52 protein-coding genes and 1 tRNA gene (1 of these 53 cut by a window edge) are annotated in these 46,644 nt (G+C 31.4%); 24 read left to right on the top strand and 29 right to left on the bottom strand.

Translation table 11 applies throughout. The features are described from left to right. The 3 genes from MK851_RS10115 to MK851_RS10105 all read left to right on the top strand — a co-directional run. A partial coding sequence (locus MK851_RS10115) for a gliding motility-associated C-terminal domain-containing protein (protein WP_320243630.1) occupies positions 1-1,715 on the top strand: 1,715 nt, incomplete at its 5' end. A 36-nt stretch (positions 1,716-1,751) separates the two neighbouring features. After that, entirely contained in the window at positions 1,752-2,675 is a 924-nt protein-coding gene (locus MK851_RS10110) for a type IX secretion system membrane protein PorP/SprF (RefSeq protein ID WP_303507954.1), read from the top strand. A gap of 26 nt (positions 2,676-2,701) precedes the next feature. Beyond that, the gene (locus MK851_RS10105; RefSeq protein WP_320243628.1) at positions 2,702-4,627 is read left to right on the top strand and encodes an OmpA family protein; all 1,926 of its coding nucleotides are present in this window, start codon (positions 2,702-2,704) and stop codon (positions 4,625-4,627) included. A gap of 575 nt (positions 4,628-5,202) precedes the next feature. Here the strand turns inward: MK851_RS10105 and MK851_RS10100 are convergent. The 9 genes from MK851_RS10100 to pdxA form a co-directional block, all read right to left on the bottom strand. Then, positions 5,203-5,616 (bottom strand): DUF6691 family protein, encoded by a 414-nt coding sequence (locus tag MK851_RS10100; protein WP_320243626.1) that lies wholly within the window; start codon positions 5,614-5,616, stop codon positions 5,203-5,205. A gap of 1 nt (position 5,617) precedes the next feature. After that, complete coding sequence (locus MK851_RS10095; RefSeq protein WP_320243624.1) at positions 5,618-6,178, bottom strand: YeeE/YedE family protein; 561 nt, start codon at positions 6,176-6,178, stop codon at positions 5,618-5,620. After that, entirely contained in the window at positions 6,178-7,416 is a 1,239-nt protein-coding gene (locus MK851_RS10090; protein WP_320243622.1) for a 3-deoxy-D-manno-octulosonic acid transferase, read from the bottom strand. Before MK851_RS10090 ends, MK851_RS10095 begins: the two co-directional genes overlap by 1 nt. A gap of 69 nt (positions 7,417-7,485) precedes the next feature. Further along, positions 7,486-8,826 (bottom strand): acetyl-CoA carboxylase biotin carboxylase subunit, encoded by a 1,341-nt coding sequence (gene accC, locus MK851_RS10085; protein WP_303507949.1) that lies wholly within the window; start codon positions 8,824-8,826, stop codon positions 7,486-7,488. A gap of 89 nt (positions 8,827-8,915) precedes the next feature. Next, positions 8,916-9,398, bottom strand: coding sequence for an acetyl-CoA carboxylase biotin carboxyl carrier protein (accB, locus tag MK851_RS10080; RefSeq protein WP_303507948.1), 483 nt, complete (start codon positions 9,396-9,398; stop codon positions 8,916-8,918). Positions 9,399-9,421: 23 nt separating this feature from the next. After that, positions 9,422-10,417: a beta-ketoacyl-ACP synthase III gene (locus MK851_RS10075; protein ID WP_303507947.1), complete on the bottom strand. Its 996-nt coding sequence runs from the start codon at positions 10,415-10,417 to the stop codon at positions 9,422-9,424. A gap of 150 nt (positions 10,418-10,567) precedes the next feature. Continuing rightward, the gene (rpmF, locus tag MK851_RS10070) at positions 10,568-10,762 is read right to left on the bottom strand and encodes a 50S ribosomal protein L32 (RefSeq protein ID WP_047789948.1); all 195 of its coding nucleotides are present in this window, start codon (positions 10,760-10,762) and stop codon (positions 10,568-10,570) included. Between the two features lie 8 nt (positions 10,763-10,770). After that, positions 10,771-11,307 carry a YceD family protein gene (locus MK851_RS10065; RefSeq protein ID WP_303507946.1) on the bottom strand — a complete coding sequence of 179 codons (537 nt, stop codon included), beginning with the start codon at positions 11,305-11,307 and terminating at the stop codon, positions 10,771-10,773. 74 nt (positions 11,308-11,381) lie between these two features. Beyond that, positions 11,382-12,416, bottom strand: a complete 1,035-nt coding sequence (pdxA, locus tag MK851_RS10060; RefSeq protein WP_320243614.1) for a 4-hydroxythreonine-4-phosphate dehydrogenase PdxA — start codon at positions 12,414-12,416, stop codon at positions 11,382-11,384. 63 nt (positions 12,417-12,479) lie between these two features. Between pdxA and MK851_RS10055 the strand changes: the two genes are divergently transcribed. Both MK851_RS10055 and MK851_RS10050 read left to right on the top strand, forming a co-directional pair. Then, positions 12,480-13,070, top strand: a complete 591-nt coding sequence (locus MK851_RS10055) for a riboflavin synthase (RefSeq protein ID WP_303507944.1) — start codon at positions 12,480-12,482, stop codon at positions 13,068-13,070. 29 nt (positions 13,071-13,099) lie between these two features. Continuing rightward, a complete protein-coding gene (locus tag MK851_RS10050) occupies positions 13,100-14,644 on the top strand; it encodes a patatin-like phospholipase family protein (protein ID WP_320243611.1) in 1,545 nt (514 codons plus the stop codon). Positions 14,645-14,664: 20 nt separating this feature from the next. Here the strand turns inward: MK851_RS10050 and MK851_RS10045 are convergent, their stop codons facing one another. Both MK851_RS10045 and MK851_RS10040 read right to left on the bottom strand, forming a co-directional pair. Beyond that, a complete protein-coding gene (locus MK851_RS10045) occupies positions 14,665-14,988 on the bottom strand; it encodes a hypothetical protein (RefSeq protein WP_303507942.1) in 324 nt (107 codons plus the stop codon). A gap of 6 nt (positions 14,989-14,994) precedes the next feature. Further along, complete coding sequence (locus tag MK851_RS10040; protein ID WP_320243609.1) at positions 14,995-15,456, bottom strand: hypothetical protein; 462 nt, start codon at positions 15,454-15,456, stop codon at positions 14,995-14,997. 200 nt (positions 15,457-15,656) lie between these two features. Between MK851_RS10040 and MK851_RS10035 the strand changes: the two genes are divergently transcribed. Next, positions 15,657-16,043, top strand: a complete 387-nt coding sequence (locus MK851_RS10035; protein ID WP_320243607.1) for a hypothetical protein — start codon at positions 15,657-15,659, stop codon at positions 16,041-16,043. Positions 16,044-16,121: 78 nt separating this feature from the next. On the opposite strand, the gene MK851_RS10030 is transcribed toward MK851_RS10035, so the two are convergent. The 3 genes from MK851_RS10030 to MK851_RS10020 are packed head-to-tail and all read right to left on the bottom strand — an operon-like array spanning position 16,122 to position 19,794. Next, positions 16,122-16,988: a universal stress protein gene (locus MK851_RS10030; RefSeq protein ID WP_320243606.1), complete on the bottom strand. Its 867-nt coding sequence runs from the start codon at positions 16,986-16,988 to the stop codon at positions 16,122-16,124. A gap of 3 nt (positions 16,989-16,991) precedes the next feature. Then, positions 16,992-18,608, bottom strand: a complete 1,617-nt coding sequence (locus MK851_RS10025; RefSeq protein WP_303507938.1) for a BCCT family transporter — start codon at positions 18,606-18,608, stop codon at positions 16,992-16,994. A gap of 28 nt (positions 18,609-18,636) precedes the next feature. Next, positions 18,637-19,794: a hypothetical protein gene (locus MK851_RS10020; RefSeq protein WP_320243603.1), complete on the bottom strand. Its 1,158-nt coding sequence runs from the start codon at positions 19,792-19,794 to the stop codon at positions 18,637-18,639. 519 nt (positions 19,795-20,313) lie between these two features. On the opposite strand from MK851_RS10020, the gene MK851_RS10015 reads away from it, so the two are divergent. The 3 genes from MK851_RS10015 to MK851_RS10005 are packed head-to-tail and all read left to right on the top strand — an operon-like array spanning position 20,314 to position 22,339. Continuing rightward, a complete protein-coding gene (locus MK851_RS10015) occupies positions 20,314-21,624 on the top strand; it encodes a tyrosine-type recombinase/integrase (RefSeq protein WP_320243601.1) in 1,311 nt (436 codons plus the stop codon). Positions 21,625-21,680: 56 nt separating this feature from the next. Next, entirely contained in the window at positions 21,681-21,977 is a 297-nt protein-coding gene (locus tag MK851_RS10010) for a type II toxin-antitoxin system HigB family toxin (protein ID WP_320243599.1), read from the top strand. 2 nt (positions 21,978-21,979) lie between these two features. Then, complete coding sequence (locus tag MK851_RS10005; protein ID WP_320243597.1) at positions 21,980-22,339, top strand: helix-turn-helix domain-containing protein; 360 nt, start codon at positions 21,980-21,982, stop codon at positions 22,337-22,339. A 77-nt stretch (positions 22,340-22,416) separates the two neighbouring features. On the opposite strand, the gene MK851_RS10000 is transcribed toward MK851_RS10005, so the two are convergent. Further along, complete coding sequence (locus MK851_RS10000; protein ID WP_320243595.1) at positions 22,417-22,647, bottom strand: helix-turn-helix transcriptional regulator; 231 nt, start codon at positions 22,645-22,647, stop codon at positions 22,417-22,419. Between the two features lie 242 nt (positions 22,648-22,889). Here MK851_RS10000 and MK851_RS09995 point away from each other — a divergent pair, with 242 nt between their 5' ends. The 5 genes from MK851_RS09995 to MK851_RS09975 all read left to right on the top strand — a co-directional run bounded on the left by MK851_RS09995 (position 22,890) and on the right by MK851_RS09975 (position 25,249). Beyond that, complete coding sequence (locus tag MK851_RS09995; RefSeq protein ID WP_320243592.1) at positions 22,890-23,294, top strand: hypothetical protein; 405 nt, start codon at positions 22,890-22,892, stop codon at positions 23,292-23,294. A gap of 7 nt (positions 23,295-23,301) precedes the next feature. Then, positions 23,302-23,463: a hypothetical protein gene (locus MK851_RS09990; protein WP_320243590.1), complete on the top strand. Its 162-nt coding sequence runs from the start codon at positions 23,302-23,304 to the stop codon at positions 23,461-23,463. 341 nt (positions 23,464-23,804) lie between these two features. Continuing rightward, positions 23,805-23,954, top strand: coding sequence for a hypothetical protein (locus MK851_RS09985; RefSeq protein WP_320243589.1), 150 nt, complete (start codon positions 23,805-23,807; stop codon positions 23,952-23,954). Next, entirely contained in the window at positions 23,955-24,728 is a 774-nt protein-coding gene (locus MK851_RS09980; RefSeq protein ID WP_320243587.1) for a hypothetical protein, read from the top strand. A gap of 119 nt (positions 24,729-24,847) precedes the next feature. Then, positions 24,848-25,249, top strand: coding sequence for a hypothetical protein (locus MK851_RS09975; RefSeq protein WP_320243585.1), 402 nt, complete (start codon positions 24,848-24,850; stop codon positions 25,247-25,249). A 71-nt stretch (positions 25,250-25,320) separates the two neighbouring features. On the opposite strand, the gene MK851_RS09970 is transcribed toward MK851_RS09975, so the two are convergent. The 5 genes from MK851_RS09970 to MK851_RS09950 form a co-directional block, all read right to left on the bottom strand. Continuing rightward, positions 25,321-26,805, bottom strand: coding sequence for a hypothetical protein (locus MK851_RS09970; RefSeq protein ID WP_320243583.1), 1,485 nt, complete (start codon positions 26,803-26,805; stop codon positions 25,321-25,323). Positions 26,806-26,905: 100 nt separating this feature from the next. Next, positions 26,906-27,157, bottom strand: a complete 252-nt coding sequence (locus tag MK851_RS09965; RefSeq protein ID WP_320243581.1) for a helix-turn-helix domain-containing protein — start codon at positions 27,155-27,157, stop codon at positions 26,906-26,908. A gap of 257 nt (positions 27,158-27,414) precedes the next feature. Further along, positions 27,415-28,395: a hypothetical protein gene (locus MK851_RS09960; RefSeq protein ID WP_320243579.1), complete on the bottom strand. Its 981-nt coding sequence runs from the start codon at positions 28,393-28,395 to the stop codon at positions 27,415-27,417. 436 nt (positions 28,396-28,831) lie between these two features. Next, positions 28,832-28,905, bottom strand: a tRNA-Ile gene (locus MK851_RS09955). 53 nt (positions 28,906-28,958) lie between these two features. Beyond that, positions 28,959-29,930 (bottom strand): polyprenyl synthetase family protein, encoded by a 972-nt coding sequence (locus MK851_RS09950; protein WP_320243577.1) that lies wholly within the window; start codon positions 29,928-29,930, stop codon positions 28,959-28,961. 126 nt (positions 29,931-30,056) lie between these two features. Between MK851_RS09950 and MK851_RS09945 the strand changes: the two genes are divergently transcribed. The 5 genes from MK851_RS09945 to MK851_RS09925 all read left to right on the top strand — a co-directional run bounded on the left by MK851_RS09945 (position 30,057) and on the right by MK851_RS09925 (position 37,226). After that, positions 30,057-30,665, top strand: a complete 609-nt coding sequence (locus MK851_RS09945) for a TetR/AcrR family transcriptional regulator (RefSeq protein WP_320243575.1) — start codon at positions 30,057-30,059, stop codon at positions 30,663-30,665. A gap of 5 nt (positions 30,666-30,670) precedes the next feature. Continuing rightward, positions 30,671-32,002, top strand: coding sequence for a TolC family protein (locus MK851_RS09940; protein WP_303507934.1), 1,332 nt, complete (start codon positions 30,671-30,673; stop codon positions 32,000-32,002). An 11-nt stretch (positions 32,003-32,013) separates the two neighbouring features. Further along, entirely contained in the window at positions 32,014-33,198 is a 1,185-nt protein-coding gene (locus MK851_RS09935) for an efflux RND transporter periplasmic adaptor subunit (protein WP_320243573.1), read from the top strand. A 22-nt stretch (positions 33,199-33,220) separates the two neighbouring features. Beyond that, positions 33,221-36,685, top strand: coding sequence for an efflux RND transporter permease subunit (locus MK851_RS09930; protein WP_320243571.1), 3,465 nt, complete (start codon positions 33,221-33,223; stop codon positions 36,683-36,685). 70 nt (positions 36,686-36,755) lie between these two features. Beyond that, complete coding sequence (locus MK851_RS09925) at positions 36,756-37,226, top strand: regulatory protein RecX (RefSeq protein WP_320243569.1); 471 nt, start codon at positions 36,756-36,758, stop codon at positions 37,224-37,226. On the opposite strand, the gene MK851_RS09920 is transcribed toward MK851_RS09925, so the two are convergent. Further along, positions 37,213-37,737 carry a hypothetical protein gene (locus MK851_RS09920; RefSeq protein ID WP_303507930.1) on the bottom strand — a complete coding sequence of 175 codons (525 nt, stop codon included), beginning with the start codon at positions 37,735-37,737 and terminating at the stop codon, positions 37,213-37,215. The two genes, MK851_RS09925 and MK851_RS09920, sit on opposite strands and share 14 nt — an antisense overlap. 183 nt (positions 37,738-37,920) lie before the next feature. Between MK851_RS09920 and MK851_RS09915 the strand changes: the two genes are divergently transcribed. The 3 genes from MK851_RS09915 to MK851_RS09905 all read left to right on the top strand — a co-directional run bounded on the left by MK851_RS09915 (position 37,921) and on the right by MK851_RS09905 (position 40,159). Continuing rightward, positions 37,921-38,886, top strand: a complete 966-nt coding sequence (locus MK851_RS09915; RefSeq protein ID WP_303507929.1) for an NAD-dependent epimerase/dehydratase family protein — start codon at positions 37,921-37,923, stop codon at positions 38,884-38,886. A 111-nt stretch (positions 38,887-38,997) separates the two neighbouring features. Next, complete coding sequence (locus MK851_RS09910) at positions 38,998-39,588, top strand: thioredoxin family protein (RefSeq protein ID WP_320243566.1); 591 nt, start codon at positions 38,998-39,000, stop codon at positions 39,586-39,588. Between the two features lie 91 nt (positions 39,589-39,679). Beyond that, on the top strand, positions 39,680-40,159 hold the full coding sequence (locus MK851_RS09905) for an ABC transporter ATPase (protein ID WP_320243564.1): 480 nt from the start codon (positions 39,680-39,682) through the stop codon (positions 40,157-40,159). Here MK851_RS09905 and truB read toward each other — a convergent pair. The 8 genes from truB to MK851_RS09865 form a co-directional block, all read right to left on the bottom strand. Next, positions 40,154-40,837 carry a tRNA pseudouridine(55) synthase TruB gene (truB, locus tag MK851_RS09900; protein WP_320243562.1) on the bottom strand — a complete coding sequence of 228 codons (684 nt, stop codon included), beginning with the start codon at positions 40,835-40,837 and terminating at the stop codon, positions 40,154-40,156. The genes MK851_RS09905 and truB overlap by 6 nt on opposite strands. Further along, positions 40,838-41,632 (bottom strand): undecaprenyl-diphosphate phosphatase, encoded by a 795-nt coding sequence (locus MK851_RS09895; RefSeq protein ID WP_320243559.1) that lies wholly within the window; start codon positions 41,630-41,632, stop codon positions 40,838-40,840. Between the two features lie 2 nt (positions 41,633-41,634). After that, positions 41,635-41,877: a DUF3098 domain-containing protein gene (locus tag MK851_RS09890; RefSeq protein ID WP_320243557.1), complete on the bottom strand. Its 243-nt coding sequence runs from the start codon at positions 41,875-41,877 to the stop codon at positions 41,635-41,637. Between the two features lie 7 nt (positions 41,878-41,884). Beyond that, on the bottom strand, positions 41,885-42,763 hold the full coding sequence (locus MK851_RS09885; RefSeq protein WP_303507922.1) for a cell division protein FtsX: 879 nt from the start codon (positions 42,761-42,763) through the stop codon (positions 41,885-41,887). Between the two features lie 58 nt (positions 42,764-42,821). Beyond that, complete coding sequence (mce, locus tag MK851_RS09880; RefSeq protein WP_125065953.1) at positions 42,822-43,226, bottom strand: methylmalonyl-CoA epimerase; 405 nt, start codon at positions 43,224-43,226, stop codon at positions 42,822-42,824. 30 nt (positions 43,227-43,256) lie between these two features. Then, on the bottom strand, positions 43,257-43,799 hold the full coding sequence (locus tag MK851_RS09875; RefSeq protein ID WP_073182101.1) for a hypothetical protein: 543 nt from the start codon (positions 43,797-43,799) through the stop codon (positions 43,257-43,259). A gap of 2 nt (positions 43,800-43,801) precedes the next feature. After that, a complete protein-coding gene (locus MK851_RS09870; RefSeq protein ID WP_320243550.1) occupies positions 43,802-44,473 on the bottom strand; it encodes a hypothetical protein in 672 nt (223 codons plus the stop codon). 62 nt (positions 44,474-44,535) lie between these two features. Then, a complete protein-coding gene (locus tag MK851_RS09865; protein ID WP_303507920.1) occupies positions 44,536-45,129 on the bottom strand; it encodes a DUF2589 domain-containing protein in 594 nt (197 codons plus the stop codon). Positions 45,130-45,528: 399 nt separating this feature from the next. Here MK851_RS09865 and MK851_RS09860 point away from each other — a divergent pair, with 399 nt between their 5' ends. After that, a complete protein-coding gene (locus MK851_RS09860) occupies positions 45,529-46,221 on the top strand; it encodes a hypothetical protein (protein WP_320243547.1) in 693 nt (230 codons plus the stop codon). A 4-nt stretch (positions 46,222-46,225) separates the two neighbouring features. Beyond that, on the top strand, positions 46,226-46,644 hold the 5' portion of the coding sequence (locus MK851_RS09855) for a hypothetical protein (protein WP_320243545.1). Its footprint extends 193 nt past the window's final position; the window shows 419 of its 612 coding nt (coding positions 1-419); the start codon lies at positions 46,226-46,228; its stop codon lies beyond the right edge, outside the window.

The following is a 46,644-nucleotide window of genomic DNA, read 5'->3' as shown; positions in this document are numbered from 1 at the left end:
GCGGAGCAGTAACAGTAACAGTATCCGACACCGATAATGGCGGCAGTGGTTGTAATGACAGTCCCTTAGTAATCACACGCACCTATACCTTAACCGACTGTGGCGGCTTAACGACAGAATTAGTGCAAATCATCACGGTACACGATACAGTAGCACCTACAGGAACAGCACCGTCAGACATTACGGTCGCTTGTATGAGTGAAGTACCTGTAGCCGATGCCTCAGCAGTACTTGACGAAGCAGACAATTGTGGTGGTGCGGTTACAGTTACAGTAGCCGATACAGACAATGGCGGAAGTGGCTGTAACGACAGTCCGCTCATCATTACCCGTACCTATACCCTGATGGATTGTGGTGGCTTGACTACCAATTTGGTACAAACCATTACGGTACATGATACATTAGCACCTACAGGAACAGCACCATCAGACATTACGGTCGCTTGTATGAATGAAGTACCCGCAGCCGATGCCTCAGCAGTACTTGACAAAGCAGACAATTGTGGTGGCGCGGTTACAGTTACAGTAGCCGATACAGACAATGGCGGAAGTGGTTGTAACGACAGTCCGCTCATCATTACCCGTACCTATACCCTGATGGATTGTGGTGGCTTGACTACCGATTTGGTACAAACCATTACGGTACACGACACATTAGCACCTACAGGAACAGCACCGTCAGACATTACGGTCGCTTGTATGAGTGAAGTACCCGCAGCCGATGCCTCAGCAGTACTTGACGAAGCAGACAATTGTGGTGGTGCGGTTACAGTTACAGTAGCCGATACAGATAATGGTGGTTTAGAAAATGTTGCTTTTCCTTTGATTATTACCCGTACCTATACCTTGACCGATTGTGGTGGCTTGACTACCGACTTGGTTCAAACGATTAGAGTAGAAGATACTATAGCCCCTAATTTTATAGGAACAATGCCAGAAGATATGGTAATAGAGCATAATATAGATACGATACCAGTAGCAGAAACGTTGACAGCAACAGACAATTGTGACGAGGCGGTTACAGTAAGTTTTGATGAAACAATAACAGCGGGTAACTGTACAGGAAATTATACCATACATAGAAAATGGACTGCAACCGATAAATCTGGTTTACAAACAGTACATAATCAGATAATCACGGTGACAGATACCACCGCTCCCACTTTTAATGGAGACGTACCTAGTGATTTTTATACTAGCTGTGACGCTATTCCTGAAGCATCAAAAATGAAAGCAATCGATAAAAGCTCTGAGGTAACAATTACATTAAATGAGTACGAAGAAGCAGGAGAATGTGAAAACCAGTACGTGTTAGTAAGAGAGTGGACGGCAGCAGATGCCTGTGGTAACAGCACAAAGCATTTGCAAAGAATACACGTGGTATGTGAAATAAAAGACGAAGACGTTCACAATGCCATAAATGTAGGAGATTCATCATACAATAATTATTTAAAGATAGACGGTATTGATTGTTTTCCTGAAAATACACTTAGAATCTTCAACCGCTGGGGTGTTGAAGTATATGCAGAAAAGGGCTATAACAATGAAGAAAAAGTGTTTAAGGGCTATTCTAACGGAAGATCCACAATAGGAAAAGACAAGGGCTTACCAACAGGAAATTACTTTTACATTATAGACTATCAATTTAGTTCAGATAAATTAAACTATAAAACATTGCAAAAGTCTGGTTTTATATATATAAACAATAATAAATAAAAACAAATAGCCGTGAAATATATAACCAAAAAAAATATGAATAAATCTTTGTGTATACTATTGCTAATTTTATCAGAATTAACATTCGGTCAACAAGATTCGCAATACACACAATATATGTATAATACTCAAACGGTAAACCCTGGATATGCAGGGAGCCGGGGAGTATTTAGTTTATCAGGTTTGTACCGTGCTCAATGGGTAGGGATAGAAGGGGCACCAAGAACTTTAAATTTTTCATTCAATACTCCAATCAATGAGCGTTTGGGAACAGGTCTCACTTTTTATAGGGATGAAATAGGTATTTCAATAGAGAACTACATAGCTGCCGATTTTTCTTATACTTTGCCTCTTAACAATTTTGGAACCTATCTTTCTTTTGGGTTAAAGGGAGGAATAAATATTTTAGATGTTGATTTTAGCAAATTAAGCCCCAACAATCCTAATGACCCTACTTTTGATAGCTCAAACAATATAAACGGACAGGTTTCTCCAGTAATAGGAGCGGGACTTTACTTAAGACATGAAGATAAGTGGTATATAGGGGTTTCAGCTCCTAATATGTTAAAGACAACGCATTATGATGATACTACAGTAAGTACAGCTAATGAGCGAATTCATTTTTATTTAATAGGGGGATATGTATTCGATTTAAGCTCAATGTGGAAGTTCAAACCCGCTTTTTTGTTAAAAGAAGTAGAAGGTGCCCCTTTAGCAGCCGATTTGTCAGCTAATTTTTTGTTTAATGAAAAGTTGACTTTAGGAGCTGCCTATAGATGGGATAGTGCAGTAAGTGGTCTAATTGGGTTTCAAGTAACTAAAGGGATGATGCTAGGTTATGCTTACGATTACGACTTAACCGATATTGGTAATTATACAAATGGCGCTCACGAATTTTTTATTCGTTTTGAAACGGTTAACAGAAATAAAAACAAGGTGGTTAGCCCTAGATTTTTCTAATATTTTACATCAAAAAAATAATTATTATGTATTTTATCAATAGAACTCGGCAAAGTAAATTACTTGTTTTACTTTTAATTTCGGTTGTTTTCCAGTCTTATAGCCAAAAAAAAACAATAGAAAAAGCAAATAAAGCATTTACTAGTAAGGCTTATGTTGAAGCAGCTATTATATACGAAAAAGTTTTTAATAAAGGATATAAATCGGAATCCTTATTACAAAACTTAGGAGACAGTTATTACTTTAATGGGAAGTATAAAGATGCAGTAAAATGGTATGCTAAACTATTTAACTTAAATAAGCATCAGTTAGCAATTTATGAGCTTAGATACGCGCAAGCTTTAAAGGCATCAGGAAAAGCTTTGTTGGGAAAAGAGTATTACGAGCAATATCTTTCCAAAATAGGAGTAAAAGAAAGTCCTGTAAGAACAACAGATAAGTACTTAGAGTTAATAAAAGCAAATTCAAGACGTTATAGGATAAATAAAGTTCCCTTTAATTCAGATGGTATCGATTTTGGATTAAGTCGATATGGAAAAGATAAATTTGTATTTGCATCTACAAGAAATACTAGAAATAAAGTGAGTACTTGGGATGGTTTACCTTATCTAGATTTATACGAAGTAAAAATATCAAATAATTCTGTCGGGACACCGTCACTTTTAAAAGGAAAGATTAATAATAAATACCATGAGTCTACTGCAAGCTTTACAAAAGATGGTAACACTATGTATTTTACACGTACTTCACCGAAAGTAAGTAATAAAAGCAGTGAATTACGTTTAAAAATATTTAAAGCAACTCTATATAAAGGTGAGTGGGGAAATATAGAAGAACTTTCTATTAACGAAGATGGATTTAATACAGCACATCCAGTATTAAATATTCAGGAAAACAAACTTTATTTTGTGTCTGATCGTCCAGGAGGAGAAGGTGCTACTGATATTTATTATACCGAAGTAAAAGAAGATGGTAGTTTAGGAGAGGTCAAAAATCTAGGAAAAAAAGTAAATACCCCAGGAAGAGAGTCTTTCCCGTTTATTTCAGAGAATAACGAGTTATATTTTTCATCAGATGGTCATTTTGGGTTGGGGGGATACGATGTATTTTTCATCAAAATGAATACCCTAGGAGAGCCATCAGGAGAGCTGCTAAATGTGGGTTCACCCATAAACTCTTCTTTTGACGATATCTGTTATATTGTTTATAAAGGTAAAGGCTTTATAAGTTCCAATAGGTCAGAAAAAGGTCAAGGGTATGATAATATTTATAGTTTTATAGAAAAGAAACCTCTACGAGAAGTGTCTGTAAAAAGTCGTATGCATGGTATAGTTACTGATAAAGAATCAGCTTTTCCTTTGAGAGGGACTGTAATTAAGATATTTAATACAGATAATATACTTTTACATACTTTACGAACAAATCAAGATGGGAAATATAATATTGAAGTTGCATATAAGCCCGCTTATATTTTAAATGTAATGAAAGAAGGATATAAAGCAACAGATGGTTTTTCTAAAGAATTACAAGAAGATAGAAAACACAACTTTCAATTGTCTCCTGAAAACACAAAGCTTTTATCAGGTACAGACTTGGCTAAAACATTAAATGTTCCGCCTGTATATTTTGATTATGGGCAATGGAATATAAGAGCTAGTGCTGAAGTAGAACTTCAGAAAATAGTAGAAACGATGAAGCAGTACCCTAAGTTAAAAGTAGAAATACGTTCTCATACAGACAGTCGAAGTAATGATGACTTTAATATGAGCTTATCTAGAAAACGATCAGAGTCTACAAAAAAATATCTTTTGTACCATGGGGTTTCTAAAGATAGAATAACAGCTAAAGGGTATGGAGAAACACAATTACTTAATAAATGCTCCAATAATGTTCCTTGTAGTGAAAAAGAGCATCAAATTAATAGAAGAAGTGAGTTTATTATTGTTAATTAACTATAAGTAGGCAGTATTAATGAAATTCCTCTTATTTTATTCCCCACAAAACCCTATAAATGTTTTTATTTATAGGGTTTTAAAGTTAGCAATGAATAGAAAAACACTATATTAGAGAATTAAATTAAGATGTGTAGTTAGTAGCGTGGTCTTCCCTAAAGATAAAACAGTTTAAATTCGAATTTATTAACTTTAAAGTAAAAACTTTCACAACGAAAACGATACACTACTACCTTAGAAAAGTTAGAAAAAGTAGCCACTACAAAATCAGCTTATAGTAATGCGGTGAACAAATGTAAAAATGCCTTTGTAAACTTAAAATACTAGCAAGAAAAACACTTAATAGTTTTATAGTATTTAATACAAATGTTTTATCTATTCAAAAAGTAAAAACAATTAATAGAAAGATACAAAAGGTATTAAAAAAATCATTACAAGCTAAACTTAACAAGTTAGAAGAAAACTATACAAAACTAGTTAATACCTATACTATATAATCTATTAATAGGGTTAGTACAAACATCAAAAGATGTAGATGCTTAAAGACCAAAATAGAAACAAGTAAGTAGAGTAAATTATGAAGGTAACTTCTTACTCAATAAACCATAAATAAAAGCTCCTATAAGAGCTCCTAAGAGCACAATAATCATTGGGAGTATTCCTTGTCCAATCAAAACAAAAATAGGGGCAGGGCATGCACCTGCTAATGCCCAGCCTAACCCAAAGATAGTACCGCCAACTAAAGTTCGTATAAAACCTTTTTTCTTTTCTTTAATATTGATTTGATTACCTAAGTAGTCTTTAATCTTTCCGTTTTTAAAGAAATACATGAAAACCATAGAAAGAGCTACGGCAGAACCAATTATTCCGTACATGTGGAATGATTGAAACTTAAACATTTCATAAATGCGATACCAAGAAACAGCTTCAGATTTCGATAAAATGATTCCGAAAACAATACCGATAATTAAAAATTTTATATTCTTCATTCTAACCAAAAATTAAAGGGAATAGTACCCAAGTCATAAATAAACCACCAATAAAAAATCCAACTATTGCAATTAAAGAAGGTAATTGAAAACTACTCAAGCCAGTAATAGCGTGCCCTGAAGTACAACCGCCTGCATAACGAGTTCCAAAACCAATTAAAACTCCAGCAATTAACAAAATGCTAAAACCTTTAAATGTTAACATGTTCTCTATACTAAAAACTTCGTTAGGAACATATGTCATTCCAGCATCTATAAAACCTAAATCAGCTAATTCACTTATGGTCGTTGGATTTAAATCAATTCCTGGTGTAGCAGATAAGTAATTAATGGCTATATATCCTCCAATTAATAGACCAACTAAAAAGATAATCGCCCAATAACGTTCTTTCCAATCTTTCTTAAAATAATCAGATACTTTACCAGCACCTGCCATTGTACACATAGTTTCTAAATTGGTTGATACACCAAAATTTTTTCCAAAGTAAAAAAACAAAAAAAGTATCATTGCAATAAGTGGTCCAGATACATACCAAGGCCAAGGTTGTAATATAAAATCCATTATAATGTGTTTTTTAAATAAGTGACAATGGTTTTTGTTGCACCCACTTTATTTGAAATGTAATTGTGGTTAACGCTTCCCATTTGCTCTCTTAGTTTTTTATCTGATTTCAATAAAGCAAAATTACTAGAAAAATCGTTAGTATTTACAACGGTTTTAGCTCCTCTTAACTCAAGTAAATCGACAGCTTCTTGAAACTTATTGTATTTATTACCTCCAAAAATAACAGGAATGCCGTACGTAGCAGGCTCTAAAATATTGTGTAAACCAGTAGCTAACCCTCCCCCTACATAGGCTACATCAGCATATGAGTAAATTTTGGTAAGCAAACCAATGGTATCAATAATAAAAACTTGATAATTGGATAGTGTTTTGCCATCTTTTTCAGAATAAAGAATAGTTTTCTTGTGGATAGCGTCTTGTAGTTCTTTTATTTGTTTTTGATGAATATTATGTGGAGCAATAATAAACTTTTCGTCATCAGTAGCATGATTGTTAATGTGATCTACCAATAACTCTTCGTCTTCTTTCCATGTACTACCTGCAATAACGGTATATTGATTATTTTTAAACTCGGAGATAAAATCTAAAGAATTGTCTTGTTGTAAAATATCAACTACACGATCAAATCGAGTATCACCAGCAATGGTTACATTATTAAAGTTGACAGCGTTTAATAAGTTTTTTGAAGTTTGGTTTTGCACAAAAAAGTGATTAAACGCTGTCAATTTTTTACGCATAAAACTTCCGTACCACGTAAAAAAGGATTGCTTTTTTCTAAAAATACCCGAAATTAAAATGGTTGAAATTTCTTGCTTTTTTAATTCAGAAAGGAGGTTAGGCCAAAATTCATATTTAATCATAATAGCCATTTCTGGATGTACCTGTTTGATGAAATTTTTAACGTTCGATTTGGTGTCTAATGGTAAATAGCAAATGACATCGGCTAGTGGATAATTCTTCCTGATTTCATAACCTGAAGGAGAAAAAAAAGTGACTACAATTTTATAGTTTTTATAACTTTGTTTTAATTCTTGAATAATAGGTCTTCCTTGTTCGAATTCCCCTAGAGATGCTGCATGAAACCAAATTACTTTGTCAGTTTTAGAAATACTGGCGAGTTTTGAAAATGTTTCTTTTCTTCCCTTATAAAACAGCTTTATTTTTTTGTTGAACAAAGCTATTAGAGGCAGGAATATTGATGTGATAAAAAGAAATATGTTGTATAAAAAATTCATTATGCGAATTTATGAAATAAAAAAATCAGTGAAGTTACTCACTGATTTTTTATTCTATATTAAAATATGTTATGCTTCCATTTCAAAATCCTCCATAAATTTAGTGGTATAATTACCCGCTACATAATCTGGATGATCCATTAACTGTCTGTGGAAAGGAATCGTTGTTTTTACACCTTCAATAACATACTCATCTAATGCTCGTTTCATTTTGTTGATTGCTTCTTCACGAGTTTGTGCAGTAACAATTAATTTAGAAATCATTGAATCGTAGTTTGGTGGAATCATATATCCAGCGTACACGTGAGTGTCTATACGAACACCATGACCACCTGGGGCATGATATGAAGTAATTTTTCCTGGAGCAGGTCTAAACCCGTTATACGGATCTTCTGCATTAATTCTACATTCAATAGAGTGTAATTGTGGCTTGTAGTTTTTACCAGAAATTGGTACACCAGCAGCAACTAAGATTTGCTCTCTAATTAAATCGTAATCAACTACTTCTTCAGTAATTGGATGTTCTACTTGAATACGTGTATTCATTTCCATAAAGTAGAAATTACGGTGTTTGTCTACTAAGAATTCAACCGTTCCAGCACCTTCATACTTAATGTATTCAGCAGCTTTAACAGCAGCAGCTCCCATATCATCACGTAATTCTTCCGTCATGAAAGGAGAAGGAGTTTCCTCAGTTAATTTTTGATGACGACGTTGTACCGAACAATCTCTTTCAGATAAGTGACAAGCTTTACCATAAGCATCGCCTACTACTTGAATTTCGATATGGCGAGGCTCTTCAATTAACTTCTCCATATACATATCGTCATTTCCAAAAGCAGCTTTTGATTCTTGTCTAGCAGAATCCCAAGCATCTTTTAAATCTTCGGCTTTCCAAACAGCACGCATACCTTTACCACCACCACCGGCAGAGGCTTTTAGCATTACAGGATACCCAGTTTCTACAGCGACTTTTTCACATTCTTCAAAAGTAGTGATTACACCGTCACTACCTGGTACACATGGTACTCCAGCAGCTTTCATGGTAGCTTTAGCGTTTGCTTTGTCTCCCATACGGTCAATCATCTCAGGAGAAGCTCCGATAAATTTAATTTCGTGCTCTTCACACAATTTTGAAAACTTAGCATTTTCAGCTAAGAAACCATATCCTGGGTGAATTCCATCAGCGTTTGTAATCTCCGCTGCAGCAATGATGCGATCCATTTTTAAATAAGACTCGCTACTTGGTGCAGGTCCAATACAAACAGCTTCATCAGCAAATCTTACGTGTAAGCTTTCAGCATCTGCTTTAGAGTAAACAGCTACTGTTTTAATCCCCATCTCTTTACAGGTTCTAATTACACGTAGCGCGATTTCGCCTCTATTGGCAATTAATATCTTTTTAAACATGTCTTTTAGTTTATGAGTTTATTGGGTTTAGTTATTTAAAAGTTTAGTGATGTACTAAACCTTTAAACTTAAAACTTCTAAACCAAAAATTATGATGGGTCTACTAAAAATAATGGTTGATCAAATTCTACAGGAGAAGAATCGTCCACTAACACTTTAACGACTTTACCAGATACTTCTGATTCAATTTCGTTAAATAACTTCATTGCTTCAATGATACAAACAGTATCACCAACTTTTACTTCAGTTCCCACTTCAGCAAAATTAGGTTTGTCTGGAGAAGGCTTTCTGTAAAAAGTACCAATGATAGGTGATTTTATAGTTACATATTTTGAGTCGTCTGTAGTTTCGGCTGCTACTGGGATTGAAGCAGGAGTAGCTGGTTGTGCAGGGGCTGCCGCTACCATTTGTGGAGCTGCCGCTACAGGAGCAGGAGCTTGTATAATAGTAGTTTCAGGAGTTTCGCTTCCAGTTTTAATGGTGATTTTAATATCTTCCATTTCTAGCTTTACTTCACTTGCACCTGACTTAGCTACAAACTTTATAAGACTTTGAATTTCTTTAATGTCCATTTTCCTAAATTTTAGTTGTTTAGTTATGAGTTATATGCCCATTTTAAGTAGATAGCTCCCCATGTGAAACCTCCACCAAATGCAGCAAAAATTAAATTATCTCCTTTTTTCAACTCTTTTTCATAATCAGCAAGTAACAACGGTAAAGTAGCAGAAGTAGTATTTCCGTACTTATGAATATTCATCATTACTTTATCATCTTCTAAGCCAACTCTATTTGCTGTAGCTTCAATGATTCTTTTATTAGCTTGGTGTGGAACTAACCACTGAATGTCATCTTTTGTTAAATTGTTTCTGGTCAACATTTTTTCAGAAACATCTGCCATGTTAGAAACGGCAAATTTAAATACTGTTCTACCTTCTTGATGAACAAAGTGTTGCTTGTTTTTAATAGTTTCTTCTGATGCTGGTAAGATTGACCCGCCTGCATCAATTTTTAAGAAATCACGACCAATTCCGTCGCTTCTTAAATATTCATCTTGCAACCCTAAACCGTCGTTGTTGGGTTCAAATAAAACAGCACCTGCTCCATCTCCAAAGATGATACAGGTAGCTCTATCACTATAATCTATAATTGATGACATTTTATCAGCACCAATTAGTAATACCTTTTTATATCGACCACTTTCAATATAACTTGAAGCCGTTGACATACCATATAAAAAACTTGAGCAAGCAGCTTGTAAGTCATAAGAAAAAGCATTTACAGCTCCTATTTTAGAAGCGGTGTAAGCTGCTGTAGAAGCTACAGGCATATCTGGAGTAGCAGTTGCTACAATAACCATGTCTATATCTTCAGGTTTTGTATTTGATTTTTGAAGTAAATCTTCTGCTGCTTTTATAGCCATAAAGGAAGTCCCAAGGCCTTCACCTTTTAAAATCCTTCTTTCTTTGATTCCTGTTCTGGTAGTAATCCACTCATCGTTTGTGTCTACCATCGTTTCTAGCTCCTTATTGGTAAGAGCATGTTCTGGAATATATTTCCCTACCGCTGTTATAGCTGCAGTTATTTTAGTCATAGTTGTTTGTTTTGTAGTAAAACGAGTTTTCAAAGTAATGAAAATTATTTCACTTTTTTATAGAAAAAAACACCAAAAAGAGCATCTTTTGATGTAAAAACATAAAAAAACCCTCAAAGTAGAGGGTTTTTTAATTTTTTAAACTAGTTTTTAAGCCTCAGCAGCAGCACTTTCTAATACTACTTGACCTCTGTAATAAAGTTTTCCTTCATGCCAGTGAGCTCTGTGGTATAAATGAGCTTCTCCAGTTGTAGGATCAACAGCTATTTGAGGTACAGAAGCTTTATAATGAGTTCTTCTTTTATCTCTTCTAGTTTTAGATATTTTTCTCTTTGGATGTGCCATTTTATGTCTTATTTATCTGTTAGTAAATCCTTTAATTTATCCCATCTAGGATCTGTTGATTCTTCCTCAACAGTTTTTTCTTCGTTTATTCTTAATTCTTCTAATTTCCTTAAAGCATCCGATTGCATAGTGCCATCAGCAACATTTGGATGTACTCTTTTGCTCGGTGTTGATAATACGATTAATTCATAAATGTATTGAGCTACATTTACTTGATAAGCTTCATGTGGAAGAATCAAAATTTCATCGTGTTCATCATTAAATTCATGTCCAAACTTAACAACCAAATCTAAATTACCATTAATGGGTAAGTCAAATAACTCATTAGTAATATCACAAGGAACGTTAACTGTTCCGCTTATATTAAAAGCAAGCTCTATTAAAGTGCTTTTTTTAGTAAATGTAATATCCGCTTTTACGTTGGCGCTGTTAAACTCGTCAAACTGAAATGCTTCAAAGAACGTTTTGCCAATTTGATATTCAAACAAATGACTTCCTTCTTTTAAACCTACAAAAGGTATGTTGAATTCTTTTAAGTCTTTCATCTACAACTATCAATTTGAGCGTGCAAAGATATAAAAAATGTTTTTACTTTTATATTTTGAGTAAAAAAAATGAACTATTTTGCTTTTAATGCGTTTTTTGTAAGTTCTTGATACTCTTTTCTGTTTTTAAATATTTGTAGTGAGGTAAATAAGGCTTCTTTAAAAGATGTAGGGTTGGCTTTGTTTTTACCTGCAATATCAAATCCAGTTCCATGGTCTGGAGAGGTTCTTACTTTACTCAATCCAGCGGTGAAGTTTACACCATTTCCAAACGATAGCGCTTTAAAAGGAGCTAATCCTTGGTCATGATACATGGCTAAAACTCCGTCAAATTGTTCATAGGTTTTAGAACCAAAGAAACCATCGGCTGCATACGGACCAAAAACTAATTTACCAGTCTCTTTAATTTCAGTGATAGTAGGGCGAATAATTTCGTCATCTTCAGTACCAATAATTCCATTGTCGCCACAATGTGGATTTAGCCCTAGTACAGCTATTTTAGGTTTGCTAATGTTAAAATCTTGTTTTAAAGAGTTGTACATGATTTCAATTTTAGATTTTATAAGCTCAGGTGTAATCGTTTCAGCTACTTTTGAAACAGGAATATGACCAGTTATTAAACCAATACGTAATTCATTTGTCATTAAAATCATTAAACTTCTTCCATCAAAGTTTTCTTCTAGGTATTCTGTATGCCCAGGGAACTTAAATTCTTCAGATTGAATATTTTCTTTGTTAATAGGAGCTGTAACAATAAGATCTATTTGATTCTTTTTTAAAGCCCCAACAGCTGCTTGTAATGATTTCAAGGCAAATTTACCACCTTCTTCAGTAGTTTTACCTAAGTCTACCTTAACCTCTTCTTTCCAACTGTTTAATAAATTAACTTTACCATGCACAAGTTTATCTAAAGAAGTAATTCCATGAATACTGGTATTAAGTCTTAACGTCTTTTTATGATATGAAATCAATTTGTTTGAAGCAAATAAAACTGGAGTGCAAAAATCAAGCATTCGTTTGTCTTCAAATGTTTTTAAAATAATTTCGATACCAATTCCATTGATGTCCCCAACCGAAATTCCGACAATAATTTTGTTTGCTTTATCCATAGTTTACTTTCGTAGGTAAAGTTGTATTTTTGATGCTAACAAAAGTAACTAAATTTTTATAGAATGTTTACCGGAATAATAGAAACTCTTGGAATTGTAAAAGGGATTGAGCGTGAAAAAGAGAATTTACACCTTACAATAAGAAGTACAATAACCAATGAATTAAAAATAGATCAGAGCGTAGCACACAATGGTGTTTGCTTAACAGTTGTGGCAATTGATAAGGATGAGTATACAGTTACAGCTATAAAAGAAACACTAGATAAAACGAATATAGGTGATTTAAAGGTAGGAGATGAGATAAACCTTGAAAGAGCAATGAAGTTAGGGGCTCGATTAGATGGGCACATAGTACAAGGGCATGTAGATGGAACGGGAGTTTGTAAAAATATAGAAGATGCCGAAGGGAGTACAGTTTTTACTTTTTCATATGATTTTGATGGAACAAATATCACTATTGAAAAAGGTTCAATTACTATAAACGGTGTAAGCTTAACGGTGGTAAACTCTAAAAAGGATGAGTTTAGTGTGGCTATTATTCCATACACTTACGAGCATACAACCTTTAAAAACTTTAAAATAGGTACCAAAGTGAATTTAGAGTTTGATGTAATTGGAAAATACGTGGCTAGACTACATGCTTTAAGAGGGTAAGATAAAATTATAAAAATTGCACGAAAACCATGGAGCTATTTAAGTCTATTGCCTTATGTTTTTCTGGAGGAGGATATAGAGCAGCTTGTTTTTCTTTAGGAACATTATCTTTACTAGAAAAAGTAGGTTTACTAGAAAATGTAAAAGCAATTTCTACCGTTTCTGGAGGAACAATTACTGGGGTTAAATATGCACAATCTCAATTTGAAGAGAAAGATTTCCAAACTTTCTTTAATGAGTATTATACATGGTTGGCTAAAGATGAATTAACCAATAATGCATTAAGTCATTTAAGATCGCCTTTAATCTGGAATCAACCAGAAAATAAGCATAAACGAAAGAACCCAATTAACGCGTTTGCTATAGAGTATAATAAGTTAACAAATAATGCAACTTTAGGAGAGGTTCAAGATGCAATTAGCAAAGGAAAAACACATTTAGAAAGGGTGATTTTTAATGCTACAGATTTTGATAGTACGCATCAGTTTAGATTTCAAAATATAAAAGGAAATCAAAAAAGATTTGGAAATGGAAAAGCGCATAGCAAATATAAAGGGGTTATTTATGATATAAAATTAGGAGATGTAATTGCTGCTTCTACAGCATTTCCAGGAGGATTTGAGCCTATAGGTTTTCCGTACGATTTTACTCCGAAGCATAATGATTTAGAGGAAATAGGATTGATGGATGGAGGTATTGTAGATAATCAAGGTGCTTCTGTTTTTGTGTCTGAAGCGCAAAATCAATATGAAGGAAAACCTGAACTTCATGATTTATATTTTTTGTGTGATGTTTCATCGCCATATCCAGGAGAGGGTTTTAAATTTGCTTCTGATTCTTGGTTTAGTAAGTATGTGTCCTATGTGTCCAGCGCTTTTACCTTATTGTTTATGTTGATAGTTACCGTGTTTTTTGGAGTACAAAAGATGATGGTTTGGTACACAGTAAGTGTTGTAGTATTAGCTTTTTTGGTGTTTATTCACTTTCTGTTTTTTTCATTATCTAAATTAATGCAAAATGAAACAGGTGTAGATCAAAGGTTATATTTACCGCCAAGGAGAGTTGGTTTTTATATACTTAATAGGGCAAAATCTTTAGTTCGTATGGCAAGTGTAGTTTTTCTTAAGAACGATAGAAGGCAACATGCAAATGCTATTTACAGTACTTTCCCTAATAAAATAATTACATCTACAGTGTATGAGCTACGATGTAAAGATGCTTCAGGAAATCAAACAACCCGACCAGAGAACGAGAGAGGTTGGGAGGAAATAAAGAAATATACAGGAGACATAAGCGAAGCAATTATTAAAAATTCAAATAAAAGCGCATCGTTTGGTACAACTCTATGGTTCACGAAAAAAGATAAGGCAAATGGTATGTTAAACAGTGTTATTGCATGTGGAGAGTATACTGCTTGTTATAATTTGTTATCATATCTAATTATTCAATATGGTGACAGAGCTACTGAAATGCTAATTTTTAAAGAATTATTATCTCTTTGGGAGAAGTTTCAAGAAAATCCCCATTTTTTAGTAGAGGAGCGTCAAGAAAAATTAAAAACGATGAAAGGGTAAATATTCATCGTTTTTTAGTTTTAAAAAATTAAAGTTTTTATTGTACTTACGATAGTATTAAGAACTTTATTTTTAAAATGACCTAAGCTTATTTTTGAAATACCAGCAGCTTGTAAAGCCTTCATTTGAAATAAATCCTTCTGGCTTTTTACTAACCATTCAAAATCTTCTGCGGTAAGTTTTCCTTGCGCTAATAAAGACGTCCATCTTTCTAGTTTGTCTTTTGAATCATTCAAGAATAGTTCAATGTCTTTTTTAGATTCTTGTGAAAACTCACTAAACTTATCACTAAATAAAGAGATTAGTGATTTTTTTAATTCTTGTAATATTTTTTCGAAATCCATAGCGTATTAATTGTTTGAAAGAAGTTCTAGTAATTTGTTTTTTGTGGCAGGTTCTTTTTTGCTTTCGTATTCAAGTAACAGATTAAATGCCTCAGTTATTTGCCCTTTAGTTTCCGTGATAAAAAAAGGAGAAAGCTTACCTTTTTCTTTCCATCGTTTCAAAAAACCAGCAAGTAAGTTTTTGTCTTGGTCGGCTAATAATAACCACATTTTATAGGTTATCTCATTGTTGGGCTTGTATTTTTCGTATTCAACAATTTTAGCAATTTCATTATGTAATTTTTCAATTTCGGTAATATTTTCTTGGTAAGAGCTTTCAGCTTTTTCGATAAGCTGATTAGCATCTATTTTTATTTCAATAGTTTTTTGAAATGAGTATTGGTCGTAAGGGGCTGTTTTAAGAATACTGCAAGAAGAAAGAAAAGCAGTAATAAACACTAAAATAAAGAAAGGTTTGTTGTTTTTCATTAGATAGTTAGATTAATTTTTAAGTAAGTAAATTTAATGCTTTATGAATAAAAATAAAGAGAAAAAACACCCAGAAAAAAGTAGTGTTTTTCAGGAGTAACTACCATAAAATGTTATTGTTTGTTTGGTTTTTATGATAATAATTATGATAGTCAATGTGTTATGTTCGTATCTTTGAGTAGAATGTAAATTAATAAGTTATGGATATATCAGCCTTTTTACTAAAGTTTTGGGGATGGTACTGTATTATTTTCTTCTTTGTGTTAAGCTTTAATCCTAAAAGAATAAAACAAATAGTAGATAATTTGCAAGATGCGCGGTTTTTAATTATTCTCTCGCTTTTTGCAATTATAATAGGGTTACTTAATGTGTTGGCTCATAATATATGGGAAGCAAATAGTAAACTGTTGGTGACTCTGTTTGGTTGGTTAGCTTTAATCAAGGGTGTTATTTTATTTACTTTTCCTAAGCAAACAATTAAATTACTAAAACAAAGTAATATGAAATTTATACAGGGAGCTTACTTGTTATTATTCTTATTAGGTATGTTTTTGTTGAATGAAGCCTATGGAATTGTTCCTTTTTAAATTGAAATAAAAAGATTAAACCAATGAATAGGAGATAAAAAACGGAGCTGATATTCAACTCCGTTTTTTATAAATTATTTATGAAGCAATGTAGCGCTTTACTACCCACAAAGGAACATGTAAATCATGAGTAAATAACTCTTCAGTAACACTTCCTACTAAAAGAGAAGTAAAGTTATTGTGCCCTTTATCTGCTACAAATAAAATATCAGTTTTTTCTTTCTCTGCAACAGCCCTTATTTTTTCAGGAATACTGTCATCACCAGCTGAAGCCTTTAAAGTTTCTACATTTGAAGCTTTTACTTTATTAAGTAACTTTTTAAACTGTAACCCAACATGTTTTTCTACTTTCTCACGAGCCTTATCTACTTTGATATATGGGAAAAACAATTGAGGTATTTTAAAAACATTTAATATTTTCAAAACAGATTCTTTCTTTTTGTTAATAGATGAAGCAGTGTTAAAAGCTTTAAGAGAAGCTGAAGAAAAATCGGTTGCGACCATAAAATTTTCAGGATTTAAGTTTGCTTCCTTAGGAATGGAAAGAATATTACATTTTGCCATTCGTAATAGTTTTCCTGAAACCGATCCAGATCCTTTGTAGGTGTTTTTATTCCCTAAAACGATAAGGTTAGCATGGTATTTATTGGCTACATAGCTGATTAAGCTTTCTGTATAAGCATCATCAGAAACTAATAATTCATAATTACAATCAGCATCAAAATGTTTACTAATGCTATTGTCTAACTCTTCTTCAATAATATCTTCAATGCTTATATTTTCTAACTGTTCAGAAAATAAATTACTTATTTCATACTTTTTTACATTATGAATAAAATATACATTTTCTGTTTCATGATTTTTTGCAAGCATGCTACAGTATTTAATAAGTGTAACATCTAGTTCAGAAAGGTCTAAGGCTACTAGTATATTTTTAATTTTCATAATTTAAGGTTTTTGTTTTTTCGAATCTATTAATCTTTTTACAGTTTCTTGGTATTCTTCCTTCTCTTTTTGATTTAAGCGTTTAAGATGCTCTTTGTAATCTTCTTTTAATCCTTTAAAAAGAGAATAACACATTAATAACAAAAGTAAGGTAAAAGGAAGCCCTGTGGCAATAGATGCTGTTTGAAGTGCCTTTAAACCACCTCCTAATAGTAATACAGCAGCTACAGCACCTTCAGCAAGAGCCCAAAATATACGTTGCCCAACAGGAGCGTCGATTTTCCCACCAGAAGTTAAGCTATCAACTACCAAAGAACCAGAATCTGAAGAAGTAACAAAGAAACTAGCAATAAGTATAATTGCAATAATATTTAAAGCCATTGAAAACGGGAAATCTTCTAAAAACACAAAAAGGGCAGTAGCAACATTATCGTTTACACCATCTGCAATAGTAGGGTCTCCTCCTAAAATTTCGTGTAAAGAAGTTGCTCCAAAAGCAGTAATCCAGAATAAGGTGATTAATGTAGGAACAATTAATACTCCAAGAATAAACTCTCTAATAGTTCTCCCTTTAGAAACACGGGCGATAAACATACCTACAAAAGGAGACCATGCAATCCACCATCCCCAATAAAAAATAGTCCATGAGTTTTGCCATTCTGTTCCAGAATAGGCTTCTGCCCAAGTAGAAAGGCTTACCAAATCATTTACATAACTACCTGTATTTTGTACAAAGGACTTTAAGATGAAAATAGTAGGCCCTAAAATTACCACAGCGAGCAATAGAAGTACAGCAATACGCATATTCATTTCACTTAAGAATTTTACTCCTTTGTCAACTCCTGAAACTACAGAAATGGTGGCAATTAACGTAATTCCGACAATTAACCATATTTGTAGTGAAATTCCTGAGTCTAAACCAAAAACATGTTCTAAACCAGCAGCAACTTGCTTAACACCCAGTCCAAGAGAAGTTGCTAATCCAAAAACAGTAGCCAAAACAGCAAAAATATCTATAATATCACCAATTCTACCGTAAATCCTATCTCCTAAAAAAGGATAAAAAACAGAACGAATTGTTAAAGGAAGTCCTCTAGAGTACGTAAAATACGCTAACGATAAACCTACTAAGGCATAAATACCCCAAGCATGTAACCCCCAGTGTAAAAAAGTAACGTTCATAGCTTCTTTAGCAGCAGCGGCAGTATTTGGGTCAGCCATAGGAGGTGAAGATAAATGATAAACAGGTTCAGCAATACTCCAAAAAAGTAAACCAATTCCCATACCAGCACTAAAAAGCATTGAAAACCATGAGGTAGTTGAGAATTCTGGTTTCGCCTTTGCGCCTCCAATACGTAAAGTTCCATATTTACTAAAGGCTAAGTAAAGCATAAAGGCAACAAAAATGTTTACGGCTAAAATAAATAACCAACCAGTTTTGTTTGCTATGAAATTTTGTGCTGTATCAAAATATGTTTGTGCCCTTTCTTTAAATAGTAAAGTTAAAGCTACACTTAGTATAATTACTATTGAAGAAGTGAAGAATACAGGTCCGTTAACTTCGAGTCCAAAGATTGATTTTCGCTCGTCACTTCTAATTATTTTTTTTGCTTTCTTCATGTGTTAATGTTTTGTGCTATGTATTCTATTAAAAATAGTATCCGATATTTATGTTAAACCTCATGTCCCAATCAGCATTAGGTGTTCCGTTGGCTAAAGAATTTGTCCACACTGGGCCTAACCAAGGATGGTCTTTTCCCGCGGCAAAATCTATATAAGTATACACATTACCAGCTGTTACTAAGAAACCAAATACATTCATTAAACTGTCTTCAAAGTTTTCAGCTGCTTTATCCATGTAACCAAAATCATTATATACTTGTATGCTAGAGATAGGTTTCCATTTTACAGGAAAAGTATAAGCAGCACCTAAAGTATACGTTGTTGCTTCTGTAGCGGTAAGGTAAGGAGCTCCATAGGCAGTTAAAGCGATAAGATCGCTATAGGTAGTGTTTTTAGTATTGTACTTGTAAGTAGATACTTGTGCTTTTAAATCAAAGTTTTTTACGTTTAATTGGTAATGTAAGGCAAAAGCATGGTGACTTGAAGTATCTTCAGTATCTAAATTATAAAGCCCTCCATATTGAGCAGAAAACCCTATTTGGTGCTGTGTGTTTTTACTTCCGAAATGATAAATTACTTTACCATTTAATTGGTTTGTTTCCTTATATCTTAAATCAAGGTTTCCATCTCCATCAATGTCTATAGAGGCAACATCGTAAGAGTATCGGCTATTAGAAACATTAGAGTTGCTTCCGAAATTAAGTTCTTCAGCATTTTTAAAAAAAGCCAAGGCATATTCCCATTTCTCTCCTTTATGGGTAAATTTTACTCCCATATCATGGTCGTCTTCTAGTCCTAAATAATAATTAATACCAAAAAACCAACTATGAGAATTGTATTGAGTAATACCAAAAGGCACTTGTGTTAATCCTAATTGAATATTGTCTTTTTCGTTAAAGTCGTACCCTAACCATCCTTGTTTTAGCATACCGCCTCCAAAACTTTGTGAGTAAAAGCGATATTCAGCATTTAGCTTTATTCCTTTGTATTTTGCTTTAGCGTTAATTCTAAAGACGTCGAAGCCGAAATCGCCTCCACGCTTTTTTTGACCGTCTTTCCAAGAAGATAGGTTGTAGTTAAATCGTAGTGCTCCGCCAATTTTAACCTCAGGCTTTTCTTGTGAAAACATAACTGTAACAAAAGAAAAAGCAACTAAAACTAGGCTTTTTTTTGTGAAATTCATTGTTAATTTTAATAAATGTGAAGAAAGCGTACTCGTAAAAGCACATTTTCAAGTGAAAGGGTAAGAGAAACCTCTTTTTAGCTTAAAAAAAGATGATTATTTTGAAGGAGGAATGAATTTATCTGATTGATTTCTAAAAACTAAAAAGTTAAAACTGAATATTCGTTTATTCTTTTTGTCTTTGAGTTTTTTTATCATAAGGCTGCAAAGATACTGATTAAAAAGGAGGTTCAAAAGAAAAATTTTGTAGAAGTAAATAGAAAAGCACCTACAAATAATATGTAAGTGCTTGAATTTAAGAGTGGTCCCACATGTACTTCGTTAATAGCTCGTTTTAAAACACATTTAATGACAATTGTTAGTTTGTCAGTAGTGTCAGCAAGAATAATACTCTACGTCATTAAATAAATTTTAAAATAATTCAGAATTATTCAAACAAAAAGCACCCTACAAAACACCCTTGTTTGGTATATGATTCGCATTGTTTTAAACATAAAGTTGTAATAAAAGTAATTTAAGATGAGTAATTTAACATTAAAAAACACACACGGAGTAATTAGGTTTAGTTTAAAAGATTCTATAAAAAGTTTAGAATTAACCCCTAAAAAAGAAAGTTTAATAGTACTATACTTCTCCTCAAAAGGAAATAGGTTTAAAAAAAGCTTAGGCTATAAATGTTCTTTTAAATATTGGGATCAGACAAAGCAAAGGGTTAAAACAGGCAAAGGAATGATGTCTAATGCTTACCAAGTAAATGCGTTTATTAATAATATACAAGCCTATGCGGAGGAAGAGTTATTAAGAATGAGGAAAGAATATGGTTCTATAAATGTTGAAGAATTATCTGAGTTACTAGGAATTAAGATAAATGGGGTTGAACAAGACAAAGAAAAGGAAATAGATGAAAATAAAAAACTGGTCTATTATTCTAAAAAATTATTAGAACAAAAAAAGAATCATGTTAAAATAACAACAGTTAGGTCATGTAGTCAAACTATAAAAATGCTTGAGAAATTTGAAAATGAGAATGGAAGCGTTTTAAAATTTGATAATATTGATTTGTCCTTTTATCGAATGTTTGTAGGTTTTTTAGAGAAAGAAGGATATAGTTTAAATAGTGTTGGAAAGCATATCAAAAACCTGAAAGTATTCCTTAATGATGCTTTAACTAATGGAGTAACGAAAAATGTAATTTTTAAAAGTAGAAACTTTAAAGTTTTAAGAGAAACTACTACTGATATATACTTAACAAAAAAAGAAATTGATGTTTTAGCAGAAAAAGACTTTAGTAAAAGACCTAAAATAGAATTAGCTAGAGATATTTTTTTAATTGGTTGTTATACAGGTCAACGAGTTAGTGATTATAACGGATTAACAAATGAGAATATTGAAATAATAGATGGTCAGAAATTTATTAAAATACATCAAAAGAAAACCAATACAGTTGTTCATTTCCCTATAATACCTCCTATACAAAAAGTTATGAATAGATATGAAGGAAGTTTCCCTCCTAGATTGAGTGAGCCAATTTTGAGAGAGAATATAAAGTTAGCATGTAGTAAAGTTGGTTTTAAACAACTAGTTAAAGTAACTTGTACAAAAGGAGGGGGAGTGTTAAATAAAGAATTACCTATGTATAAGTTAGTTAAAACACATACAGCAAGAAGAAGCTTTTGTACAAATCATTATGTAGCTGGTAAGCCTATCCAGAATATTATGCTTTTTTCTGGTCATAAAACAGAAAGAGAGTTTTTGAAGTATGTAAGAATAGAAAAAAAGCAAGAAGCTTTAGCTGTAATGAAAAGCGGATTTTTTAATAACGAAATTTAAAATTATATTTTGAAAAACAAAATTTGGTATTATCTTTGCAAACACATATTTGAACAATGCGTATAGTTACTTATAAAAGAATTCAAGAGTTTATTTTAAAATATGCAGATGCGGAAACACCTTTAAATGTTTGGTATCATACAACGAGTGCTAAAGATTGGAAAAATCTTAATGAAATAAAACAAACTTTTAATAGTGTTGATTATGTTGGAAATAATAGATATGTATTTAATATAAAGGGAAATGATTATAGGTTAATAGCTATTATATCATTCAATGCGCAAAAGGTGTATATTCGTTTTATAGGAACTCACGCCGATTATGATAAAATTTCAGATATAAAAAACATTTAATTATGATACGTACAGAGACAGAATACAAGGCTATTTTAGAGCGTGTAGAGGAGCTTTTACAAGATTCTGATAACATAGAGAATCAAAACGCAAAAGGTTACGTAGAACTTAATATACTTTCTGATTTAGTTGCAGATTATGAAGAGGCAAATTATCCTATTTCTAAGCCTACACTTACAGAGGTGGTAAAATTAAGAATGGTAGAAAAAGGATTGAATCAAATAGGTCTTTCTGAACTTTTAGGGGTTAGTGCTTCTAGGGTTAGTGAATATTTAACAGGTAAAAGTGAACCTACATTAAAAGTAGCTAGAGAAATAAGTAAAAAGTTAAGTATAGAGCCATCTATTGTTTTAGGAGTTTAACTTTTTTAATGTAAGCTTAAAGGAAAGTGCAATTAATTTTGTGCTTTTTTTTGTTTAAAAGGAATTCAAAAAAAATATTATAGTTTAAAAAGAATTTCGTCTATTTCAACTTCTAAAGCTTTAGCTATTTTAATTATGGCAATTATAGATAATTTATTTTCTCCTCTTTCAGCCCTTCCAATTTGGTTTTTTGATAAGTCAGCATCATAAGCAAGGTTAAACTGAGAGATGTTTCTCTCTTCTCTTAAATTTCTAATCCTTTTACCGATTTTAATTAATATTTCTTGCTCTTCCTCCTTAGTAATCATAAGGTAAATTTCAACCTATCTAAAAAAAAATAATGCCCCATATTTGGGGTAATTGAATTTTTTGTAGATATTTGAAGAGATTACGGGAATACGTAAAGCAAACATTATTTATGTAGTTAAATTCGAATCAAATAAAGCATAACTAAAAGTGTCTAGTTGTATAGAAGTTATATGTTCAATTCCATGCTTTATGTTTTTATAATTATTCATTTTGGAATTGGGTGAAACATTAAAAAATAAATATGAAAAAGATATTATTACTTTTTACTTCATTTTTAGTTCTTTCTTGTTCTTCAAATGATGACATTGCAAAAGGCTTAAGTATAAGCCCTCCAAGTTGGTTACAAGGAACATGGCTTGTTGAAGGAGGAACGTCAGAAACAGGTTTTAAATTCACTAATAATGATTTTTGTTTGGTGGTGTTAAGCTCTCAACAAACATGCTTTAAAGAGGCTTTAAAGCAAACTCAAACAGCAGGAGCAAACGCAAGTGTAATAGAGGAAAAGGATAACGATAGTTACTTTATTGAAATTACATTAGCAAGCCAAGTTACCACTTATGAATTTAATCGAATATCAAGTACAAAAATTGAATGGGTTAATGATCCTTTGGGGGATTTAAGTCAAGCTATATATATAAAGCAATAAATATATTATGAAGTACCTTTATGTTATTTTACAAGGTGGTGCACATGTAGATTCATACATAGATGCAATGGAATATAAAAAAGATGGGGGAGGAAGTCTTTTAGGGTTAGTTTTTTTTGGTGCTGTATTTTTACTGATAATAATACTCCTTGGTAAGAAAAAGAGCTAATTTAAAATAGCTTGTGGAGTTGTGTATAGTATGTCTTTTTAGAATTAAAATTAATTACAAATATTAAAAACGTAACATATAATAACTCATTATAAAGTTCAGTTCCATGTTTTTAATATCCATTCAATTAGGTTTTGGATGAAAAAATTGATGTTATGAAAAAAATAATTTTCTTTTTCTGTATTAGCTTATTTTTTTCTTCATGTAATTCAACGCATAGAGGAGGAAGTGGTCTATTTATTCATTGGACATGGGTTGTTATATTAGGTTACTTTTTATTTAAGTATTTAATACGTAATGAAAATAAATAAGATTTTCACTTAACAAAAAAATATTCGGATATGGAAAAAGAGAAAACAAATAAAATCAAAGCAACTTACATGGGAATAGATACATTCTTTGTAGTAACAGAACACAATAAATCTTTTTTCTGTGAAAGTAGAGAGGAGTTAGAAAAACTTTTTAAGGATAACAATTTTGAATTAATGTAAATGGAAGAAACAATAAAGTTTAAAGAGGTGTATCTATTATTGTTAATTTGTTTTCCTTTATTCTGTTATTCACAAAATAATGATTTACCAGAAGGAAGTCTTATAAAAGGAATGGAGTTACCGACAATTGGGCAACCAACTATTGTTAATGGTAGAGTGCAATATCCTGTACTTAATGATTATAGTTATGAGAAATTTAAATCATCTGAAAATGAAGTAAATACTTTGTTGGAAATAAGGGATAAAGAAAGAGAAACTGCTGCTTATGTAGCTGATTTTTTCAACTCTGCCGCAGAACCTAAAAAAGTTTCTTTTCAAGAATACAAACCGACTTCGAGTAATAATTATTATACAAATTCTAGTAAGTCATCATATAAACAGTATACCTATGGTAGAGATTATTCAAGTAATAATAATGATATGTTAATCATTACCTTTTTAATAATAATTACTACCCTTATACCAATTATTTTATATTTCATCTATAAAAGATATAAGATAAACCTATCCATTCCTCCTGAAAAAAAATTAGAGAAAGAAATGAAAATGAAAATTGAGAATAGAGCTATTTATATTTATCGTAATCAATCAGTAGATATAGATGATATGAATATTAAAGCTTTAATCTTAACTAATGCAATTTTTAGTGCCGAAGATTTTTATGCTAAACGACATATTTCAATATCTCAAAAATTTGGACTAGATAACGAAACAACTTTGTCTGTAATAAAGAGCTCAGGGAAGTTTATTTTTAATAAACTAATAGAAAGGTAAGATTTAATTATTAATCTATAAAGGTTAGCGTGTTGTATTTGTAGTTAAAAAGGATAAGTTTATTTATTATATAGGCTTTTTGTTATAAACTAATTATTGATAATATTAAATAATAAAAAATGGCAGTTATAATTATAATTTTAGGAGTTGTGATATGGTACTTTATTAGTTTTAATAAAGAGAAAAATAAACAAATAGAAAAACTAGAGGTCTATGGGGGTTTTCATAGGGCTTATGAAGAGCTTTTGAGTGAGTTTTATGAAATTCCTAATGTGCAAGTTTTAAATAAAACCCGAACATCAATAACATTTTTAATTAATGATAGGTTTGCGGTCACGCATTTTTATATAATGCATAGTTTTAATAAGATAAATGTAACTTGGGAATTACAAAGTATTAGTTATGGTGAGCATAAATTAAATTGGACTTTTCCTGATTACCAACTACAATCTCAAATGTTAAAAGTCATTTTTAGTGATATGGAGGCTTATAATCAAAGGGTTTATGAGAAAATGATGTAGATTATAGCTTTAAATTGAAGAAATATTATGGTTTTTATCCGTATCGAAAATATAAGTTATTATTTAAAAAATTAAAGTGAGGGTGTCCAGTCCTCACTTTTTATTTTTGGCGGTATGTTAAATATTTCAAACAACCTGTTTTTTAAGTAGTTTTTAACCTCTACTTCATGTTTTTTTGTAACAATTATACTGTCATGAATTGTAGCCATAAACATTTTGGGATGTTTTTTAGAAAGCTCTTTAGTTATTATATCTAGAATGATAAAAGATTCTACTTGTTGAAGAAATTTAGGAAACAACTTTTTTGCTTTTTCTATTCTCTCCTTGTCAATGGCTTTTCTTTTCTTTTTGGGTATTTCTAACTCTTTACAATGTTTGAAATCATGTATAAATTTATTTATGGGTTCTGGATAAATTCGTTTTAATTCTTTTATCCCTTTAGAATAGTTTTCGAGAGAACAGTACATGTATTCTAAGGTTAAAGATTTACAATACTTTCTTTTTTCAACTAGTTTTCCTGATTGTTTTTTGGAATTAGGTTTAATGAAGTAAAAATTTTCATTTGCTTCATACTTTATTTTTTCTTTAAATTCTAAACTTAAATTATCGTTTACATAAGTATAAATATCAGTTAGACTAATTAACTTGATGTATAACTCTATCCCATAGCTATCAAGAGGTGTAGAAAGAATAGAATTCATTAGAGAGTGAAACTTATCTCTTACCTCTTTGCTACGTATCCCTTCCTTTATGAAAGTAAGTGTAGATAAGTCTTTATTCTTGAATAGGTTTAATATGCCTCCTAATAAATAAGGTTGTGATGATTTAATATCTAAAGACACTAATTTATCTTCTTTATGTTTTATAAAGGCTCTAAGCTCTTCTTTCATATTTGTTAAGTTACTATGAAGTCTATTGTCATTTTTACTTCTAGAGTAATGCCATTGTCCGAACCGAATTTTATTTACACTTGATGAATATTGAAGTTTTTTGTCATCGCTAAAAGAGCCACTATTGATGAAGTGCAAAGCTTTTTTCCAGTCTATTTGAATTTCATCTCCATTTAACCATTTTGTTAAGTGTTTTGTATTCCTTTCAGCTGCTTTTTTCTTTTTATTTTCAATCTTGTTTATTTCATTAAATAGGTGTGTTTCATATTTTTTATTTAAAAATTCATAAACGTCATAAGTATTTTCGGTTACTTTTTGAGTAGCTCTTGAATGTAAAACCTTATAGCCAATAGCCCTGTTGTTTGTTTTACAATAAGGTATAGTTTTTATAAACTCGTGTTTTACTAAAAAATCTTTATATTTTTTTAGTTCTTTCCTTAAAAAGAGATTAAGGGTTTTAGAAGGTATTCTTACAAAGGTATTCTGAGAACTTTCTCTTACCTGACTTTTTTTGTAATTAATAAAGTGTATGAAAAATACTGCCATATCCATACTAATTCTGTTTTCATCTGTTCTGTCTAAATGTTTATTATGTTTCTCTACTATTAATTCAAGAACATTAAATAAATTGCTGTTAATTGTTATATAATAATTACGATAAATCATTGTCAAAATTTTTAAAAAAAGACAAAGAGAGTCCTGGTGATATGAGGATACCACTTTGTCTTTTTAATTAGTAAATAATAGGTTTTGTTCTTAAGTTAGATTAAGCGACCTGCCTATGAAAGTTTAGTAAGTCACTTTTTAGATACAATACTTTTCCATTCAAACGTATTGCAGGTAGTTTTTGAGTTTTGTCGAGATTCCACAATGTAGTTTCGGAAATTTTCAAAAACTCAGCCGCTTCTTTCCTTGAGAGATAATAATCAGAAGAATCTCTTTTAGGATTGTTGATTAATGATAGTTCTCTTTGTTCATGTAATACAGTTAATACTGCTTCTTTAATGATAGTCTTCAAGTCATCTATAGATAATTGAAGACATTGGATAATTTTTTCTTTTTTTACCACTTTTTACTGTTTAAATTACTAGCAATAAGCTCATCTTATTGCTTTTCGAGTGCAAGGTATCTGCTCTAATTGAAGTAAAAAAATAGGCGGACTAATGAGGTTTTATATAAGAAAAGCTAGACAATATTATTACTGGGAGTTGTTGGGAATCATAAACTTTTGTTAAAGGACTAACAGGGATTAAATAGAGTTAATAAAAAGTTAAATTAGTCTAAAAAGTTGAATTGGTCTTTCTTAGTTTTTGTTTCTTTTTGTTGTCTCTTTCCATAAGCATCGGCTTTTGTTTCTGTAAAAAAGTTATAGAGTATTCTTAATTTTTTAACTCCTTTACTTCCTTTTTCTAAAAAATTTTTAAAAATTGATTGTTTATGGCAATAGTTGTAGAACCTTAAAAAGTCAGAAGCTGATGTTAGCCAAGTATCTCTTGAGTCATTTAAGAAGTTTCTTGTTATTAATTTTTCTTCATATTTCTCAAATTTTTCAATACTCATAGAATCTCCAATTAAAAAACTCAATATCTCATCTCTTTTATGATTTGAAATATTGTTTTTTTTAGATTTAGGAGATGTTTCTTGTGGCAGATTATATTTTTTTTCAGGTTTTTCTTGATGAGAATAGGCATAATTAAATTTTATTCTACTGTTGTCTATATATCCTGAATAGTTGTTCCAAATTAAATCATAAATGCCCTTTAAGTGACTCCATATATGGCAGTTAGGGTATAGGTATTTGTCATCTATATTAAACTCTTCCTTTATTTTAAGTCCTTTAATTTTTAACTCTCTATTAAAGATGTAAATTGAAACTTTTGTTTCCCAATGATAAAAAATGAATTTTTCTAAGTTTTTAATTAATTCATTTATTCTACTTTTCTTTAATAGATCTGAATCCTCTTTGTAATTTGATATATATTCTTCGATGAAATTATTGTATTCATCACGATAAAACAGGTTAAAGAATAAGTTTATATTCTTATGGACAACAGCTCTACTGTATTCGGGTGACTCCAAGTAAGTGCTAAGGGTACAACCACTAATAATCTCAAATATATAACTAGTTTTAAAAGGGTAGTCTCGGTCAATACAAAACCAATTAAATACTTGGAATTTTTCAGGAGGGTTGGATAGATTTAAAGATTTATTTTCATTAATTTTAATAAAAGTGATTTTTTGTTCTCTATTCAGCATTTTTTGGTTTTGTGTTTGGATGCACGTCAATATATGAAAATATATTATGTTTTTTTTCTAAAAAAAAGTAGTTTTTTTTATTCAAATTATTGGTAATGCGTACATATGCACTTTTTGTAGGATACTAGATTATTCTTTTTAGATTATTAAAGTTAAAAAAAGGGTTGTCAAAAAAATAAATAAGACCTTCTGTCATAACCCTTCAAGAGCGCTTGTCTGTGTATAAGATTTTTGTTTTACGATACCCCTATGTTTATTAATCATAGCTTTATTTTTCTGCGCCAAGAGAAAAAAATATGGTTGAAATTTTGTATCTTTATTTTAGTAAGTAGAGTTTAATTGCTTGTTTTTGAGTTATAAGCACACTGTGAAGCACCCTAGTAAAAATGAAAAACTCGCAACAGTACTATTTATAGTGTGTTACGAGTTTGTTAAGTGGTCCCACATGGGCTCGAACCATGGACCCCCTGATTATGAGTCAGGTGCTCTAACCAACTGAGCTATAGGACCAGTTAAATTTGGATTGCAAAAATAAAAACTTTTTTAAATAAACACCTATTTTTTTACACTTTTCTACTCATTAAATTTTTGCCAAAAGTACGTAAACCTTCTTTATGCTTACCAGAAATGGTAAGGTAATTTAAGCTTTCGAAAGACTTATCTGTGTAGTACTCAATAAGTTTGTGGGTTTCTTTCGGGATGTTGTTTTTCTTAAAAATAGCTGAAACAGTAGTCACTTTTTCAGTGTTATTTTTTTGTTTTCCATTGTAAAGATTTAGTAAACTTTCTTTGTCAGCATCATTAGCTACCTCTAAAGCCTTTAAATAAAGAAATGTTTTCTTGTTTTCAATAATATCTCCACCAACTTGCTTTCCAAAAGATTCTGGGTCACCAAAGGTATCTAAGTAGTCATCTTGTAACTGAAAAGCAATTCCTAAGTTTAAACCGTAATTATATAAATGTTGCGCTTGTTCTTCATCAGCTTTAGCAACAATAGCCCCCATTTTTAAAGCAGCAGCAACTAAAACAGATGTTTTTAACGTAATCATTTCAATGTATTCATTAATGGTTACATCATTTCTAGTTTCAAAGTCAACATCTAACTGTTGGCCATCACAAACCTCTAAAGCAGTTTTGCTAAACAATTGTGCGAGCTTTCGAAAAACTTCAGGTTCATAATTTTCAAAATATTGATAGGCCAAAATAAGCATAGCATCACCAGATAAAATACCCGTATTTATATTCCATTTTTCGTGTACAGTTTCCTTACCTCTTCTTAAAGGTGCATCATCCATTATATCATCGTGTACTAAAGTAAAGTTATGAAAAACTTCAACAGCGAATGCAGCAGGTAATGCCTTTTGATAATCGTTTGAAAAAACATCAGCAGCAATTAAGGTTAACATCGGGCGAATTCTCTTGCCTCCTAATCTTAAGATGTAATCTACTGGTTCATAAAGGTTTTTAGGTTCTCTTGAGAACTTCTGAGATTCTAAAAAAGCTATAAAGTCTGATTGATATGATAATATGTCCAAATCTGAAAATTTTTGTAAAAATAAGGTAAACATAAATTTTAGCTACAACGTAATGTTAAAAAAAGATTAAAACTCTGGAAACTTTTTTTGTTTCTAGAGTTTCCTGTTGTACATTTGCAAACAATTATGAGAGATAAAATAATTAATAAAGCAGGAGAAATGTTTTTAACCTTAGGGTTTAAAAGCACAACGATGGACGATATAGCGAAAGAACTTGGAATGTCTAAAAAAACATTGTACAAGTATTTTTCAAATAAAACAGCTTTGGTAGATGCCAGTACAGAGTCGGTTCATAATACAATTAGCGAAACGATTGATAGAGTTAAAAGTCAAAATTACAATGCTGTAGAAGAAGAATTTGCAGTGAAAGCAATTTTTAAAGAAATGTTTAAAAATGCAAAAACTTCACCAATGTATCAGTTAAAAAAATATTACCCAGAAACATATACAAAGTTGGTAGAACGTGAGGTGTGTATGTTTAGAGATTGTAATGTAGATAACTTGAAAAAAGGTGTTGAGCAAGGTTTGTATAGAGCCAAGATAAAAGGAGAACTATTAGTCAATTTTTATTTCACACTAGTCTTTGGTGTGTTTGAAAGTGAATTTTATAGTAATGATATGCAGGAGGTTATGGAGATTGAGTATGAAATTTTAGAATATCATATTAGAGCAATAGCTACTCCAAAAGGAGTACAAGAATTAGAAAAACAATTAAGAAAAATAAATCAAAACTAAAAACAATGAGGAAATACATATATGGTGTATTTGTGTTCTTTTTTACGGGATATATAATTGCTCAAGAAAAAGAAATGAGTTTATCAATGCAAGAAGCAATTGATTATGCTATAAAAAACAGTTACGACAATAAAGTGTCCTTAAACGATATAGAAGCAGCAAAAAAGAAAAAGTGGGAGACTACGACTATAGGTTTACCACAAATTAATGGAGTTGTAGATTATCAAAACTGGTTAAAGCAGCAAGTGCAATTGGTTGATTTTAATAGTGATGGGGTGGATGAAGAACTTATTTTTACGAAAAAACAAACAACTAAAGCATCTGTTACTTTAAGTCAATTATTATTTGATGGTTCGTATTTGGTAGGGTTACAATCAGCAAAAACATATTTAAAAATCTCTGAACAAGCAAAAGAAAAAACAGAACTAGCAACACGTGAAGCTATTATTAATGCGTACGGTAATGTGTTAGTTACTGAAAAATCAATTGATATTTTAGAAAATAATAAGAAAATACTTGAGAAAAACTTAAATGAAACTCAAAAAACCTACGATAATGGGTTAACAGAGTTAGAAAACGTAGAGCAATTACAAATCACTTTAGGAAACGTTGATAGTAACTTAAGAAATGCTGAACGATTAAAAGAAATAGCATATCAAATGTTAAATGTTTCTTTAGGGAATTCAATTGAAACTAAATTAACATTAACCTCTACACTAGATAATTTAGTTGTTGATAATACTGATTTGAGCTTATTAGCTACTCAATTTAATATTGATAATCATATTGATTTTAAAATTGCTCAGAATGACAGGGAAAGTAAACGTTTATTGATGAAGTTAGAACAAAGTAAATATTTACCAACATTGTCAGCTTTTGTGAATTATGGTGTGACAGCTTTTTCTGATTCATTTACTTTTTTAGATAGTAATCAACGTTGGTTGGGGTCTTCTTTGTTAGGAGTTAGTTTAAACGTACCAATTTTTAGTTCTTTTGGAAGAAACTCAAAAGTGAAACAAGCAAAAATAGCATTAGAAAATGCAGACATTCGATTAGAAGAAGCAAAACAAAAGCTAAACTTACAGGTAGAGAGAGCTAAGAGTGAGTATCAATTAGGAATTGAAAATCACGAAACAGCTAAGAAAAACTTAGCACTAGCTGAACGAATAGAAAAAAAGCAACAAGTAAAGTTTTTTGAAGGAATTTCTTCAAGTTTTGATTTACTACAAGCACAAAATCAGTTATACACGCAGCAAAACAATTACGTACAGTCAATGTTAAACGTAATTGCTAAAAAAGCACAATTAGAAAACGCATTAAACATACCACTAAAATAAAATCAACTATAATGAGAAAAATATATTCACTATTTGCCATTACATTGCTTTTAGCCTCATGTGGAGGTAAAAAAGAGCAGTCTATACAAGACGTAATAGCATCTAACGATTTAACTAAAATTAGAGAGAAAAAAGCATCGTTAGATACACAAATGCAAACACTATCTGATGAAATAAAGATTTTAAATGATAAAATTTCTGAATTAGATACCAATAAAAAAGTTCCTTTAATTACAGTTCTTTCGGCAAAGAAAGAAGCTTTTAATCATTATTTAGAACTACAAGGAGCTGTACAAACAAAGCAGAATGTACTCATCTATCCCGAAATGCCAGGGCTTTTAACCCGCATTTATGTAAAAGAAGGACAGTATGTTAAAAAAGGACAAACTTTAGCAAAAATTGATGATGGAGGTTTAGCTAATCAATTAGCACAGATTGAAGCACAAGCAGCATTAGCAGAAACAACGTATAAGCGCCAGAAACGTTTATGGGATCAAAAAATAGGATCAGAAATTCAGTTTTTACAAGCAAAAACTAATTATGAAGCACAAACCAGTGCTGTTAGTCAGTTAAGAAGACAGTTAGCAAAATCAGTAATTACAGCACCTTTTTCAGGAGTAATTGACGATGTAATAAAAGAGCAAGGAACTGTAGTGGCGCCAGGAATGGGGTCTGAGATTTTTAGAATAGTAAACTTAAAAAACATGTATATCGAAACAGATGTGCCTGAAAGTTATATTACATCTATTAAAAAAGGAAAAAATGTTGAGGTTGAGTTTCCTGTATTAGGAGAGAAGTTAACTTCTAAAATCCGTCAAGCAGGTAACTTTATAAACCCAGCTAACAGAACATTCAAGGTTGAAGTTGAAGTTCCAAATAAAGATGGAAGCATAAAACCGAATTTAACAGCGAAGTTAAAAATCAATGATTACTCTAATGAAAAAGCAATTTTAATTCCTCAAAGTATTATTTCAGAGAATGCTAAAGGTGAACAATATGTGTATGTGGTAGAAAACATAAAAGATCAGGTAGGAACTGCTAAACAAATAATTATAACTACAGGTAAAACCCAAGGAGATATTATTGAAGTTTTAAGCGGAATTGAAAGCGGAACAAAAATTATTGAAGAAGGAGCTCGTAGTGTAAAAAACGGACAAGAGGTTAAGGTATTAACTCTTTCAAAAGAAGCAAAGTAACACACCAAAAACTATCCGTCTAATGACTGAAAAACAAAAAAAACAAGTAGATAAAGAGTTTGGTTTATCCTCTTGGGCAATAAATAATAAAACAACTATCTACGTAATGATGGTTATGATACTTATAACAGGTATTTCTGCCTTTTTAAGTATGCCAAGAGAAAATTTCCCAGAAATTAGAGAAACCAAAATTTATATAAGTTCTCTGTATCCAGGAAATACAGCTGAAGACATAGAGAAGTTAATTACCGATCCGTTAGAAGATAGACTTAAAACGGTAAGTAATGTAGTAGAAATAACCTCTACATCTCAAGAAGACTACTCAATGGTGGTTGTTGAGTTTGATGAAAACATATCAGTAGATCAAGCTAAACAAAAAGTAAAAGATGAAATAGATCAAGAAACGTCTGGAGAAGATTGGCCCACGTTTAACGGAGCTAAAGTAGAACCAAATGTTTTTGAACTAAGTATTTCTGAAGAAATGCCAATTCTAAATATCAATATCTCGGGAGATTACCCAGTAGATAAATTAAAAGAATTTGGTGAGTATTTGGAGGACGAAATTGAAGATTTACAAGAAATAAAAAAAGTAGATATCCGTGGTGCTGAAGAAAAAGAAGTTGAGGTAGCAGTTGATATTTACAAAATGATGGCAGCGCAAGTAAGTTTCCAAGATGTAATTAATGCAATTAATGGAGGAAACTTAACAATGTCTGCAGGTAATTTAATTGCTAGTGGACAACGACGTACTGTTAGAATTTTAGGAGAGATTGAAGATCCGCAAGAATTACAAGACTTTGTCGTAAAATCAGAAAAAGGAAACTCAATTTACCTTAAAGACATAGCAAAGGTTTCTTTTAAAGATAAAGATAAAACTACCTATGCACGTGAGTTTGGAGAAGCAGTAGTAATGCTGGATGTAAAAAAACGTTCAGGAAAAAACATGGTGGAGGCTGCTGAAAAAATTCAGAAAATTGTAGAAGACACCAAAGCCAATATATTCCCAAGTAATTTAAAAGTAACTATTGCTAATGATCAATCTTCAAAAACTATTGGTCAGGTAGATGATTTAGTTAATAACATCATTTTTGGGGTAATTTTAGTAGTATTAGTACTAATGTTCTTTTTAGGGTTTAAAAATGCCTTATTCGTAGGATTTGCCATTCCAATGTCAATGTTTATGTCATTAATGATTTTGAGTTGGCTAGGATATACCATGAACACCATGATTCTTTTCGGGTTAATTATGGGACTGGGAATGTTGGTAGATAATGGTATTGTGGTTGTTGAAAATGTATACCGTTTGATGGATGAAGGTATGCCAAGAATTGAAGCGGCTAAAAAAGGAATCGGTGAAATTGCATTTCCAATTATTATCTCAACAGCAACAACAGTAGCAGCATTTATTCCTTTAGGAATGTGGCCAGGAACTATGGGGCAGTTTATGATTTATTTTCCTGTAACATTATCTGTAGTATTAGGTTCTTCGTTATTTGTGGCAATATTTTTTAACTCGGTGCTAGTATCTAAATTTATGAGTGTTGAGGATAAAAATATGCCGTTAAGGCGGATTATTATTTTATCAGCTATAATGGCAATAATAGGTTTATTAATAGCCTTTTTAGGAGGGACTTATAGAGCTTTGGGTACGGTGATGGTATTTACAGCTATTATGTTATGGGTTTACCGATTAGCGTTACGTCCTTGGGCAAATCGTTTTCAAAATACAGTGTTACCGCGTTGGGAACGTTTTTATGAGAGAATGTTAAGAGCTGCCTTGAGAGGTTGGAGACCGTACATTATTTCTTTAGGTACGTTAGTTTTATTATTTGTTGCTTTTGGAGGATTTGGAGCTTCAATAGGAAGTCAGCGTACAAAAGTTGAGTTTTTCCCAGATAATACCCCGAATCAGATTATTGTGTATATCGAATATCCACAAGGAACTGATATAGAAAAGACAAATCTGATTATGAAAGATTTGGAAGAACGCGTGTACAAAGTGTTAAATTTACCAGAATACATAGATAACGGTTATAATTTCTTAGTAGAAAGTGCGGTATCTCAAGTAGGAGCAGGTTCAGGTAACCCGCAAACTGATGGAGGTTCAACAGCAGAAATGCCTCATAAAGGAAAAATTACGGCTTCAATGCGTGAGTACAAATTTCGTAGGGGAGCAGATAGTAAAGAGTTACAAAGAAAAGTAACCGAAGCATTAAGAGGAATTTACCCAGGGTTAGAAATTTCAGTAGAAAAAGAAGCAGTAGGTCCACCAGCAGGATATCCTATCAATATTGAGTTAGAAGGAAATGATTATGCAGAATTAATCAATACTGCTGAAAAAATGCGTGATTTTATCAACTCAAAAAGTATTGCAGGAATTGATGAGTTAAAGATTGATGTAAACAAATCTAAACCATCAATGTTGGTAAATGTTGATCGTAAAAAGGCAGGAGAATTAGGGGTAAGTTCATCACAAGTAGGAAATCAATTGCGTAATGCTATTTTTGGATCTAAAGCAGGTATTTATAAAGAAGATGGTGATGATTATGATATTTACGTTCGTTTTAATAAAGAAAACAGATATAATAAAAGCGCGATTTTCAATCAGAAAATTACTTTTAGAGATATGTCTTCAGGAACAATTAAAGAAATTCCTGTATCAGCAGTAGCAGAACAAACAAATACCTCTGGGTTTAGCGCTATTAAACACAAAGATGTAAAAAGAGTGGTAACGGTATATTCAGCTTTAGCTCCAGGATATACAGATGCAGCAGCCATTGTATCACAAATCCGAAATGAAATGAAAACGTTTACTGAACAACCAGATTCAGTAAAAGTTGATTACACAGGGCAAATAGAAGAGCAAGAAAAGCAAATGGCTTTTTTATTGAAAGCATTTTTTGGAGGGCTAGGATTAATTTTCTTGATTTTAATTTTCCAGTTTAACTCTGTTTCTAAGCCAGCAATCATCATGCTAGCAATTTTCTTAAGTTTAATAGGTGTATTTGGAGGATTAATTATTACGGCAAAACCATTCGTAATTATGATGACTATGATGGGGATTATTTCGCTAGCGGGAATTGTAGTAAATAATGGGGTAGTACTGCTCGACTATACTCAATTACTAATAGATAGAAAGAAAGTAGAGCATGGGTTGTCTTCTGATGATTATTTAGATGTAAACACTTTAGGAGAAGCTGTGATTAGAGGAGGTAAAGCACGTTTACGCCCAGTATTATTAACAGCAATAACAACTATTTTAGGATTAATTCCATTAGCAACAGGGTTGAATATTAATTTCTTTACCTTAGCTAGTGAGTTAAATCCGCACATATATGTTGGAGGGGATAATGTGATTTTCTGGGGTCCATTAGCGTGGACTGTTATTTACGGATTATTCATAGCAACTTTCTTAACATTAATTGTAGTACCGATATTATTCTACTTAATCACTAAGTTTAAAATGTGGTTACGTAGCGTTTTATAATTGATTTTTTGTTAACTGTAAAAAGGGTTAAAAGTAAGTTGCTTTTAACCCTTTTTTATATTTTCGTGCTATGAATAAACCCGTTTTTACAGTTGAAGAAATAAAAAGAAAGATTGAGCAGTATTGTGTGTATCAAGATCGATGTCATAAAGAAGTAGAGAAAAAACTTAAAGATTATAGCTTAATTCCAGAAGCAAGAGAACATATTTTATTACACTTGCTAGAGCATAGTTTTTTAAATGAAGAACGTTTTGCGAAAAGTTTTGCTAGAGGGAAATTCAGAATTAAAAAATGGGGAAAAGACCGAATCGTTAGAGAATTGAAATTTAGAGATATTTCTGCTTATAATATAAAGTCAGCCTTAAAAGAAATAGATGAAGAAGAATACATTAAAACTTTATACAATTTGGTGGAGAAAAAAAATGAATCAGTTTCAGAAACCAATCACTTTAAACGAAAAAAGAAAATTGCTGACTATCTTTTATACAGAGGGTTTGAAAGTAGTTTAATATACGAAGCCTTAAAAACTATTGATTCTTAAATAGGCTATCAAGATTTATTTCACTATCAAACTTTTTCTTAGTGTAAACTGTATTAATCTTATCATTAACACTACTAAAAAGCATCATAATTTTTTCAACCTGACTGTTAACTTGGTGTGCTGAAATAGATGGAATAAAGGTCATATCAGCTAAACGTAAAGTTTCATTTTCAAAAACATTAATACGAGCTTTAAAAGCAGGTGTTTTAAGTATTTCAATATTTAAACTATCTTTAAATTGCTTAGTAAGTGTCTTTAGTTCTAAAGCATTATTTAAAGCCTCAATAGGAGTAGTGTTTTTTAATTCTTGTAAAAAATCTTCAACAGTAAAATATTCTTTCCAAGGTTTAATTTCGTCAATGTACTTTTCGTTTATTTCAGAATAATCAGTATGCTTAACCGAAATATTCATTTCAGTTTTAGTAGGTAACACTTCCTTTTGTTTTTCTTTTTTTTCACAAGAAGTAACTAAAAAAAATAATGAAGCAATAACAAATAAAAAACGACCCATTTCAATAAAATAATTAGGGGATAAAAGTACATATTTTACTTGGTATTCTTTACAGAATTAAATTAGAAGTTTGAAATCAGTAGATTAGCTATCTCTTTTGTAGATAGTTAAAAAAGAGCAAATACTTTTTGCGAAATCTTAAATTTAATAACTTTGCAAACATCTATTTTTGAATAATTTAAAATGAGTGAAACGATATTAATTTTAGGAGCTTGCGGGCAAATAGGAACAGAATTAACCCAAAAATTACGTTCTATTTATGGGACAGATAATGTAATAGCTTCCGATATTAGAGAAGGAAATGCTGAAATGATGAGCTCAGGGCCTTTTGAAATCATTGATGCTACCAATCAAGAGCAAATTTTAAGTGTTGTTCAAAAATATAAAGTAACCCAAGTGTATTTAATGGCTGCAATGTTATCAGCAACTGCAGAAAAGTACCCATTAAAAGGCTGGGATTTAAACATGACTTCGTTATTAGCGGTGTTAGAGTTAGCAAAAGAAAAGCATATTCAAAAAATATATTGGCCTAGTTCAATGGCAGCTTTTGGACCAACATCACCAAAAATGAATACACCACAGCAAACCATTATGGAACCTTCTACGGTTTATGGAATAAGTAAAGTAGCAGGAGAGCATTGGTGTAATTATTACCACGATAAATATGGGGTAGATGTACGAAGCATTCGTTACCCAGGAATTATAAGCTGGAAAACCTTACCAGGTGGAGGAACTACCGATTATGCTGTTGATATTTATTTTGATGCTTTAAAAAAAGGAACTTTTGAGTGCTTTTTATCAGAAAATACACGTTTACCAATGATGTATATGGACGATGCTATCAATGCAACTGTACAGTTAATGCAAGCGGATGAAGAAAATATTAAAACAAGAACTTCATACAACTTAGCGGCAATTAGTTTTACCCCAGCTGAAATAGCGACTGAAATTAAAAAATACATTCCAGAATTTACCATAACGTATAATCCAGATTTTAGACAAGTGATTGCTGATAGTTGGCCTCAAGTAATTGATGATTCAGCGGCAAGAAAAGATTGGGGATGGAGGCATCAGTTTGACTTAGCTTCTATGACTAAAGATATTATTACCAATTTACAAGCTAAAACTGAAGAGTCAGCAGAAGTGTAAGGTTGTATTTATGTTTTCGTCTATGTTATTCAAGTTTTATAGTGAATTGTAACTTGGGTTACCTAAGGTTTACTATAGATAAAATACTTTTGTAATAACAATACATTTACGATGAAAAAAATTATCCAAAATAGCTTAGAAAAGGCGCTCTCTTACAGTGAATATAGAGATTTAGTAAGTGACTTATTAGCACAAGGAAAATCTACTGGACCTAATCAATCAGATGATTTATTAAACTATAGTAAGTTAAATGATAAACGTATGAAGCGTTTAGACAAAACGGTAAAACTTACTGAAGAAACGCTTGCTAAAATTAAAGATGTAAAAGAACCACAAACTTGGTTAGTATTAACGGAAGGATGGTGTGGTGATGCAGCACAAAACTTACCTGTAATTAATAAAATAGCAGAAGAAAATCCAAACATCAATTTAAAACTAGTTTTACGAGATGAAAACCTAGAGTTGATGGATGAATTTTTAACTAATGGAGGAAGATCAATTCCTAAATTAATTGCTTTAAATAAAGAGAACGAAGTAATCAATACTTGGGGGCCAAGACCTACCACAGCAACTAAAATGGTTGTTGATTATAAAGAAAAACATGGTAGCTTGGATGCTGACTTTAAAACAGATTTACAAGTTTGGTACAACAAAAATAAAGGAGAAAATACACAAGAAGATTTAGTATCAATGCTTCAGTAATAAAGTACATAAAAAAGCTAGAAATTCCCCTTTTTGTTTTTGTCAAAAAGGGGAATTGTTTTCTGTATCTTTGCGTTCATAAGGAATAAATATGTTTGTAGAATTCAGTAGTTTATCAGAAGAGGCAAAAGTTTGGGTATATCCATCAAGTCGAAAATTTTATCCGCAAGAAATTGACGGACTAAAAGAAAAGTTACAAGGCTTTATTGATGGATGGAAGTCTGAAGATACTGACTTCAAAGCTTCTTTTGAGTTAAAATACAATCGTTTCATTATTTTTTCTGTTGAAGAAGGTTTAGTATTAACGAATGCAGATATTGATAAACAAGTAGCATTTATTTTACAACTACAGCAAGAATACGAAGTGGAGCTGTTAGATAAAATGAATGTGTGTTTTAAGCAAGGAGAATTTATTCAGTACAAAGACGTCAAAGAGTTTAAAAAGTTGCTTAAAAAGAAGTCTGTATCAGCTAAAACAGTTGTTTTTGATAATTTAGTACAAACTAAAATAGAATTAGAAAATTATTGGGAAGTACCTATTACAGAAAGCTGGTATAGTAGATTTTTATAGGTTATTGATAAACTCATCAACACTGAGAGCATTATCTACAGGAAAGTCTCCAATCTTGGTTCTTCTAAGAACAGATAAATGTGCTCCAGAATTTAATGCTTCTCCGTAATCGTTGGCAATAGAACGAATATATGTTCCTTTACTACATACGATTCTGAATTCAACATTAGGTAAATCAATTTTTGTGATTTCAAACTCGTTAATTTCTACTTCACGAGCTTTAATTTCGGTGGTTTCACCTTTGCGAGCTAATTCATATAAACGTTTTCCATCTTTTTTAATTGCAGAGAAAATAGGTGGTTTTTGCTGAATTTTTCCAATAAACTGTTCAGTAGTTTTATGCAGTAACTCTTCTGTTATATGTTCTATAGGAAACGTTTCGTTGATTTCTGTTTCTAAATCGTAACTTGGTGTTGTAGCACCAATAACAAATGTACCCGTATATTCTTTTACCTGCCCTTGATATTCGTTAATGTTCTTGGTCTGTTTACCAGTACAAATAATTAATAAACCAGTTGCCAAAGGGTCAAGCGTTCCAGCATGTCCTACTTTAATTTTTTTAATATCAAAACGTTTACGGATATGCCAACGTAGCTTATTCACTACTTGAAAAGAAGTCCATTCCAAAGGTTTATCAATTAGTAAAACCTGTCCGTTTTTGTAATCTTCTGCAGTCATCTAGAAAAATAAAGAATAGCCAATGGCAATTAAACCTACAATTGCACAGTATAAAGAGAAATATGATAATTTACTCTTCTTAACCAACGCAATCATCCAAGTACATGCTAACAATCCAGAGATGAAAGCAGCGATAAAACCAGCTGATAATGGAATAATTTCTGAACTCTGAAAATTAATGTCTCCACTTAAAATATCTTTAGCTACTTTTCCTAAAATTAACGGTACAACCATTAAAAAAGAAAAACGAGCAGCTTTGGTTCGGTCTACACCTAATAAGACAGATGTTGAAATAGTAGCTCCCGAACGTGAAATTCCAGGTAACATAGCGATTGCTTGAGAGATTCCTATAATTACAGAATTTTTAAAAGAAACACTTTTATTAGTGTTCTTAGCTTTATCAGCCAATAAAAGCAATACAGCAGTTACTAAAAGCATAAAACCTACTAATAAAATTTTTCCTCCAAAAAAACTTTCCAACTCCTTTTCAAAGGCTAGACCTATAATTACAGCAGGAATCATAGACAGCACAATTTTCACAGAAAACTGCATTTCCTCATTCCATGTAAACTGAAAAAGCCCTTTAAAAATTTCAGCAATTTCTTTTCTAAATACTACAATAGTACTGAGTGCTGTAGCAGCGTGTAGAACAACAGTAAATGTTAGGCTTTCTTGAGGTACAGAAGTATCTCCAAATAAAGCTTTTGCTAACTCTAAATGACCACTAGATGAAACTGGTAAAAATTCAGTAAGTCCCTGAATGACTCCAAGGATAATTGCTTCTAATAAATCCATGTTTATTTTTTAGAATTGGCAAAAATAGCATAAATTTCTATACCCAATCCGATAATTACTAAGGTAGGAGCTAAACGAATCCTACGCCAACCATATATTTCAGAGTTGAACACGTTAGGGTCGTCGCTACCGCCACCTGCCATTAAAATAAACCCTAAGGCAATTACAGCGATACCAATAAGCATGATGATATAATTTCGCTTACCGAATAGAAATTCTTGTTTTGATGAATTATCTTTTTTCATAAATAATTTAGTAATACAAATCGTTGGTTTGTAAGTTTAAGAATCGTTGTGTAGCAAAGAAGGTGCTAATCCATGTAATAAAAAATGCAACAAGTATAACTCCTCCAGCTACATACCCTAAAGCAGCATAATCTGTAAGTAGTTCTAATGTAGGGATATATTTGTCTACATAATAAATTAAAACACCCAATCCACTTATAGATATAAAAGCTCCTAGTAAACCTAGTTTGATACTTTGCCAAATAAAAGGTCTACGAATAAAACTCTTAGTGGCACCAACCATTTGCATGGTTTTTATGTTGAATCGTTTTGAGTAGATTGATAATCGGATAGAGCTGTTAATTAAAATAATAGCAACTAACCCAAAAAAACCACTTAATACCAATAACCAAAAGCTAATGCGTTGGATGTTTTTGGTAAGTAATTGTACCAATGGTTTGTCGTAACTTACTTCGGCTACAAATTTATTTTTATCAAAAGACTTTTCAAGTTCACTCATTTTTTCAGGAGTCACAAAATCTGCTTTCAAGTAAATGTCTATTCCATTTTTTAACGGGTTGTCTCCCAAAAACTGTAAAAAATCTTCACCTAAATCTTTTTTATATTCTTTGGCAGCGTCTTCTTTAGAAATATAGACTACCTTGTTAACAAACGTCTCTTTTTTAATTGATTCTTTAAGACTTTTAATGTTTTTATCAGCTACTTCATCTTTTAAGAAAAGCGTCATAACTACTTTTTCTTTAAAGTGGTTTGCAACTTTTGTTGATTTTAAAAGAACTAAACCTAAAACACCAATCATAAAAAGTACTAAAGCAATACTTACTACTACTGATATGTATGAAGATTGTAATCGGCGTTTTTGAAAAGAATCAAAAGAGGTTGTCATTAGTAAATACTGATTTTAAGGCGTTGCAAGATACAAATATTTAATTTTTAAATACTTCCTATTCTTCTATCTCTTGGCATAACTCAATAAGTACACCATTGGTAGTTTTAGGATGCAAAAAAGCTACTAGTTTATTATCGGCTCCTTTTTTAGGAGTTTCATTCAAAACAGTAAAACCTTCACCTTGTAAACGCTTAATTTCTTCTTTTATGTTATCAACAGCAAAAGCAATGTGATGAATTCCTTCTCCTTTTTTTTCTATAAACTTGGCTATAGGGCTGTCAGGTTTCGTAGCTTCTAATAATTCTATTTTATTAGGACCAGATTTAAAAAACGAAGTTTTTACTCCTTCGCTAGCAACTTCTTCAATTTTATAATGTGATTCTCCAAAAAGAGAAGCAAATAATGAGTTAGATTTTTCTAAGTCTTTAACGGCTATACCAATATGTTCGATTTTGTTCATAAGGTAAAAGTAAAAAATATAGCGAACTATTTATAAACTTTCTATTGCTATTTTTTCAGCCATAATAATAAGTACGTCTGATTGATTTATCATTGAAAGTATTTGTGAACTAATCCCTTTAAGTTGTTCATGATTGCAACAAAACCTCCAAACTTGTTCTAGGAATTGCGTAAAATCTTCATTTGTGTCGTATTTAAACTGCTTGGTTTGGTAAATTACTGCTAAAAGTTGCTCTATCAAGGTTGTTGAATTATCTAAAATAGTAGCATAGGGAGTGTATACTTCCCATAAGTCTTGTTGAGCTTCTGTTAATGTTGATGCTCCTAATTGTAGAGTCTCTTTTTTCTTATTTCTACTATTTGGGATGAATGAACTTAACATGGCTCTTTTAACTGCAAATTTGGATGAATCCGGTAAGTTAAGTGCTTTTAATACTTCTTCTGTAGCTAACAACCAATTGCGAATATTTTTAGCGCTTTGTGTATTTTTTTTCTCAATTTGATTCGCTAATTCATGTATTTCATTCAATTGAGTTTTGAGTTGATTGGTTATTTTTGTAATTGATTTTCTCATAACTATTCTGGTAATAATTTGGTTTCTCTTACACCATCTTCATTTTCTGAAGTATACCACTCCATGCCTTCTTCATTTAAAGTCATTTTAATCTGAACTATATTTTCAGGTTTGATTTCGTTTAGTTTATGAGCTTCTACAATAACTTTCGTGTTTTTTTGTGTTATTTGTCTACTTTTAATAGATGGTCTTAATTCTGAATTAAGTTTTTTAACTAATACGTCGTAACTTACTTTTTCATTATAAATAGAGATAAACTCTTCAGATAATTGTTGTGAAAACCTTGATAATACAGGGGCGATTTCACCAGTTGCTTTTATGTTTTTTTCAAGTTCATCTGTTCTTTGTGCTATTATTGAGCGAAGCATAGTAGATGTTTTTCTGTCAAAAGAAGTAATTTTTGAAGCATCTTTTAAAATTGTATAGGCTTGTGAATTGAAAGTAACATTATCAATAGGTTCGTAATCGGCTTCATAAGTCTCTTCTAATTCTCCAATCGCTACAGGAATGGTGAGTTCAATATTTTGTGCTTTAAAACGAGGAATAGAAAAATGTTTCAAGAGTTCATGGCGTGAAAACTTCTCAGCAATCTCTAAAGATTTCAAATCAGACATTAAACGTGCTTCTGCAATGCTGGTGGCGATTCCCCCTAAATATTCATTTAAATTTACCATAATAAAAATTTTTAAAAAGAGGTTGTACGGTTTGGTACGGTACAACCTCGTAGTTATGAATGTTAAGCTACAGCAGCAATACTGTCTTCTAGCATATTTAAAATTCTACTTAATCCTTCAGGTAACTCGTCGTTTACGGCACGAACTTTTACCCCAAGATTATATGTTTTATCAACCTTAACGCCTTGAGATGTGTTTCTTTTGTATGAAGCAGAAGCTTTAAAGTTTACAATTTTGTAATTGATTCCTAATTCTGCACTAGCTGCAAACTCAGACGATACGTTTCTTGTTTCAGTAGAACTCAAGCGTGCATTAAAATCAATGTTTACTTCATCAATACGAATTGATGGAATGGTAAGCATTGTTAAAAATGGTACTTTGATTTCAATTTCGCTTTTTATGAATTTTAGATTGTCAGGACCAATGGCTTCATTTGGATCGTAATCAGGGTTAGGTACTGACTTTTCATATTGAAAATCAACATAACGTAATGAATCTGGATTAGTAGGGTTATTGTCTTTTTCAAAACCTACTTCTTTAATAAAATTTACAGTGGCCATTGAAGCTGCTGTTTGTGCTTGTATTGCAGCCTGTAAAGGACCCCCAACATATACGTTGAAGTCTAAACTGTTTAATTCTGGAACTAAATTTGGCATATTTTTTATTTTGTGTACCTACTCTGTTTATAATTAGGCTTTTCGGTGTTCGCCTAGTATTTCGAAATAACTGAAGGCAAAATTGAAATAAACCTGAAGTATATTTTCGAGGAGTATAACTGTAAAAACATTGTAATAATCCTAGGTTTTTAAGAAGGTTTTTCCCTTTGTAAGCTTTAGGGAATAAAAAATGAGATTTATTAAAAAAAACAAGAGTTTATGTCATGAAAAAGCAATAGTTAAAACATTTGTAGAGATAAGGGGTTTTTCCTGTTTGTGGGTTGTTGTATGTTAAGTAACTAGTTGATAACTGAGGTTTTAAAGGGTTTCTGAGTAATTCCGTTTTTTTTATTAAGAAATAAGCCGTTATATTTAGAAAATCAAAAAATCAATTTTATTATGAAAAACACTAACCAACTTAAATTATTATTGTTAACTCTTGTAATGAGTTTTGCTATTTCATGTGATAAGATAAATGGAAATAAATGTGACTGTGACGATTGGCAGTCTCAAGTGCCAGAAGGTACTTTTTGTTACTCTGATGAAGGAAGAACAAAAGAAATGTTAAACTATAAGGAAATCATTCAAATGCTATCAAGCTATGATAGAACAAGAATTGCACCACTAGAAGAGGCCTTAGGCTATGAAGATACGCGGGCAAATACATTTGATTTTGTACAATTTAAAAAGTATTTGGGGCATGTAGAAAACCTAAGTAAAAAGGCAAAAATTAAAATAACGGGAATTAGCTTTGTATCTACAGCCAAGGAAAACCACAATAAAACAGGGAAAAGTTATAGTAGTTTAATTTATATTCCTACAACCACAATTAATGGAAAGCAAATAGCTTTTGATCCTGTGCAATCTGCAAAACATGGAAAGTTAGTAACGTTTAAAGAAATGCTGGAAAAGCATGGGTATAAATGGATATATAATACAAGAGAAGAGTTTGAAAAAAGGAAAAGAGATGATTACAATTATAGAATCAAAACAGTGAGAGAAAATAAAGCTGGATTTATGTTTGCTTCACCTCAAGATGATGAGTTATTAAGTGGAGCAGGAAATCAAGGACAACTTTCACCACCATTTTAAATTTATGATAAAAAGCGATTTCCCTTTATATTCACAAATATTAGTAGCGTTATTAAGTATTATTTTTTTGATAATAAAGAAGACACGCTTCTTAAAGATTTTAACTTTGTTTCTTGTAGTTACTTCTTTAGTAGAGCTTGTTGGGGCTTATTATACTGAAATAATGAAGCCAAGTTTCTTTATTTATCATTATTATACTTTTTTTGAATACGTGATTATTTATTTTTTATTCGAAGGTTTAGTAAAGGATAAAAAGCGGTTAAATATTTCGAGGATACTACTTTTAGCTTTTGTGATAATGTGGGGAATGATTTATTATGATAAAACATATCTTTTCTATTCAATGATTGTAGGATCATTCAATGTAGGGGTATTAGCTTTTTTATATTTAAGAGAATTGTTGCTTTCTAATGAAATAATAAA

The sequence above is a fragment of the Tenacibaculum sp. 1B UA genome (assembly GCF_033978845.1).
Lineage (GTDB): Bacteria > Bacteroidota > Bacteroidia > Flavobacteriales > Flavobacteriaceae > Polaribacter.
Note: the sequence above shows the minus strand (reverse complement) of the source record. Positions and strands in the feature narration are given on the sequence as shown.

What these genes read in the sequence shown, in the direction of transcription:
- MK851_RS10110 (WP_303507954.1), top strand. Translation starts at nt 1,752, where the DNA reads ATGAATAAATCTTTGTGTATACTATTGCTAATTTTATCAGAATTAACA.
- MK851_RS10105 (WP_320243628.1), top strand. Translation starts at nt 2,702, where the DNA reads ATGTATTTTATCAATAGAACTCGGCAAAGTAAATTACTTGTTTTACTT.
- MK851_RS10100 (WP_320243626.1), bottom strand. Translation starts at nt 5,616, where the DNA reads ATGAAGAATATAAAATTTTTAATTATCGGTATTGTTTTCGGAATCATT.
- MK851_RS10095 (WP_320243624.1), bottom strand. Translation starts at nt 6,178, where the DNA reads ATGGATTTTATATTACAACCTTGGCCTTGGTATGTATCTGGACCACTT.
- MK851_RS10090 (WP_320243622.1), bottom strand. Translation starts at nt 7,416, where the DNA reads ATGAATTTTTTATACAACATATTTCTTTTTATCACATCAATATTCCTG.
- accC (WP_303507949.1), bottom strand. Translation starts at nt 8,826, where the DNA reads ATGTTTAAAAAGATATTAATTGCCAATAGAGGCGAAATCGCGCTACGT.
- accB (WP_303507948.1), bottom strand. Translation starts at nt 9,398, where the DNA reads ATGGACATTAAAGAAATTCAAAGTCTTATAAAGTTTGTAGCTAAGTCA.
- MK851_RS10075 (WP_303507947.1), bottom strand. Translation starts at nt 10,417, where the DNA reads ATGACTAAAATAACTGCAGCTATAACAGCGGTAGGGAAATATATTCCA.
- rpmF (WP_047789948.1), bottom strand. Translation starts at nt 10,762, where the DNA reads ATGGCACATCCAAAGAGAAAAATATCTAAAACTAGAAGAGATAAAAGA.
- MK851_RS10065 (WP_303507946.1), bottom strand. Translation starts at nt 11,307, where the DNA reads ATGAAAGACTTAAAAGAATTCAACATACCTTTTGTAGGTTTAAAAGAA.
- pdxA (WP_320243614.1), bottom strand. Translation starts at nt 12,416, where the DNA reads ATGGATAAAGCAAACAAAATTATTGTCGGAATTTCGGTTGGGGACATC.
- MK851_RS10055 (WP_303507944.1), top strand. Translation starts at nt 12,480, where the DNA reads ATGTTTACCGGAATAATAGAAACTCTTGGAATTGTAAAAGGGATTGAG.
- MK851_RS10050 (WP_320243611.1), top strand. Translation starts at nt 13,100, where the DNA reads ATGGAGCTATTTAAGTCTATTGCCTTATGTTTTTCTGGAGGAGGATAT.
- MK851_RS10045 (WP_303507942.1), bottom strand. Translation starts at nt 14,988, where the DNA reads ATGGATTTCGAAAAAATATTACAAGAATTAAAAAAATCACTAATCTCT.
- MK851_RS10040 (WP_320243609.1), bottom strand. Translation starts at nt 15,456, where the DNA reads ATGAAAAACAACAAACCTTTCTTTATTTTAGTGTTTATTACTGCTTTT.
- MK851_RS10035 (WP_320243607.1), top strand. Translation starts at nt 15,657, where the DNA reads ATGGATATATCAGCCTTTTTACTAAAGTTTTGGGGATGGTACTGTATT.
- MK851_RS10030 (WP_320243606.1), bottom strand. Translation starts at nt 16,988, where the DNA reads ATGAAAATTAAAAATATACTAGTAGCCTTAGACCTTTCTGAACTAGAT.
- MK851_RS10025 (WP_303507938.1), bottom strand. Translation starts at nt 18,608, where the DNA reads ATGAAGAAAGCAAAAAAAATAATTAGAAGTGACGAGCGAAAATCAATC.
- MK851_RS10020 (WP_320243603.1), bottom strand. Translation starts at nt 19,794, where the DNA reads ATGAATTTCACAAAAAAAAGCCTAGTTTTAGTTGCTTTTTCTTTTGTT.
- MK851_RS10015 (WP_320243601.1), top strand. Translation starts at nt 20,314, where the DNA reads ATGAGTAATTTAACATTAAAAAACACACACGGAGTAATTAGGTTTAGT.
- MK851_RS10010 (WP_320243599.1), top strand. Translation starts at nt 21,681, where the DNA reads ATGCGTATAGTTACTTATAAAAGAATTCAAGAGTTTATTTTAAAATAT.
- MK851_RS10005 (WP_320243597.1), top strand. Translation starts at nt 21,980, where the DNA reads ATGATACGTACAGAGACAGAATACAAGGCTATTTTAGAGCGTGTAGAG.
- MK851_RS10000 (WP_320243595.1), bottom strand. Translation starts at nt 22,647, where the DNA reads ATGATTACTAAGGAGGAAGAGCAAGAAATATTAATTAAAATCGGTAAA.
- MK851_RS09995 (WP_320243592.1), top strand. Translation starts at nt 22,890, where the DNA reads ATGAAAAAGATATTATTACTTTTTACTTCATTTTTAGTTCTTTCTTGT.
- MK851_RS09990 (WP_320243590.1), top strand. Translation starts at nt 23,302, where the DNA reads ATGAAGTACCTTTATGTTATTTTACAAGGTGGTGCACATGTAGATTCA.
- MK851_RS09985 (WP_320243589.1), top strand. Translation starts at nt 23,805, where the DNA reads ATGGAAAAAGAGAAAACAAATAAAATCAAAGCAACTTACATGGGAATA.
- MK851_RS09980 (WP_320243587.1), top strand. Translation starts at nt 23,955, where the DNA reads ATGGAAGAAACAATAAAGTTTAAAGAGGTGTATCTATTATTGTTAATT.
- MK851_RS09975 (WP_320243585.1), top strand. Translation starts at nt 24,848, where the DNA reads ATGGCAGTTATAATTATAATTTTAGGAGTTGTGATATGGTACTTTATT.
- MK851_RS09970 (WP_320243583.1), bottom strand. Translation starts at nt 26,805, where the DNA reads ATGATTTATCGTAATTATTATATAACAATTAACAGCAATTTATTTAAT.
- MK851_RS09960 (WP_320243579.1), bottom strand. Translation starts at nt 28,395, where the DNA reads ATGCTGAATAGAGAACAAAAAATCACTTTTATTAAAATTAATGAAAAT.
- MK851_RS09945 (WP_320243575.1), top strand. Translation starts at nt 30,057, where the DNA reads ATGAGAGATAAAATAATTAATAAAGCAGGAGAAATGTTTTTAACCTTA.
- MK851_RS09940 (WP_303507934.1), top strand. Translation starts at nt 30,671, where the DNA reads ATGAGGAAATACATATATGGTGTATTTGTGTTCTTTTTTACGGGATAT.
- MK851_RS09935 (WP_320243573.1), top strand. Translation starts at nt 32,014, where the DNA reads ATGAGAAAAATATATTCACTATTTGCCATTACATTGCTTTTAGCCTCA.
- MK851_RS09930 (WP_320243571.1), top strand. Translation starts at nt 33,221, where the DNA reads ATGACTGAAAAACAAAAAAAACAAGTAGATAAAGAGTTTGGTTTATCC.
- MK851_RS09925 (WP_320243569.1), top strand. Translation starts at nt 36,756, where the DNA reads ATGAATAAACCCGTTTTTACAGTTGAAGAAATAAAAAGAAAGATTGAG.
- MK851_RS09920 (WP_303507930.1), bottom strand. Translation starts at nt 37,737, where the DNA reads ATGGGTCGTTTTTTATTTGTTATTGCTTCATTATTTTTTTTAGTTACT.
- MK851_RS09915 (WP_303507929.1), top strand. Translation starts at nt 37,921, where the DNA reads ATGAGTGAAACGATATTAATTTTAGGAGCTTGCGGGCAAATAGGAACA.
- MK851_RS09910 (WP_320243566.1), top strand. Translation starts at nt 38,998, where the DNA reads ATGAAAAAAATTATCCAAAATAGCTTAGAAAAGGCGCTCTCTTACAGT.
- MK851_RS09905 (WP_320243564.1), top strand. Translation starts at nt 39,680, where the DNA reads ATGTTTGTAGAATTCAGTAGTTTATCAGAAGAGGCAAAAGTTTGGGTA.
- truB (WP_320243562.1), bottom strand. Translation starts at nt 40,837, where the DNA reads ATGACTGCAGAAGATTACAAAAACGGACAGGTTTTACTAATTGATAAA.
- MK851_RS09895 (WP_320243559.1), bottom strand. Translation starts at nt 41,632, where the DNA reads ATGGATTTATTAGAAGCAATTATCCTTGGAGTCATTCAGGGACTTACT.
- MK851_RS09890 (WP_320243557.1), bottom strand. Translation starts at nt 41,877, where the DNA reads ATGAAAAAAGATAATTCATCAAAACAAGAATTTCTATTCGGTAAGCGA.
- MK851_RS09885 (WP_303507922.1), bottom strand. Translation starts at nt 42,763, where the DNA reads ATGACAACCTCTTTTGATTCTTTTCAAAAACGCCGATTACAATCTTCA.
- mce (WP_125065953.1), bottom strand. Translation starts at nt 43,226, where the DNA reads ATGAACAAAATCGAACATATTGGTATAGCCGTTAAAGACTTAGAAAAA.
- MK851_RS09875 (WP_073182101.1), bottom strand. Translation starts at nt 43,799, where the DNA reads ATGAGAAAATCAATTACAAAAATAACCAATCAACTCAAAACTCAATTG.
- MK851_RS09870 (WP_320243550.1), bottom strand. Translation starts at nt 44,473, where the DNA reads ATGGTAAATTTAAATGAATATTTAGGGGGAATCGCCACCAGCATTGCA.
- MK851_RS09865 (WP_303507920.1), bottom strand. Translation starts at nt 45,129, where the DNA reads ATGCCAAATTTAGTTCCAGAATTAAACAGTTTAGACTTCAACGTATAT.
- MK851_RS09860 (WP_320243547.1), top strand. Translation starts at nt 45,529, where the DNA reads ATGAAAAACACTAACCAACTTAAATTATTATTGTTAACTCTTGTAATG.